Annotated in this window: 49 protein-coding genes and 1 other RNA gene (1 of these 50 only partly in view); 18 read left to right on the forward strand and 32 right to left on the reverse strand. The window is 72.0% G+C overall.

The features are described from left to right. The 3 genes from DEI86_RS03925 to DEI86_RS03935 form a co-directional block, all read left to right on the forward strand. Positions 1-464: the 3' portion of a YceI family protein gene (locus DEI86_RS03925; protein ID WP_111048852.1), read on the forward strand. Its footprint begins 226 nt before the window's first position; 464 of the gene's 690 nt are visible here — the last part of the coding sequence; the start codon falls outside the window, past its left edge; the stop codon is at positions 462-464. Positions 465-513: 49 nt separating this feature from the next. Continuing rightward, complete coding sequence (locus DEI86_RS03930) at positions 514-702, forward strand: hypothetical protein (protein ID WP_111009243.1); 189 nt, start codon at positions 514-516, stop codon at positions 700-702. 86 nt (positions 703-788) lie between these two features. Beyond that, positions 789-1,424, forward strand: coding sequence for a TetR/AcrR family transcriptional regulator (locus DEI86_RS03935; RefSeq protein WP_111009244.1), 636 nt, complete (start codon positions 789-791; stop codon positions 1,422-1,424). 13 nt (positions 1,425-1,437) lie between these two features. On the opposite strand, the gene DEI86_RS03940 is transcribed toward DEI86_RS03935, so the two are convergent. Continuing rightward, positions 1,438-2,268: an ADP/ATP-dependent (S)-NAD(P)H-hydrate dehydratase gene (locus DEI86_RS03940; protein ID WP_111035969.1), complete on the reverse strand. Its 831-nt coding sequence runs from the start codon at positions 2,266-2,268 to the stop codon at positions 1,438-1,440. A 165-nt stretch (positions 2,269-2,433) separates the two neighbouring features. Here DEI86_RS03940 and DEI86_RS03945 point away from each other — a divergent pair, with 165 nt between their 5' ends. The 3 genes from DEI86_RS03945 (at position 2,434) to DEI86_RS03955 (ending at position 4,796) form a co-directional block, all read left to right on the forward strand. Further along, a complete protein-coding gene (locus DEI86_RS03945; protein WP_111048853.1) occupies positions 2,434-3,513 on the forward strand; it encodes an NADH:flavin oxidoreductase/NADH oxidase in 1,080 nt (359 codons plus the stop codon). Between the two features lie 46 nt (positions 3,514-3,559). Further along, complete coding sequence (locus tag DEI86_RS03950; protein ID WP_111013744.1) at positions 3,560-4,258, forward strand: YafY family protein; 699 nt, start codon at positions 3,560-3,562, stop codon at positions 4,256-4,258. A 130-nt stretch (positions 4,259-4,388) separates the two neighbouring features. Further along, positions 4,389-4,796, forward strand: coding sequence for a VOC family protein (locus DEI86_RS03955; protein ID WP_111048854.1), 408 nt, complete (start codon positions 4,389-4,391; stop codon positions 4,794-4,796). 60 nt (positions 4,797-4,856) lie between these two features. Here the strand turns inward: DEI86_RS03955 and DEI86_RS03960 are convergent, their stop codons facing one another. The 3 genes from DEI86_RS03960 to DEI86_RS03970 form a co-directional block, all read right to left on the reverse strand. Next, a complete protein-coding gene (locus DEI86_RS03960) occupies positions 4,857-5,894 on the reverse strand; it encodes a hemolysin family protein (RefSeq protein WP_111009249.1) in 1,038 nt (345 codons plus the stop codon). Further along, the gene (locus DEI86_RS03965) at positions 5,891-7,285 is read right to left on the reverse strand and encodes a hemolysin family protein (RefSeq protein ID WP_111009250.1); all 1,395 of its coding nucleotides are present in this window, start codon (positions 7,283-7,285) and stop codon (positions 5,891-5,893) included. The genes DEI86_RS03960 and DEI86_RS03965 overlap by 4 nt, the downstream gene beginning before the upstream one ends. Positions 7,286-7,490: 205 nt before the next feature. After that, positions 7,491-8,930, reverse strand: coding sequence for a GuaB1 family IMP dehydrogenase-related protein (locus DEI86_RS03970; RefSeq protein WP_111009251.1), 1,440 nt, complete (start codon positions 8,928-8,930; stop codon positions 7,491-7,493). 220 nt (positions 8,931-9,150) lie between these two features. On the opposite strand from DEI86_RS03970, the gene DEI86_RS03975 reads away from it, so the two are divergent. After that, positions 9,151-12,930: a multifunctional oxoglutarate decarboxylase/oxoglutarate dehydrogenase thiamine pyrophosphate-binding subunit/dihydrolipoyllysine-residue succinyltransferase subunit gene (locus DEI86_RS03975; RefSeq protein ID WP_111048855.1), complete on the forward strand. Its 3,780-nt coding sequence runs from the start codon at positions 9,151-9,153 to the stop codon at positions 12,928-12,930. Between the two features lie 81 nt (positions 12,931-13,011). Here the strand turns inward: DEI86_RS03975 and DEI86_RS03980 are convergent, their stop codons facing one another. Together DEI86_RS03980 and DEI86_RS03985 are read right to left on the reverse strand one after the other, a co-directional pair. After that, complete coding sequence (locus DEI86_RS03980) at positions 13,012-13,254, reverse strand: zf-HC2 domain-containing protein (protein WP_111009253.1); 243 nt, start codon at positions 13,252-13,254, stop codon at positions 13,012-13,014. Continuing rightward, positions 13,251-14,156: a sigma-70 family RNA polymerase sigma factor gene (locus tag DEI86_RS03985; RefSeq protein ID WP_284158401.1), complete on the reverse strand. Its 906-nt coding sequence runs from the start codon at positions 14,154-14,156 to the stop codon at positions 13,251-13,253. The genes DEI86_RS03980 and DEI86_RS03985 overlap by 4 nt, the downstream gene beginning before the upstream one ends. A 67-nt stretch (positions 14,157-14,223) precedes the next feature. On the opposite strand from DEI86_RS03985, the gene aroA reads away from it, so the two are divergent. The 3 genes from aroA to DEI86_RS04000 all read left to right on the forward strand — a co-directional run bounded on the left by aroA (position 14,224) and on the right by DEI86_RS04000 (position 17,555). Continuing rightward, positions 14,224-15,570: a 3-phosphoshikimate 1-carboxyvinyltransferase gene (gene aroA / locus DEI86_RS03990; RefSeq protein ID WP_111048901.1), complete on the forward strand. Its 1,347-nt coding sequence runs from the start codon at positions 14,224-14,226 to the stop codon at positions 15,568-15,570. Then, positions 15,567-16,637, forward strand: coding sequence for a ribosome small subunit-dependent GTPase A (rsgA, locus tag DEI86_RS03995; protein ID WP_111009254.1), 1,071 nt, complete (start codon positions 15,567-15,569; stop codon positions 16,635-16,637). Before aroA ends, rsgA begins: the two co-directional genes overlap by 4 nt. A gap of 135 nt (positions 16,638-16,772) precedes the next feature. Continuing rightward, a complete protein-coding gene (locus DEI86_RS04000; protein ID WP_111048856.1) occupies positions 16,773-17,555 on the forward strand; it encodes an inositol monophosphatase family protein in 783 nt (260 codons plus the stop codon). Positions 17,556-17,576: 21 nt separating this feature from the next. Here DEI86_RS04000 and DEI86_RS04005 read toward each other — a convergent pair whose 3' ends face one another. Then, positions 17,577-19,070, reverse strand: coding sequence for an MFS transporter (locus DEI86_RS04005; RefSeq protein ID WP_111027165.1), 1,494 nt, complete (start codon positions 19,068-19,070; stop codon positions 17,577-17,579). Between the two features lie 165 nt (positions 19,071-19,235). Between DEI86_RS04005 and DEI86_RS04010 the strand changes: the two genes are divergently transcribed. From DEI86_RS04010 to DEI86_RS04020, 3 genes are all read left to right on the forward strand, one after another. Continuing rightward, a complete protein-coding gene (locus tag DEI86_RS04010) occupies positions 19,236-19,955 on the forward strand; it encodes a M50 family metallopeptidase (protein ID WP_181439688.1) in 720 nt (239 codons plus the stop codon). 92 nt (positions 19,956-20,047) lie between these two features. Further along, positions 20,048-21,490, forward strand: coding sequence for an O-acetylhomoserine aminocarboxypropyltransferase/cysteine synthase family protein (locus DEI86_RS04015; RefSeq protein ID WP_258374946.1), 1,443 nt, complete (start codon positions 20,048-20,050; stop codon positions 21,488-21,490). Then, entirely contained in the window at positions 21,490-22,797 is a 1,308-nt protein-coding gene (locus DEI86_RS04020; RefSeq protein WP_111048858.1) for an LLM class flavin-dependent oxidoreductase, read from the forward strand. Before DEI86_RS04015 ends, DEI86_RS04020 begins: the two co-directional genes overlap by 1 nt. A 100-nt stretch (positions 22,798-22,897) precedes the next feature. Here the strand turns inward: DEI86_RS04020 and DEI86_RS04025 are convergent, their stop codons facing one another. The 8 genes from DEI86_RS04025 to DEI86_RS04060 form a co-directional block, all read right to left on the reverse strand. Beyond that, entirely contained in the window at positions 22,898-24,553 is a 1,656-nt protein-coding gene (locus tag DEI86_RS04025) for an APC family permease (protein ID WP_220035624.1), read from the reverse strand. Positions 24,554-24,685: 132 nt separating this feature from the next. Then, on the reverse strand, positions 24,686-25,633 hold the full coding sequence (locus DEI86_RS16440; protein WP_181439689.1) for a hypothetical protein: 948 nt from the start codon (positions 25,631-25,633) through the stop codon (positions 24,686-24,688). 376 nt (positions 25,634-26,009) lie between these two features. Beyond that, positions 26,010-26,387, reverse strand: a transfer-messenger RNA (tmRNA) gene (ssrA, locus tag DEI86_RS04035). A 185-nt stretch (positions 26,388-26,572) separates the two neighbouring features. Next, the gene (gene smpB / locus DEI86_RS04040; protein WP_111013736.1) at positions 26,573-27,049 is read right to left on the reverse strand and encodes an SsrA-binding protein SmpB; all 477 of its coding nucleotides are present in this window, start codon (positions 27,047-27,049) and stop codon (positions 26,573-26,575) included. Between the two features lie 108 nt (positions 27,050-27,157). After that, positions 27,158-28,072, reverse strand: a complete 915-nt coding sequence (gene ftsX / locus DEI86_RS04045) for a permease-like cell division protein FtsX (RefSeq protein WP_111009261.1) — start codon at positions 28,070-28,072, stop codon at positions 27,158-27,160. Further along, on the reverse strand, positions 28,069-28,827 hold the full coding sequence (gene ftsE, locus DEI86_RS04050; protein ID WP_111009262.1) for a cell division ATP-binding protein FtsE: 759 nt from the start codon (positions 28,825-28,827) through the stop codon (positions 28,069-28,071). The genes ftsX and ftsE overlap by 4 nt, the downstream gene beginning before the upstream one ends. A 136-nt stretch (positions 28,828-28,963) precedes the next feature. Next, the gene (gene prfB, locus DEI86_RS04055; RefSeq protein ID WP_111009263.1) at positions 28,964-30,070 is read right to left on the reverse strand and encodes a peptide chain release factor 2; all 1,107 of its coding nucleotides are present in this window, start codon (positions 30,068-30,070) and stop codon (positions 28,964-28,966) included. Between the two features lie 106 nt (positions 30,071-30,176). Beyond that, positions 30,177-31,343, reverse strand: coding sequence for a cysteine desulfurase family protein (locus DEI86_RS04060; RefSeq protein ID WP_111048859.1), 1,167 nt, complete (start codon positions 31,341-31,343; stop codon positions 30,177-30,179). An 84-nt stretch (positions 31,344-31,427) separates the two neighbouring features. Between DEI86_RS04060 and DEI86_RS04065 the strand changes: the two genes are divergently transcribed. The 3 genes from DEI86_RS04065 to glgB all read left to right on the forward strand — a co-directional run bounded on the left by DEI86_RS04065 (position 31,428) and on the right by glgB (position 38,075). Continuing rightward, entirely contained in the window at positions 31,428-33,470 is a 2,043-nt protein-coding gene (locus DEI86_RS04065) for a glycogen-debranching protein (RefSeq protein WP_111048860.1), read from the forward strand. Between the two features lie 61 nt (positions 33,471-33,531). Then, the gene (locus DEI86_RS04070; protein ID WP_111048861.1) at positions 33,532-35,523 is read left to right on the forward strand and encodes a maltotransferase domain-containing protein; all 1,992 of its coding nucleotides are present in this window, start codon (positions 33,532-33,534) and stop codon (positions 35,521-35,523) included. Further along, a complete protein-coding gene (glgB, locus tag DEI86_RS04075) occupies positions 35,520-38,075 on the forward strand; it encodes a 1,4-alpha-glucan branching protein GlgB (RefSeq protein ID WP_111048862.1) in 2,556 nt (851 codons plus the stop codon). Before DEI86_RS04070 ends, glgB begins: the two co-directional genes overlap by 4 nt. A 125-nt stretch (positions 38,076-38,200) precedes the next feature. Here the strand turns inward: glgB and DEI86_RS04080 are convergent, their stop codons facing one another. Beyond that, positions 38,201-39,196, reverse strand: a complete 996-nt coding sequence (locus DEI86_RS04080) for a tetratricopeptide repeat protein (RefSeq protein ID WP_111048863.1) — start codon at positions 39,194-39,196, stop codon at positions 38,201-38,203. Continuing rightward, positions 39,193-40,950 carry a hypothetical protein gene (locus DEI86_RS04085; protein WP_111013729.1) on the reverse strand — a complete coding sequence of 586 codons (1,758 nt, stop codon included), beginning with the start codon at positions 40,948-40,950 and terminating at the stop codon, positions 39,193-39,195. Before DEI86_RS04085 ends, DEI86_RS04080 begins: the two co-directional genes overlap by 4 nt. A gap of 304 nt (positions 40,951-41,254) precedes the next feature. Here DEI86_RS04085 and DEI86_RS04090 point away from each other — a divergent pair, with 304 nt between their 5' ends. Then, positions 41,255-43,105 carry a DivIVA domain-containing protein gene (locus tag DEI86_RS04090; RefSeq protein WP_111013728.1) on the forward strand — a complete coding sequence of 617 codons (1,851 nt, stop codon included), beginning with the start codon at positions 41,255-41,257 and terminating at the stop codon, positions 43,103-43,105. A gap of 53 nt (positions 43,106-43,158) precedes the next feature. Here the strand turns inward: DEI86_RS04090 and DEI86_RS04095 are convergent, their stop codons facing one another. The 10 genes from DEI86_RS04095 to DEI86_RS04140 form a co-directional block, all read right to left on the reverse strand. Next, entirely contained in the window at positions 43,159-43,914 is a 756-nt protein-coding gene (locus tag DEI86_RS04095; RefSeq protein WP_111009271.1) for an alpha/beta hydrolase, read from the reverse strand. Next, on the reverse strand, positions 43,911-44,207 hold the full coding sequence (locus DEI86_RS16785) for a hypothetical protein (RefSeq protein WP_181434894.1): 297 nt from the start codon (positions 44,205-44,207) through the stop codon (positions 43,911-43,913). The genes DEI86_RS04095 and DEI86_RS16785 overlap by 4 nt, the downstream gene beginning before the upstream one ends. A gap of 13 nt (positions 44,208-44,220) precedes the next feature. Continuing rightward, entirely contained in the window at positions 44,221-45,246 is a 1,026-nt protein-coding gene (locus DEI86_RS16790) for a lytic transglycosylase domain-containing protein (RefSeq protein ID WP_258370194.1), read from the reverse strand. A 47-nt stretch (positions 45,247-45,293) separates the two neighbouring features. Beyond that, entirely contained in the window at positions 45,294-45,842 is a 549-nt protein-coding gene (locus DEI86_RS04110) for a DivIVA domain-containing protein (protein WP_111009272.1), read from the reverse strand. 61 nt (positions 45,843-45,903) lie between these two features. Continuing rightward, positions 45,904-46,914 (reverse strand): phosphatidate cytidylyltransferase, encoded by a 1,011-nt coding sequence (locus tag DEI86_RS04115; protein WP_111013727.1) that lies wholly within the window; start codon positions 46,912-46,914, stop codon positions 45,904-45,906. Further along, positions 46,914-47,468 (reverse strand): ribosome recycling factor, encoded by a 555-nt coding sequence (gene frr, locus DEI86_RS04120; protein WP_111009274.1) that lies wholly within the window; start codon positions 47,466-47,468, stop codon positions 46,914-46,916. Before frr ends, DEI86_RS04115 begins: the two co-directional genes overlap by 1 nt. Before the next feature lie 88 nt (positions 47,469-47,556). Next, the gene (gene pyrH, locus DEI86_RS04125) at positions 47,557-48,276 is read right to left on the reverse strand and encodes a UMP kinase (protein WP_111009275.1); all 720 of its coding nucleotides are present in this window, start codon (positions 48,274-48,276) and stop codon (positions 47,557-47,559) included. Positions 48,277-48,378: 102 nt separating this feature from the next. Then, positions 48,379-49,206, reverse strand: coding sequence for a translation elongation factor Ts (gene tsf, locus DEI86_RS04130; protein WP_111009276.1), 828 nt, complete (start codon positions 49,204-49,206; stop codon positions 48,379-48,381). A gap of 86 nt (positions 49,207-49,292) precedes the next feature. Next, positions 49,293-50,213 carry a 30S ribosomal protein S2 gene (gene rpsB / locus DEI86_RS04135; RefSeq protein ID WP_111009277.1) on the reverse strand — a complete coding sequence of 307 codons (921 nt, stop codon included), beginning with the start codon at positions 50,211-50,213 and terminating at the stop codon, positions 49,293-49,295. Between the two features lie 312 nt (positions 50,214-50,525). Beyond that, a complete protein-coding gene (locus DEI86_RS04140) occupies positions 50,526-51,974 on the reverse strand; it encodes a sugar porter family MFS transporter (protein WP_258370193.1) in 1,449 nt (482 codons plus the stop codon). A 482-nt stretch (positions 51,975-52,456) separates the two neighbouring features. Between DEI86_RS04140 and DEI86_RS16445 the strand changes: the two genes are divergently transcribed. Beyond that, the gene (locus DEI86_RS16445; RefSeq protein WP_181439690.1) at positions 52,457-52,888 is read left to right on the forward strand and encodes a murein hydrolase activator EnvC; all 432 of its coding nucleotides are present in this window, start codon (positions 52,457-52,459) and stop codon (positions 52,886-52,888) included. On the opposite strand, the gene DEI86_RS04150 is transcribed toward DEI86_RS16445, so the two are convergent. The 5 genes from DEI86_RS04150 to DEI86_RS04170 form a co-directional block, all read right to left on the reverse strand. After that, entirely contained in the window at positions 52,873-53,808 is a 936-nt protein-coding gene (locus tag DEI86_RS04150; protein WP_146244012.1) for a tyrosine recombinase XerC, read from the reverse strand. The two genes, DEI86_RS16445 and DEI86_RS04150, sit on opposite strands and share 16 nt — an antisense overlap. 29 nt (positions 53,809-53,837) lie before the next feature. Next, positions 53,838-55,055, reverse strand: coding sequence for a DNA-processing protein DprA (gene dprA, locus DEI86_RS04155; RefSeq protein WP_111009279.1), 1,218 nt, complete (start codon positions 55,053-55,055; stop codon positions 53,838-53,840). After that, positions 55,052-56,521: a YifB family Mg chelatase-like AAA ATPase gene (locus DEI86_RS04160; protein WP_375342163.1), complete on the reverse strand. Its 1,470-nt coding sequence runs from the start codon at positions 56,519-56,521 to the stop codon at positions 55,052-55,054. The genes dprA and DEI86_RS04160 overlap by 4 nt, the downstream gene beginning before the upstream one ends. A 50-nt stretch (positions 56,522-56,571) precedes the next feature. Continuing rightward, positions 56,572-56,946, reverse strand: a complete 375-nt coding sequence (locus DEI86_RS04165; RefSeq protein ID WP_258370192.1) for a YraN family protein — start codon at positions 56,944-56,946, stop codon at positions 56,572-56,574. A 210-nt stretch (positions 56,947-57,156) separates the two neighbouring features. Further along, positions 57,157-57,510 carry an Lsr2 family protein gene (locus DEI86_RS04170; RefSeq protein WP_111009282.1) on the reverse strand — a complete coding sequence of 118 codons (354 nt, stop codon included), beginning with the start codon at positions 57,508-57,510 and terminating at the stop codon, positions 57,157-57,159. Positions 57,511-57,671 lie beyond the last annotated feature (161 nt).

Raw genomic sequence — 57,671 nt, forward strand, 5'->3', positions numbered from 1 at the left:
TCCTCAACGGGCAGCCGGTCACGGTCACGGGTCGGACGGGGCAGGTGTCCGGCACCGCCACGGTGGCGGGCAGCGCGATCACGGCCGCGACGATCCGGGTCGACGTGGCGAGCATCCACACGGACTCCAGCCAGCGCGACGCGTACTTCCGGGACTCGGCGATGGACGCCGATGCCTTCCCGACCGCCACGTTCACCACGACGGCGTCGATCCCCGGTGCGGTGCCGTCCTCGTCGAGCAGGACGACGACCAGCCGGGTCACCGGGGAACTCACCCTGCACGGCGTGACGCGGACGGTCACGGCGACCATCCAGTCGGGACTCGACGGCGACGGTGCGGACGTGTCCGGCACGATCCCGATCCGGTTCGCCGACTACGGCGTGACCGCCCCGAGTCTCGGGTTCGTCAGGGTCGAGGACACCGGGTCGGTCGAGTTCGAGGTGCACGCGACCCCGGCCTCCTGACCGTCCCTGCCGCACGTCCGCGCACGTGCCCCCGCGTACGGTCCTCGGCATGGGCACCCCGAGCAGCGGAACGATCGACATCCCGGGCCTCGGCCCCGTGGACTGGCGCGGCGAGGACGAGGTGGACGACCGCGGTGGACCGACGAGGCGGGTCGTGCACGAGGCGAAGCGCGCGGACGGCACGAACCTCACCCCTCCCGAGCTGAGCCAGGTCAAGCGGCAACTCGACGCGCGGTAGCCCCGCGCGGGCAGCCTCCGACCCCGCTGCCGTGTCCCCAGGACTGGCGGTCGCGCCGGAGACCCGATCTGCGGTCGGATGGTCGAGTGACCGACACCGCGCTGGACGGGGCTCCGACCGTCGACGACCGCCGCACCCCGATCCTGGAGGCGGCCATCGCGATGTTCCGCGATGTCGCGTTCCACGAGGCGTCGCCCGAGCTGCTCGCGGAGCGCGCGGGGACGACGGTCGCGGAGCTCGAGGAGACGATCGGGCCCTGGGACACCCTCGTGCTCGCCACCATCGAGCACTGGAACGCACAGCGGATGGCACCGATCCTCCCGCTCGCCGAGCGCTACGGCGCCGTGCGGTTCCTCCGCGGCATCGTCGAGGCGAACGTCGAGGACCCGGCGCTCATGCGTCTGCTCACGGCGATGCTCAACATCGCCGCGACGCCCGGGCACCCGCTCGCGCCGCGCCTCCAGGACCGGTGGCTGACGTTCCAGCTCATGGTGCAGCGGCAGCTGTCCCGCGACATCGAGGCCGGACGGGAGCCGGACACCATGGTGCCGGCGTACGGCTCCGAGCAGCTCATCGCGCTCTACGAGGGCCTGCAGCTGCAGTCGATGGTGCGCCCGGGCATGGACCTGGTCGAGGCGTTCGACCGCGCGATCACGCGCATGCGCGAGGGGTGGTCCCGTGCCTACATCCCGCCCGTGTGGGAGATCGACCTGCCGCTGTAGCGCTCCGCCACGCTCAGACGGTCCGTCCGGTCGCGAGGTCCGCGACGACACGCGAGACGTGTTCCGCGAGTGACGTCATCGTGAACGGGCCACCGTCCGAGGCACGGACGGCGGCGGTGCCGTGCAGCACGGCCGCCGTCGCGGCCAGATGCGCCAGGTCCGCCGGTGTCAGGGGCCCCCGCGCGGCCCGCGTCGCCACGAGCGCGCCGAGCACGCCGCCGAGCGCGTCCCCCGCGCCGGCCGCCGCGAGCCACGGGGTGGCGCTGTCCGCGGTGAACGACGGCCCGCCGTCGGGTGTGGCGACGTGCGTGATCCGGCCCTTGAGCAGGACGGTCGAGCCGGTCCGGTCGGCGGCGCGACGCGCGGATCCACGCGGATCTGCCTGCACCGCGGCCCGGTCGACGCCGAGGAGCTTCGCCAGCTCGCCCGCGTGGGGCGTCAGGACGGCGGCCGGTCCGAGGTCGACCGCGCCGAGCGCCCCGGCGTCCACGACGACCGGCACGCCGTCGTCCGACGCGTGCGCGAGCCCCTCACGGGTCTCGGCGTCGAGGGCGTCGGCGTTCGTCCCGGAGCCGACGAGCCACGCCTGGACGCGTCCCACACCGGACACGACCTCGGGGCGTCGCGCGAGCACGAAGTCCGTCGCCCGCTCCGGACCGACGTACCGCACCATGCCGACGCCCGTGTGGACGGCCGCGTCGACACCGATCACGGCAGCGCCCGGGTACGCACTCGACCCCGTCGCGATGCCGAGCACGCCGCGACCGTACTTGTCGGTGTCCGGCTCGGGCGGGGTGATCCAGTCGGCGGCGTCCTCGATGCGGAAGGGGCGGAATGCGTTCACGTCCCCCACGTTACGGTTGACTGGAGGAGTCCGTTCCGCTCGGGGCCACGGAGGACGCCGGGCCGACGGCGGCGCGACGCCGTCCCCGTCCCGCGGGCGCTCCTCCACACCCTCGCTGCACCGTCCGGCGCGGCGGGCACCGCCCCGACACGAGGAGACCACCGCGTGACGCACGCCCTGTTCGAACCCATCACCCTCCGCGGACTCGAGGTCCGCAACCGCATCTGGGTCTCCCCGATGTGCCAGTACTCGGTGGAACGACAGGACGGCGTCCCGACACCGTGGCACCTGGTGCACCTCGGGTCGTTCGCGCGTGGCGGCGCGGGGGCCGTGCTGGCCGAGGCCACGGCCGTCGTGCCGGAGGGACGCATCACCCCGCACGACCTCGGGATCTGGAACGACGAGCAGCGCGACGCCTTCCGTCCGATCGTCGACTTCATCCACAGCCAGGGTGCGGCCGCCGGCATCCAGCTCGCGCACGCCGGCCGGAAGGCGTCGACCCACCGCACCTGGGCCGAACAGCACGGCAGCGTCCCCGCCGACGAGGGCGGATGGACGACCGTCGCGCCGAGTGCGATCGCGTTCGACGGGTACGCCGAGCCGGCCGCGCTCGACGCCGACGGCATCCACGAGGTCGTCCGGGCCTTCGCCGCCGCCGCTCGCCGTGCCGTCGACGCGGGCTTCGACCTGCTCGAGGTGCACGCCGCGCACGGGTACCTGCTCCACCAGTTCCTCTCGCCGCTCAGCAACACCCGGACCGACGCCTACGGAGGCTCCCTCGAGAACCGGGCACGCGCGCTCGTCGAGGTGGTCGACGCCGTCCGGGCCGAGGTCGGCGCCGACGTGCCGATCGTCGTGCGGTTCTCGGCCACCGACTGGGTGGACGGCGGATGGACGCTCGAGGACACCGAGCAGGTGACACGCTGGGTCGCCGAGCACGGAGCCGACATGGTGGACGTCTCGACGGGTGGCAACGTCCCGCAGGCCACCATCCCCGTCGGTCCCGGCTACCAGGTGCCGTTCGCGGCGGCCATCCGAGCGGCGACCGGTGTGCCCACGGCAGCGGTCGGGATGATCGACGAGCCGCACCAGGCCGAGCAGGTCCTCGTCACCGGGCAGGCGGACGTCGTCATGATCGGTCGGGCACTCCTGCGCGACCCGAACTTCGCCCTCCGGGCCGCGGCGGCGCTCCGCGTCGAGCTGCCGTACGCGCCCAAGCAGTACCACCGCGCGCCGATCGTCTAGTCCGGAGCGGGCCCGCTCCGGGCCCGCTCCGGACTATCGTGAGCCCGTGAACCGGACCGACCGCCTGTACGCGATCGTCGAGGAACTCCGTGCAGTCGCACCGCGCCCGCGGAGCGCTGCGTGGCTCGCCGACCGGTTCTCCGTCAGCCGACGCACGATCGAACGCGATGTCAGCGCGCTGCAACAGTCGGGTGCCGCGGTGTGGGCCGAGCCCGGTCGGACGGGTGGCTACTGCATCGACCGCGCGCGGACGCTCCCGCCCGTCAACTTCGGTCCGGACGAGGCGGTCGCGGTCGCGGTCGCCCTGCAGGCCCTCGCCGGCAGCCCGTTCCGCGACGCAGGAGCCGTGGCACTGCGCAAGGTCCTCGCGGCCATGCGGTCCGACGACGCGGACGCCGCGCGGGACCTGGCCGACCGCGTGCACTTCCTCGGCGCGGTCCCGCTCGACGCCGCCGCCCCGCCCGCGCTCGGGCACGCGGTCTCGGCGCGGCGCGTCCTCCGGCTCCGCTACACGGACCGTGCGGGGCGCGCGACACTCCGGGACGTCGAGCCCGTGGGGTGGATCGGCGCCGCCGGCGGGTGGTACCTCCTCGGGTGGTGCCGCCTCCGCGACGACCTCCGCGCGTTCCGCGTCGACCGGATCGACGGCCTCACGGTGACGGCCGAGACCGCGCCGCGCCGGACCGTGCGCCCCGAGGAGATCGCGGTGCCGGACGGGGACCTCCGGACGCTGACACTCGTCTGACGCGGATCGGACATCGGCACCGGAAACACCGACACAGGGCTGTCGCTCGCGCCCGCGATCCTGGTCGTCGCCGCACTCCGCGGCCGTCACCGCGCCGCACCAGCGGCGCCACCGAACCGGGAGCCCCACCGTGAACCTCGTCTCCGTCCGCCTCATCACCGACGACGTCGATCGCCTCGTCGCCTTCCACGAGCGCGTGACCGGTGTCACCGCCGTCCGCCCCGCACCGGACTTCGCCGAACTCCGGACCGCCGGCGGGACCCTCGCGATCGGCAGCACCCGCACGATGGCCGCCGTGCTCGGCGACCGGACGGACCCGAGCACGGGCCGGACGCCGATCGTCGAGTTCCTCGTCGCCGACGTCGACGCGCTGGCGGCCGAGCTCGACGACGGCACGGTCGAGGTGGTCGCACCGCCGACGACGATGCCGTGGGGCAACCGGTCGCTGCTCCTCCGGGATCCCGACGGCACGCTCGTGAACTGCTTCACGCCGGTCACCCCCGCCGCGATCACGAAGTTCGAGGGCGTCCCGCGCTGAGTTCCCGCGTGCCGGCACGAGCCGACCGCGCGCGCCGCCGTCCGGGAGGCGCGACCCGGCTCAGCGACGCCGGGTCGCGTCCTCGACCTCGCCGACGAGTTCCTCGAGGATGTCCTCGAGGAACAGCACGCCCGTCGTCCGACCGTCGGCGTCGAACGCGCGCGCCAGGTGGACACCCGCCGCCCGCATCGTCGCGAGTGCGTCCTCGAGGTCCATGTCGCGGTACAGCGAGATGAGCTGGCGGATGCGCTTCGGCGGCACCGGGTCGTCGAACTCGTCCTCGCGCAGGTCGATGACGTCCTTGACGTGCACGTAGCCCGTCGGGTCGCCGTCGTCGCCGACGAGCACGTACCGGGAGAACCCGCGGGTCGCGACCGCCCGTTCGACGTCGCCCGGCGTGGCGTCGTCCGGGAGCGTCACGAGGTCGGGCATCGGCACCGCGACGTCCCGCACCTTCTTCGCCGTGAACTCGAACGCGGCGGCGAGCGTGCCGGCGGCGTCGACGAGCGTGCCCTCGCGGCGGGACTGCTCCACCATCGTCTGGACCTCGTCGACCGTGAACGCGCTGACGGCCTCGTCCTTCGGCTCGACCCGGAACACGCGGAGGAACCCGTTCGCCAGTGCGTTCAGGACCACGGTGATCCCGCGGACGCCGTGCCCGAGGTACCAGAGCGTCGGGACGAGCACGAGCGCGGCCCGGTCCGGCATCGAGAACGAGATGTTCTTCGGCACCATCTCGCCGAACACGACGTGCAGGAACGACACGATCACGAGCGTGATGACGAACGCGATGGTGCCGGTCACCTCGACGTCCCACCCCGTGAGGTGCAGCGGCCCCTCGAGCAGGTGGTGGATCGAGGGTTCCGAGACGTTGAGGATGAGCAGCGAGCACACGGTGATGCCGAGCTGCGTCGTCGCGAGCATGCGGGTGGCGTGCTCCATCGCCCAGAGCGTGCGCTGCGCGGCCCGCGAGCCCTGCTCCGCGCGCGGTTCGATCTGGGACCGTCGCGCCGAGATGACGGCGAACTCCGCGGCCACGAAGAACGCGTTGCCGAGCAGCAGCACGACGAGCCAGAGGATGCCGAGCCAGTCGCTCATCGCGGGACCCCCAGTCGGACCCCGACCTCGTCCGGCACCTCGGGCGCGATGCTCGACGACCCGGGCACCGCCGGTTCACCCTCGTCGACCGCCGTCGGCGTGGGCGTGAACCGGATGCGGTCGATCCGGCGGCCGTCGAGGCGCTCCACACGGAGCATCCCGCCGTCGACGGGGACCGTGTCGCCGACCACCGGGAGGCGCCCGAGTCGGCTCATCACGAAGCCACCGATGGTCTCGTACGGGCCGTCGTCGGGGACACGGACGCCCGCACGGTCCTGGAGCTCGTCCGGGCGCAGCAGGCCCGGGAACGTCAGCCAGCCCCGGGACCGCACCACGTCGACCCGCGTCCGGTCGTGCTCGTCGGAGACCTCACCGACGAGCTCCTCGACGAGGTCCTCGAGCGTGACGACCCCGGCGGTGCCGCCGTACTCGTCGACGACGATCACCATCTGGTACCCGCGACCGCGGACGGCGGTGAGCAGGGAGTCGAGGTGCATCGTCTCGGGGACGCGCTCGGCCTCGGTCCGGAGCGCACCGACCGGCACCTCCGCCCGTTTGTCGCGCGGTACGGCGACGGCTGCCTTGACGTGCACGATGCCGACGACGTCGTCCGCGTCCTCGTCGATCACCGGGAACCGGCTGAACCCGGTGCGGCGCGCGAGGGCGATGACGTCGGCGGCGGACTCGGCCACCCCGATCGTCGACACTCGCGGGCGCGGCGTCATGACGTCGCTCGCGGTGTGCTCCGAGAACGCGATCGTGCGGGTGAGCAGCGTGGCGGTGTCCTGCTCGAGGCTGCCCTCCATCGCGGATCGGCGGAGCAGGCTCGTGAGCTCCTCGGCGCTCCGGGCACCGGACAGTTCCTCTTGCGGCTCGATCCCGATCGTGCGGAGCACGGCGTTCGCGGTGCCGTTGAGCAACGCGACCGCGGGTCGGAACACCGTCGTGAACACGATCTGCACGGGCACGACGAGTCGGGCGGTACCGAGCGGCAGGGCGAGCGCGAAGTTCTTCGGCACGAGCTCTCCGAGCACCATCGACAGCAGGGTCGCGATGACGAGCGCCACGACGGACCCGACGGGCTCGACGACCTCGTCCGGCAGACCGAGCGCCGTGGACGGGCCCTCGATGAGGTGCGCGATGGAGGGTTCGAGGAGGTACCCGCTGAGGAGCGTGGTGAGCGTGATGCCGAGCTGGGCGCTCGACAGGTGGGTCGCCGTCACCTTGAGCGCCTGGATGACGGGCGTCAGCCCCGCTGCGCCGCGCTCACGCCGGGCCTCGAGGTCGGCGCGGTCGAGGTTGACGAGCGCGAACTCGCTCGCGACGAACACGCCCGTCCCGAGGGTGAGGAGGACGCCGCCCACGAGCATGAGGAGGTCGACGACGGTCATACCGAGGGCCTCCTGAGCAGGAGGAGCTGGCGGCGCGGGCGCGCATGTCGGGCCGCGTTCGGATGTCGGCCCGGCGACGTGCGATCAGGAGGGTCGTCCACAGTGTGGTCAACAGTAGCGCCCGGGGGCCCGCCCTGGCCGGGAATCCCCCCAGCGCGGAACCGATGCGGTCGGCGCGGTGCCGCTCGGCGGGACACGGTCCGGTTCACCAGGACACCGGGACCGGCTTGCCCTCCTCGTACCCCGCGGCGGACTGGATGCCGACGAGCGCACGGTCCGCGAACGCGGGGAGGTCACGTGCGCCGGCGTACGTCGCCGAGCTCCGCACCCCGGCCGTGATCATGTCGAGCAGGTCCTCGACGCTCGGACGCTCCGGGTCGAGGTAGATGGTCGAGGACGAGATCCCCTCGGCGAACAGGGCCTTGCGCGCGCGCTCGTACGGGTCGAGCCGCTCGAACCGCTCGCGAACGGCCTTCGCGGACGCCATCCCCCAGCTCTCCTTGTACCGTCGCCCCTGCGCGTCGACCTTGAGGACGCCCGGCGCCTCGACCGTGCCGGCGAACCACGACCCGATCATGACGCTCGCGGCGCCGGCCGCCAGGGCGAGGGCGACGTCGCGTGGGTACCGGACACCGCCGTCCGCCCAGACGTGGGCACCGAGCGCCCGTGCCGCCGCCGCGGTCTCGAGCACCGCCGAGAACTGCGGCCGCCCGACCGCGGTCATCATGCGGGTCGTGCACATGGCCCCAGGGCCGACACCGACCTTGATGATCGAGGCGCCCGCGTCGACGAGGTGCGTCACCGCGTCGGCGGTCACGACGTTGCCCGCGACGAGCGGGACGCCGAGTCCGAGGTCGGCCACGGTGCGCAGCGCACGGAGCATGCCCTCCTGGTGCCCGTGGGCGGTGTCGAGGACGAGCACGTCGACGCCCGCGGCGACGAGCGCGGACGCCTTGCGTGCCACGTCGCCGTTGATGCCGACCGCGGCGGCGACCCGGAGCCTCCCGTCCGCGTCGACCGCGGGCCGGTAGATGCCGGAACGGATCGCACTCGTGGGACTCGTGGTGCCGACGACGCGACCGTGCCGGAGGACGGGCGCGAAGTCGACCTCGGCGGCGGCGAGCAGGTCGAACACGGCCCGCGGCGAGTCGACGTCGTCGGCGTCGATCGCGGTCACCGCGCCGTGCAGGAGATCCCCGACGGTCGCGTCCTCGCCGGCGGTCGCGAGCCGGACCGCGGGGACGCAGCCGAGGTACTCCCCGCCGGCGTCCTGCACGACGACGCCGTGCCCGGGGACCGGCGCGAGCTGCGTCAGCGCCTCGGCGACGGTCGTGTCGGGCGTCATCGTGACCGGGGTGTCGTGATCGACCGGCTGGGCCTTGACCCAGCGGATGGCGGCGTCCAGGTCCTGCGGGTGCATGTCCTGCGGCAGGACCCCGAGGCCGCCGCGCCGCGCCAACGTGGCCGCGAGCCGCGGACCCGTGACCGAGTTCATGTTGGCGCTGACGACCGGGATGGTCGCGCCGGTGCCGTCGGGCGGCGTGAGGTCGACGTCGAACCGGCTCGACACGCCGGAGCGGCTCGGCACGAGGAACACGTCCGAGTACGTCAGGTCGTGGGTCGGTCGCGTCTCGTAGAACCTCATGCGCTCACCGTAATACGGCCCTCCTCGGGGGCGACCGTGTCGCAGCGGGGTGACGGCCACCGGCGCGGACGGGTCCGTCCAGACACCCTGGGCGCTCCCGCCGAGGCGGCCCGCAGGCGGGTTAGGCTTGACGGGCGCGGGCGATGCTGCCCGCACGGTGCACGGGTCGTGTGTGTGCGACCGGCACCAGCATCAATCGACGGAGAGTGGGCGATCGGCTGTGTCGAGCCATCTGACGGGGACATCGGACGAGACCGCAGGCGAATTCGGCGCGAACGAGTGGCTGGTGGACGAGCTCTACGAGCAGTTCCTGGTCGACAGGGACGCCGTGGACCGGTCCTGGTGGCCGGTCCTCGAGAGCTACCACCGGACGCAGGTGAGCGACGCGGGCGCGTCCGACGACCGCCCGGGAGGCCCGTCCCCGGCTGCCGGGTCAGCTCCCGACCCGGCGGGTCCCGTCGAGCCGGCCGCGCCGGTCGCGCAGCCCGCGCGCGCCGCGGACGGCGGCGCCCCGCGTACCTCCTCGACGCAGATGCCGGCACGGACGACGTCGAAGCAGCCGACCCCGGCCCCGATCCCGGCCGATCCGAGCGACGAGCGGGACGACCACGAGGAGACCCACGAGGACGTCCGGACGCCGCTGCGGGGCATGGCGAAGACCCTCGCCGCGAACATGGAGGCCTCGCTCCAGGTGCCGACCGCGACGAGCGTGCGGACGATCCCCGCGAAGCTCATGATCGACAACCGCATCGTCATCAACAACCACCTGCGGCGGACGCGCGGCGGCAAGGTGTCCTTCACGCACCTCATCGGCTGGGCGCTCGTCAAGGCGATCCAGGAGTTCCCGAGCCAGAACGTCTACCACGACGAGCAGGACGGCAAGCCCGTCGTCGTGACCCCGGCACACGTCGGCCTCGGCATCGCCATCGACGTCCCGAAGTCCGACGGCACCCGTGCGCTGCTCGTCCCGAGCATCAAGCGCGCCGAGACCCTGACGTTCTCGCAGTTCATCGCGGCGTACGAGGACCTCGTCAAGCGCGCGCGGGCGAACAAGCTCACGGCCGAGGACTTCGCCGGCACGACGATCTCGCTGACGAACCCGGGCGGCATCGGCACGGTGCACTCCGTGCCGCGGCTCATGAAGGGGCAGGGGTCGATCATCGGCGCCGGTGCCCTCGAGTACCCGGCGCAGTTCCAGGGGTCCGCGCCGAAGACCCTGGTCGAGCTCGGGGTCGGCAAGACGATCACGCTGACGAGCACCTACGACCACCGCGTCATCCAGGGCGCCGGGTCCGGGGAGTTCCTCAAGACGGTCCACGAGCTGCTCATCGGCGAGCGCGGCTTCTACGAGGGCATCTTCGCGGCGCTCCGGATCCCGTACAAGCCGATCCGCTGGGCGAACGACATCAACGTCGACCTGTCGTCGCGGGTCAACAAGACCGCCCGCGTGCAGGAGCTCATCAACAGCTTCCGGGTGCGCGGACACCTCATGGCGGACATCGACCCGCTCGAGTACCAGCAGCGGACCCACCCGGACCTCGAGATCGAGAACCACGGGCTGACGTTCTGGGACCTCGACCGCGAGTTCGTCACGGGTGGCCTCGCCGGCACCACGAGCGCGCCGCTCCGGGACATCCTCGGGATCCTCCGCGACTCGTACTGCCGCACGATCGGCGTGGAGTACATGCACATCCAGGACCCGGCCCAGCGCCGGTGGATGCAGGACCACGTCGAGGTGCCGTACGCCAAGCCGGGCAAGGACGAGCAGCTGCGGATCCTCGGCAAGCTCAACGAGGCCGAGGCGTTCGAGACGTTCCTGCAGACGAAGTACGTCGGCCAGAAGCGGTTCAGCCTCGAGGGCAGCGAGTCGATGATCGCGTTCCTCGACACGCTCATCCAGGAGTCCGCGCGCGAGGGTCTCGACGAGGTCGCGATCGGCATGGCGCACCGTGGTCGGCTCAACGTGCTCACGAACATCGCGGGCAAGACCTACGGGCAGATCTTCCGCGAGTTCGAGGGGACACAGCTGCCCGGCGCCGTCGCGGGCCAGGGCTCCGGCGACGTCAAGTACCACGTCGGGACGGAGGGCGTGTTCCGCTCGGCTGAGGGCACCGCGATCCCGGTGACCATCGCCGCGAACCCGTCGCACCTCGAGGCCGTCGACGGCGTGCTCGAGGGCATCGTCCGCGGCAAGCAGGACCGGACCCCGATCGGCACCTTCGGTGTCCTGCCGGTGCTCGTCCACGGCGACGCGGCGATGGCCGGACAGGGCGTGGTCGTCGAGACCCTGCAGCTGTCGCAGTTGCGGGGCTACCGCACGGGTGGCACCGTCCACGTCGTGGTGAACAACCAGGTCGGGTTCACGACGTCGCCGAGCGCGTCGCGGTCGTCGGTGTACTCGACCGACGTCGCCAAGACGATCCAGGCGCCGGTCTTCCACGTGAACGGGGACGACCCGGAGGCCGTGGCACGCGTCGCCGAGATCGCGTTCGCGTACCGGCAGCAGTTCCACCGCGACGTCGTCATCGACCTCGTCTCGTACCGCCGCCGCGGCCACAACGAGGGCGACGACCCGTCGATGACGCAGCCGCTCATGTACAACCTCATCGAGGCGAAGCGCTCGGTCCGCACGCTGTACACCGACGCCCTCGTCGGTCGCGGCGACATCACGCAGGACGAGTACGACCAGGCGCACCGGGACTTCCAGGACCGCCTCGAGCGTGCGTTCGCCGAGACCCACGAGGCACAGACGGGGTCGATCCCGGTCGTCCCCGCGGACGGCGGCGCGGTGCAGGGCCTCGAACGGCCCTCCGCGCAGCGCGACGACTCGGAGCACGAGGTGCACGAGACGGCGGTGAGCGCGGACGTCCTCCGACTCGTCGGCGACGCGCACGACAACCACCCGGCGGGGTTCACGGTCCACCCGAAGCTCCAGCAGCTGCTCACCAAGCGCGTCGACATGTCGCGCAGCGGCGGCATCGACTGGGCGTTCGCGGAGCTCGCCGCGATCGGGTCCCTCCTCGTCGAGGGCAAGCCGGTCCGGCTCACCGGTCAGGACACCCGGCGAGGCACCTTCGTGCAGCGCCAGGCGGTGTTCCACGACCGCGTCAACGGCCAGGAGTGGCTCCCCCTCGCGAACCTCACCGAGGACCAGGGCCGGCTGTACATCTACGACTCGCCGCTCAGTGAGTACGCGGCCATGGCGTTCGAGTACGGCTACTCCGTGGAGCGGCCCGAGGCCCTCGTCATGTGGGAGGCCCAGTTCGGCGACTTCGCCAACGGGGCGCAGACGGTGATCGACGAGTTCATCTCGTCGGCCGAGCAGAAGTGGGGCCAGCGGTCCGGGCTCGTGCTGCTCCTCCCCCACGGCTACGAGGGCCAGGGGCCGGACCACTCCTCGGCTCGGATCGAGCGCTACCTGCAGCTCTGCGCCGAGGACAACATGGTCGTGGCGCGGCCGTCGACCCCGGCGTCGTACTTCCACCTGCTCCGTCGGCAGGCCCACGCGCGTCCGCAGAAGCCGCTCGTGGTGTTCACGCCGAAGGCGATGCTCCGCATGCGGCAGGCGACGAGCGCGGTCGAGGAGTTCACCACCGGCGGGTTCCGCGAGGTGATCGACGACCAGCGGATCGCCGATCGCCAGGCCGTACGGCGGGTCGTGCTCCACTCGGGCAAGATCCACCACGACCTCGCTGCCGAGGTCGCCAAGCGCGGGGTCGAGGACGTCGCACTCGTCCGACTCGAGCAGCTCGCGCCGCTCCCGCTCGACCAGATCCTCGCGACCCTCCGCTCCTACCCGCAGGCGGACCTCGTCTGGGCGCAGGAGGAGCCGGAGAACCAGGGCGCCTGGCCGTTCGTCTGCATGGCGCTGTCGCGCCACCTCGACGGCCGTCCGCTCTCGGTGTCGTCACGTCCCGCCAGCGCGGCTCCGGCGACGGGGTCGTCGAAGCGCTCCGCGAGCGAGGCGGCCGAGGTCATCGACCGCGCGCTCACCATCTGATCGGGCGCCGACCCCGACCGGCCGGGAGGCCCCCCGCACCGCCGCCGACGAGGCGGACGGCGAGCGGGCCTCCCGGTCGGGTCAGTGGGTCGCCTGCGCCTCGCGCAGCGCGGCGATGACCTGGGTCCGCAGGTCCTCCGGGGCGGTCTCCTTGCAGGCGCGCTGCACGGCCGTCATGAGCACCACGCCGACGCGGTGCTCGCTCGAGCAGTCCTCGCAGCCGGCCATGTGCTCGCGGATGTCCGCGAGGTCGTCGCGCTCGAGCTCGTCGTGCAGGAACTCCTCGAGCTCCGCCTTGGCCTTCGAGCAGTCGCAGCCGCTCATCGTCCGTTCCTCCCCGTGCTCCGGCCCGTCGTGGCGGGCGTCTTCGTGGTGCGGGTCCGCGGGCGCATCGTCTCCGTCGACGCTGCGTCGGGCACCACACCGGTCTCTCGTGCGTGGTCGGCCAGGAGCCCGCGGAGCAGGCGCCGGCCGCGGTGGAGCCGGCTCATGACCGTGCCCACCGGGGTCTTCATGATGTCGGCGATCTCCTGGTAGGAGAACCCCTCGACGTCGGCGAAGTAGACCGCCATCCGGAAGTCCTCGGGGATCGCCTGCAGGGCGTCCTTGACCGCGGACGACGGCAGGTGGTCGATCGCGTCGGCCTCGGCCGAGCGCGACGAGATGCTCTGCGTGACGCTCTCCGCCCCGCCGAGCTGCCAGTCCTCGAGCTCGTCGATGGTGCCCTGGTAGGGGTTCCGCTGGTTCTTCCGGTAGCTGTTGATGAACGTGTTCGTCAGGATCCGGTACAGCCAGGCCTTGAGGTTCGTGCCCTGCCGGAACGACCGGAACGCCGCGAACGCCTTGACGAAGGTCTCCTGCACGAGGTCCGACGCGTCGGCCGGGTTCCGTGTCATCCGCATCGCCGCGCCGTACAGCTGGTCCATGAACGGCAACGCCTGCTCCTCGAACAGCCGGCGGAGCTCCTGCGCGTCGGGGGTCGTGACCGCGTCCGCACCGTCCGTCTCGGCGAGCGCGAGGGACTCCTCCTCGACGGCGTCGAGCTGCTCCTCCGTCTCGTCGACCGGGGGTCGTCCGAGCGGACCGTCGGGGTTCGTCGCGTCGTCCTGGCTCGTCATCGCCCGCCATCGTAGTCGGCGGTCGTCGTCGAGGTCCCCGATCAGCGACGTCGACGCGGACGGGAACGTCCGCACCCGTGGACGCTCCGTTGTCAGCGCGGTGGCCATGGTCCTCCTGTCCGGCACGCACCTCGCCAGGCAGGCGGGGCACGCGCATCGCTATCCTGGGGAACCGATGCAGGCTCCCGTTGATTCCCGCTCTGTCCCCGCCGGTGACGACTGGCCGGCGCCCGTGGCGCGCGGTCCCCTCCACGGCGACGTCGCCCTGCCCGGGTCGAAGTCCCTGACGAACCGCGAGCTCGTGCTCGCGGCCCTCGCCGACGGTCCGTCCACGATCCGGCTCCCCCTGCACTCGCGGGACTCGGCGCTCATGGTCGACGCCCTCCGCGCGCTCGGTGTCCGGATCGACCCGGCGGGTGGGGCCGGCCCGTACGGCCCGGACCTCCGCGTGACCCCCGCGCCGCTGCACGGCGACGTCCGGGTCGACTGCGGCCTCGCCGGCACCGTGATGCGGTTCCTCCCGCCCCTGGCCGCGCTCGCCGACGGTCCAGTGGTGTTCGACGGTGACGAGTCCGCGCGCCGGCGCCCCATGGACACCACCATCGCGTCGCTCGTCGCGCTCGGTGTGGACGTCACCGACGACGGCGGGGGCAGCCTGCCGTTCGCGTTCACCGGGACGGGCCGTGTGCGCGGTGGCGAGCTGACGATCGACGCGAGCCGTTCGAGCCAGTTCGTGTCGGGCCTCCTGCTGTCGGCGCCCCGCTTCGACGAGGGCCTGCTGCTCCGGCACCGCGGGGAACGGCTGCCGAGCATGCCGCACATCGCGATGACCGTCGCGGCGCTCCGCGACCGTGGGGTCGTCGTCGACGAACCCGACACGGGCGTCTGGCACGTGCACCCGGGTCCGATCGCCGCCCGCGACGTCACGATCGAGCCGGACCTGTCGAACGCGGCACCGTTCGCGGTGGCCGCGCTCGTCGCCGGAGGGACCGTCCGCATCCGGACCTGGCCGACCGCCACCACCCAGGTGGGCGCGGACCTCGAGACCCTCCTGCCGCACTGGGGCGCGACCGTCTCGCGCGACGGCGCGGACCTCGTCGTCGACGGCGGCGTCGGTGTCCGTGGCGGGGCGTCGCTGCCCGGCGTCGACCTCGACCTGTCGCGTGGCGGCGAGCTCGCGCCCGCGCTCGTCGCGCTCGCGGCCCTCGCCGAGGGCCCGTCGACGGTCACCGGCATCGGGCACCTGCGCGGACACGAGACCGATCGGCTCGCCGCACTCGCCGCCGACGTCGTCGGTCTCGGAGGCGCGGTGACGGAACTCGACGACGGCCTCCGGATCGAGCCCCGTCCGCTGCACGGGGGGGCGTGGGGCGCGTACGAGGACCACCGGATGGCGACCGCGGGCGCGATCATCGGTCTGGTCGTCGACGGCGTCGCGGTCGACGACATCGGGTCCACCGCGAAGACCCTGCCGCAGTTCCCGGAGCTGTGGGACACGCTCGTGGCGACGTCGGGCGCATGAGCTGGTTCGACGGCGGGGACGACGACGACCTCGACGAACCGTACGGGCAGTACGACGAGTCCGCGGTGCGGGTGCGGCCGAACCCGAAGGGCAGTCGTCCGCGCACCAAGCAGCGCCCCACCCACGAGGACGCCACGCCCGGCTGGGTGACGAACGTCGACCGCGGACGGTTCGGCGTGCTCGTCGGGGGCGGTCCCCTCGACGCCGAGTCCGGCCAGGCCCGGGTGATCACCGCCACGAAGGCGCGCGAGCTCGGCAAGAAGGCCGTCGTGACCGGTGACCACGTGTCGCTCGTCGGCGACGTGAGCGGCGACGAGGGCTCCCTCGCCCGCATCGTGAAGGTCGCGGACCGCTCGACGTTCCTCCGCCGCAGCGCGGACGACACGGACGACGTCGAACGCGTCATCGTCGCGAACGCGGACCAGATGCTCATCGTCATCGCCGCGGCCGACCCCGAGCCCCGGCCCCGGCTCGTCGACCGGTACCTCGTGGCCGCCTTCGACGCCGGGCTCGACCCGGTGCTCTGCATCACGAAGACCGACCTCGCCGACCCGGAGCCGTTCCTCGCGCACTTCGCGTGCCTCGACCTGCGCGTCGTCACGAGCGCCGCGGGTGACGTGCCGTTCGACGCGTTCGCGGCCGTGCTCCGTGACCAGGTGACGGTGACGGTCGGACACTCGGGCGTCGGCAAGTCCACGCTCGTGAACGCCCTGACCGGGGCCTCCCGGGCGACCGGCGTCGTGAACGCGGTCACCGGACGCGGGCGCCACACGTCGTCGTCCTCGATCGCGCTGCCGGTGCACGGCGGCGGCTGGATCATCGACACCCCCGGCGTGCGGTCGTTCGGCCTCGGGCACGTGCAGCCCGAGAACGTGTTCCGCGCGTTCGCCGCGCACGCGGTGCCGGTCCGCGAGCCCGCCGACGGCATACCGCTCGACCAGGCGCACGACTGGGAGATCGTCGACCGGGTCCAGGACGGCGAGCTCGGCCCGACGGGCATCGAGCGGCTCGACTCGTTCCGCGCGCTGCTCACGGGCATGGGCGAGCTGGACCCGGGCGCGGACTGACCTGCCCCTCTCCCCTCCTTCCGCCGCCATCGCAGTCGTTGCCGCTCCGACCGGTCTGCGAGCGGCACCGGGCGCGATCTCGCGGGGAAGGACGGCCGGGCCAGGTGCACCGTCGGTGCTCGGTAGGCTCTGCGCGTGGACCTCGCCGCCGACCTCGCGTTCGCCCGTTCCCTGGCCGACACGGCGGACGCGATCAGCCTCGCCCGTTTCCGGGCGGCCGACCTGCACGTCGACGTCAAGGCCGACCGCACGCACGTGACCGACGCCGACCAGGCGGTCGAGGCGGCCCTCCGCGAGCGGATCGCGGCCGAGCGTCCCGACGACACGTTCCTCGGCGAGGAGTCGACCGCCGCCGCAGGGACCACCGCGAGGAGTTCCGGACACCGGCAGTGGGTGATCGACCCGATCGACGGCACGGCGAACTACCTGCGCGGCGTGCCCGTGTGGGCGACGCTCATCGCCCTGGCCGTCGACGGCGTCCCCCGGGTCGGCGTCGTGTCCGCCCCCGCGATGGGCAAGCGGTGGTGGGGGGCGACGGGACTCGGGGCCTCCTCGTTGGAGGGTCCCCTGCGCGTGTCGGGAGTGGCGGAGCTGGCGGACGCCTCGGTGAGCTACCAGAGCCTCCAGGACTGGGACGAGGCCGGGCGGCTCGACGGCCTCCTGCGGTTGTCCCGGTCCGTCTGGCGGACCCGTGCCTACGGCGAGGCCTGGGCCTACATGATGGTCGCCGAGGGCACCCTCGACGTCGCGGGCGAGGGCGACCTGAAGCCGTGGGACATTGCGGCGATCGTCCCCGTGGTCGAGGAGGCGGGTGGGCGGTTCACGTCGCTCGACGGCGAGCCCGGCCCGTGGCACGGCACCGCCCTCGCGACGAACGGGCTCCTGCACGACGCGGTCGTGCGCACCATCCGCGGGTAGGCGCGACGACCCGGCGACGTCTCAGGCCTCCTGCGGCACGGGCGTCTCCTCGCCGCGCTTCTTCCGCGACACGAGGTCGACGATCGCGAGCGCGAGCACGAGCACGACGAGTCCCACGGTGAACGCCGTGCCTGCGCGGAACGCGTCGTGGTACGCCGTGAGGTCCCCCGCCTTCCGGTCCTCGCTCCGCACGATCCCGTAGAAGACGCTCGTGGCGACGGCCGTGCCGATCGCCGTGCCCACGCGCTGGCCGAGCTGCTGCATCGACCCCGCGACACCGGAATGCTCGACGGGGACCTGCGCGAGCGTCAGGGTCTGGTTCGGCGACACGACGAGGCCACCGCCCGCGCCACCGATGAGGAACGCACCCGCCATCGCCCATGGCGTGACCGACGCGGGGGTCGTGGTCGCGGCGACGAGCAGCGCCACGAACCCGACGACCACCGCGCAGAGCCCCCAGACGACGAGCGCCCTGCCGATGCGGTTGACGAGGCGACCGCCGAACCACGCGCCCGCGGCGGCCGTGGCGGCGAACGGGATGCTCACCATGCCGGCGAACAGCGGCTCGAGGTGCAGGCCCTCCTGCAGGTAGAGGGTCACCATGAGGAACGTCGCCGGCAGCGCCGCGAAGTACACCGCGGCGATGAGCAGGCCGTTCCGGTAGGACGACAGCCGGAACAGGTCGAAGTGCACGACCGGGGACCGTCCCGTGTGCGCGTAGTGCCGCTCCCACCAGACGAACAGGGCCCCGGACACCGCGGTGCCGACGAGTGCGAGCCACCGCAGGGGCGAGTCGCCCGTGCCCGAGGTGAGCACGAACGGCAACATGAGCGTGACGACCGCGACCCCGAGCAGGACGATCCCGACGAGGTCGAGCTCGCGGTCGCGTGACGGGTCCTGGCGCTTCCGGGGCAGCAGGCGGACCGCGAAGTACAGGGCCGCGAGGCCGTACGGGACGTTGAGCCAGAAGATGTAGCGCCATCCGGTCTGTTCGCCGCCGAGGGCGATGAGCGCGCCGCCGATCGTCGGACCGAGCGCGGTCGAGATGCCCACCATCGCGCCGAAGATGCCGAACGCGCGCCCGCGCTCCTCCCCACGGAACAGCTGCTGCACCAGGCCGATCACCTGGGGCATCTGCGTCCCCGCGGCGAAGCCCTGCAGGATCCGCGTGACGACGAGCACCTGGATGGACGGGGCGATCGCGCACAACAGGCTGGCGGTCGTGAACGCGATCAGGCCGACCACGAACATGAGCCGGCGGCTCCGGAGGTCACCGAGGCGCCCGGCCGGGACGAGCGCCAGGCCGAACGCCAGTGCGTAGCCGGCGACGATGAGCTGCAGCTCCGAGTTCGACGCGCCGAGCGACCGCTGGATCGACGGCAGCGCGACGTTCACCGTCGACAGGTCGATGATCGTGATCCCGGCGACCGCGATGCACACCGCGAACGCGTGCCACCGCTGCCGGTCGCGCTCGGTGTCCTGGTCGCCGGCGTCGGATCGGGAGGTCGTCGTCACCCGTCTCGTCTACTCCGCGTCGGCGCCGTGGTCGCCGAGCGGACGTCCCCCATGCCGGCGGGCGTCTGCCACCGCGGCTCCACCAGGAGCGCCGATCGGCGGCGGCCGGGGGTCGCCCCCCGCGTTCCCAGGCTCGACATCGGCCGGGTGCGCGAAGATCCCCCGGTGCCGTCCTCCGCGCTCCTGGTCGCCCTGCTCGTCGGGGCGGCGCTGCCCTTCGTGCCCGCCGTCGGACGCGTCGCCCGGATCGCCACGACCATCGTGCACGAGGTCGGCCACTGCGTCGTCGTCGTGCCGTTCGGCGGCCGCATCCGCCGGATCGACCTCCACGCGGACGGCTCGGGAGAGGCATGGGTCGACCTCGGTCGCGTCCCCCGCGCCGTGCGGTGGGCGGTCCGGCTCGGCAACCTCTACGCCGGGTACTCGGCACCGCTCTGGGCCGGGGCCCTGCTCGTGATCGGGTCCGTCCACGCCGACCGCGTGCTCACGACGGCCGTCCTCGGCGTCGCCGCCGTGGTCGCCGTCCTGTTCGTCCGGAACGCCTTCGGCGTCCTGGTCGTCGTCGGGTTCGCGGCCGTCGCCGTCTGGGTCGCGGTGCGTCCCTCGGAGTGGACCGTGCTCGTCGTCGCTGCGATCGGCGCGCTGTTCGTCGTCGACGGTGTGCGGTCGGTCGTGCGGGTGGCCGGCTGGATCGCCACCGGCGCTCCGGTCCGGACGGACTTCCACATCGTCGCGAGCGAGTACCGGCTCCCCGCAGCGGTCTGGTACGTCCTGTTCGTGCTCGTGGAACTCGGCGTCGTCTGGCTGGCGCGTGCCCCGCTCGGCGCGGTCGTCGACACGGTCGCGGTCGGTCTGCGGACGCTCGTCGTGGGGGTGGTGCCGTAACCGGACGACGCCGGTCGTGCCTCCCGGCTCCGGCAGTGGGAGGATCGCCCGATGGGCGCAGGTGCGCCGGCAGAGGCAGAGAGAGGTGGGACGTGCCCGAGAGCGACACGGCGACGGCGGGGTTCGGGTTCAGCACCGAGCAGGTGCACGGCGGGGTCGTGCCCGACTCGGCGCACGGCGCGCGGATCACCCCGATCCACATGTCGTCCGGCTTCCTGTTCGACGACTTCGGGCAGGCGCGCGACCGGTTCGCCGGCGACGACGCGGGGTACACGTACACGCGGCTCGGCAACCCGACGAACGCGTCGCTCGAGCGCCGCGTCGCCGTCCTCGAGCGCGGGGTCGAGGCGATCCTCGTCGGCAGCGGACAGGCCGCGGTGACCGTGGCGCTCCTCGGTCTGCTGCAGGCCGGCGACCACGTCGTGTCCGCGTCGAGCATCTACGAGGGCACCCGCGGCCTCCTGCTGCAGAACCTCGGACGACTCGGGATCAGCGTGGACTTCGTCGACGACGCCCGTGACCCGGACGCCTGGCGGGCGCTGATCCGCCCCGAGACGCGGCTCCTGTTCGGCGAGTCGATCCCGAACCCGAAGAACGACGTCCTCGACATCGCGATGGTCGCCGCGGTGGCGCACGAGCACGGCGTACCGCTGGTCGTCGACAACACACTCGCCACGCCGTACCTCGTCCGGCCGCTCGAGCACGGCGCGGACATCGTGGTGCACTCCGCGTCGAAGTTCCTGGCGGGACACGGCTCCGCCATCGGTGGGGTCGTCGTCGACGGCGGTCGCTTCGACTGGGCTGCCACGGGCGGCCGGTTCCCCCATCTGACCGAACCGGACCGCGCGCTCGGCGGCCGGAGCCACGTCGACCGCCACGGCGACCGGGCGTTCGTCGTGTACGCACGCGACGTCGTCGCCGCACGCCTCGGCCCCACCCCCTCGCCCTTCAACGCGTTCCTCATCCAGCAGGGCGTCGAGACGCTCTCGCTGCGCATGGAGCGACACGGCGCGAACGCGCTGACGATCGCCCGGTGGCTCGACGCGCAGCCCGAGGTCGCGAACGTGGACCACGCGGGGCTCGAGTCCAACCCCTACCACGACCTCGCGACGCGCTACCTGCCGCGTGGGGCCGGTTCGGTGTTCGCCTTCTCGCTCGCCGGCGGACGGGACGCCGCCCAGCGGTTCGTCGACGCACTCGGCCTGTTCAGTCGCATGACGCACCTCGGCGACGTCCGGTCACTCATCCTGCATCCGGCGTCGACGACGCATGCCCAGCGGACGCCCGAGGAACGCGCCGCAACCGGCATCGACGAGGGCCTGCTGCGCGTCTCGGTCGGCATCGAGGACGTCGAGGACCTGATCCGCGACCTCGAGCGCGGCTTGGCGGCGGTCCGGTCCGCCGAGGGGCCGGGGGTCGTTCTGCCCGCCGACGGTCCGGGAGGCCGGACACCGGTCGCGGAGACCGTCACCGTGGACGAAGACGTCCGGTCCGGCGAGTTCGGCGCTCCCCACATCGTGCTCGAGGAGATCTGATGCCACGGATGCAGCACTTCGGGTGGTTCTTCGCCCGCGGGTTCGGCCCCCAGGGGTGGGGTCGGCCCGACTGGGACTGGGGGTACGACTGGACCCGTCCGGAGCTGTACCAGCAGTCCGTCCGGACACTCGAACAGGCCGGCCTCGACCTCGTCATCGCCGAGGACGCGATCTCGCTCGGCAACCCGTCGACCCTCGACCTGCGCATCCGGCAGGCGTACGGCGGCCCGAAGCACGATCCGCTCCTGCTCGCGCCGTACCTCTTCGCAGCGACTCAGCACATCGGCGTCGTGCCGACCGTCAACGCGGGCATCACCCCGCCGTACCTGGCGGCCCGACAGGCGTCGACCCTGGCGCACCTGTCGGGCGGCCGGTTCGGGCTCAACGTCGTCACCGACGTCGGGAGCGCGCGGCACGTCGGCGCCGCGCCGCTGCCCCATGACGCCGCGTACGACCGCGCCGAGGAGTGGCTCGGCGTCATCCGGCACCTGTGGCACAGCTGGGGCGAGGACGCGCTCGTGGCCGACACCGACACGTGGCACTTCGCCGACGGCGAGCGCACCGACGGCTCACGCCACCAGGGCACGTACTTCGACGTCACCGGTCCGCTCAACGCGCTCCCGCTCGCGGACGACCCCGTCATCGTCTCGCCGGGCGGCTCGGGGCGTGGGCTCGCGTTCGCGGGCACGCACTCCGACGTGCAGCTCGCCCTCGCCCCGCTCGACGCCGCCACCGTGCGTGGGTACCGGTCCCGCATCGCCGAGGCGTCCGCCGCTGCAGGCCGGGCGCCGGGCGCCGTCCGGACGATGTTCGTCGTGAAGCCGGAGATCGTGTCCTCGGCGACCGAGGCCGACCGGCTCGTCGACGCGTCGCGGCACCCGAGCGACGAGGACCTGCTCGTCGTGGCGATGGGCCAGTCGAGCGACCTCGAGACGGACCTCACGACGCTCGACCTCGACGCACCCCTGCCCGCGGGACTGTTCGGCGACCACGTCTCCGCGGGCACGATCCGCGGTCTCGTCGGCGACACCCCGGACGCCCCGCTCCGCGCGCTCCTGACCCGCAAGGCACGGAAGGGCCGGCTCGCGGACCGCACCGGCTTCGTCGGCACGGCGGAGGAGTTCGCCGACTTCGCCGAGGAGCTCGGCGACGACGCCGACAACGACGGCTTCATCCTCTCCGGAGACCTCCACCCCGTCGCGGTCACGCGGATGCTCGCGGACCTCGTCCCGGTCCTCCGTCGCCGCGGTCTGCTCCGTCGCGAGTTCGGTGACGGCGGCCTCCGGTCCAACCTCGCCGACTTCTGACGCTCGACCGCGCCACGATCACGGGTCCGGGAGCGACGAACGGGAGGCGGTGCGCACGTCGTGCGCACTGCCTCCCGTTCGAAGTGAGCGGAGACCGCGATCAGTGGGTGGGCACGGCGTCGACGACGCTGGTCTCCTCGGTCTCGCGGACGTCCTCGGCGGTGCGGAGGATCTCCTCACGGCTCGAGGCGCTGTTCACGGCCCAGTAGTAGATCACGATCGAGAACACCGCGGTGACCGCGATGTCCCACCAGAGCGGGAACCACGGGTGCTTCAGCGGACCGAAGTCGCTGAGGAACACGATGAGACCCATGCCGATGAGGTACGGGAACAGCCACTGCGCGGCCCGCCAGTCCCAACGCGGCTGGACCGCACGGTTCCCACCGAGCACCCGGTTCAGGATGATGATGACGAAGCCGAGCGCCACCGCGATCCCGAGCTTCCAGTCCGTGGACCAGCCCGTCCACAGGATGATGAGGTTCGCGACGATGAACGACAGGGGTGCGAGGACGCTGGCGGCCGGCAGCCGGTAGGGGCGCTCGGCGTCCGGGATCCGCTTGCGGAACGCACCGAGGGCGAGCGGGGCACCGCCGTACATGAGGACCGAGGCGCTCGTGATGAGGCCGACGAGCGACTGCCAGGACGGGAACGGCAGGAAGCACACGACGCCGATGACGAAGGCGAAGATGAGGCCGAACCACGGCACCGCGCCCTTCGTGATCCACTCGAACGCCCGCGGGAAGTACCCGTTCTTGCTGAGGCCGTACGAGACACGCGACGACGCCGTGACGTAGATGAGGCCGGTGCCACCGGGCGAGATGACCGCGTCGATGTAGATGATGACCGCGAGCCAGGTGATCCCGGCGCCCATGGCGATGTCCGCGAACGGGCCGGTGAACTTCGTGTAGGCACCGGAGAGCCAGGTGTGGCCGATCTCGGACGGGTTGAGCGCACCGAGGAAGAAGATCTGGAGCAGCAGGTAGATCACGAGGCCGATGACGACCGAGCCGATGACCGCGCGCGGGATGTCACGCTTCGGGTTGCTCGACTCACCCGCGAGCTGGTCGGCCTGCTCGAACCCGAGCAACGAGAAGATGATGCCCGAGGTCGAGACCGCGGCGAGGATGCCCTTCGCACCCTCGGGAGCGAACCCGTCGGCGGCCGTGAAGTTGCTGCCGTGGAACCCGGAGAACCCGAGCACGATGATGACGAGGACGGGGATGCCGACCTTCCACCAGGTCGCCGCGGAGTTCGTGTTCGCGAGGATCTTGACGCTGAACAGGTTGATCACGGTGAGGATCAGCATGAGGAAGATCGCGACGGCGATGCCCGAGCCCGTGAGGACGCCCGTCGACGGCGTGACGAAGGTCTGCGCCCACTTCCAGTGCTGCGCGTAGTTGATCATCGCCTCGACCTCGATCGGGGCGACCGTCGCGGCCTGCAGCCACGAGAACCAACCGAACGACGCGCCGGCGACGCCACCGAACGCGATGTGCGGGAAGCGAGCCGTGCCTCCGGCGATCGGGAACATGCCGCCGAGCTCGGCGTGGACGAGTGCGAGCACGAGGATCGCGACACCGCCGATCGCCCACGAGATGATCGCCGAGGGACCAGCTGCCTCGAGGGCATGCTGGGAACCGAAGAGCCACCCGGAACCGATGATCGATCCGGTCGAGGCCCAGATGAGCCCGATGAAGCCGACGTTGCGCTTGAGTCCGGTGTCCGGCGGCGTCGTCGTGGTGGTGGTCGTAGCCAAAGTCGCTCCTGTGTCGGATTGCTGAGGACTATGCGACTCTTCCACCATCCGCACCCGGTGAACGTTCAGGCAACGCGATCGGAACACAGCCGTAACCGGATGGAAACACAGCGCCTGTACGATCCCACAGGTTCACTGGCCTTTCTTCGACCCGCCCTTCTTCGGCCCGCCCTTCTTCGACCGGTCCTTTTTCGTCGACGGGTCCTTCCGCTTCGACTTGTCCTTCTGCCTCGACTTGTCCTTCTGCTTCGACTTGTCCTTCTGCTTCGACCGGTCCTTCTGCTTCGACCGGTCCTTCTGCTTCGACTCGTCCCTCTTCTTCGACTCGTCCCTCTTCTTCGAGGCGTCCGTCTTCAGCCGGTCGGGCTGCTGCGCGGGAGCGATGCTCGGCTCGCCCGAAGGCGGCGTGGGGAGCGGCGGGGCCTCGGTGACCGCGACCTGCGGCACGACTCCCACGACGACGGGCGCGTCCGCCATGAGCGCCGCCTCGTCCGGTGTCTCGGCGACGACCACCGCGTCCCCCGGTTCGGGCACGTCGTCGACCACGTGCGTCTCGACCGCCGGGGCAGCGGGGTCGACCACGCGCTCGACGACGACCATCGCACCGTCCTCCGCCAACCGGACGAGCGCGCTCGCGGCCCGGACGCGTGCGGTCAGACGCCCGGCAACCACGTCGGTGCGGGCGTCCTCGAGGAACCGGCGAAGCGCCCGCTCGGCAACACTCCGACCGCGCGGCGCACTGCGATCGAGGCGGTCGAGCTCGCCGACGACTCCTGCGGCACCGTCGACCCGCTCCCCTGCGGCGGTCGCGATCGCCGACGCGACGACCACCGCCGCCCGCTCGACGGCCGAGGACCGGTCATCGAGCACGAGCACCATCTCGAAGCCGTTCGCGGTGCTCACGGTCTCGACCCGCACCGGGTCGCTGCCACGACCACGCAGGACGAGACGCGCCTCCGGCGTGGGCAGCCAGCGGACGACCGCGGCGAGCGTGGCGACGGCCTGCACGGTCCGCTCGTAGTCGGACAGCCCGAGCCGCTCCCGAGCGGCGAGCCGGACCCGGATCGCGATCTCCTGCACGTGCGTCCTCCCGTCGACGGGCCACCCGCACCGCGGGACCCTCGTGTGAGCGAGCGGACCGGCGTCCGCCGACCCGACGCCGACGCTACCGACGGGAGGCGCTCGATCGATCGTGCTACGCAGGCAGCCCACAGGAACCCGGCCTCGCAGGTACCCAGGCCGGGAGTACCTGGGTCTCCGAGCACTGATGAGCCCCGGAGAACCGCCGGGCCCCGGAGAACCGCCGGGCCCCGGAGAACCGCTGGGCGCTGGAGAACCGCCGGGCGCTGGAGATGGGGGCTGAGACGTCCGAGGCCGCACCGGCGCCCGCGGAGCGGAACCGGTGCGGCCTCGGACGACCACGTGTGTGACAGTGACCCCGCGGATCGATCCGCAGTGGTGGAGATGGGGGGAATTGAACCCCCGTCCATCGCTGTGATTCGACGTCTTCTACGGGCGTAGCCAGATGAGGCGTTCTGCTCGACTCCGCCCTTTGCTACTGGCTTCTAGGACGACGAGCCCAGCCCGGATGCAAGTCCCGCGTGACCTCCGGACGGAATCACGCAGCGAGTCCCCTGGATGACGCCGGACACGGGATAGGGAACGATCACCCGGCCGACGGACTTCATGTGGCTCTACTGCTTACGCAGCGAGAGCGAAGTCAGTGCGCTTGGAATTGGCACTTGTTGTTTTCCACGGATCGTTGACGAGATAACCGTGGATCCTCGGCCCGCTTCCCGTCGGCACGCAGGCGATGTCGAAACCGATCATCCCCATGACGGAGGGCCACTGTCACACTGTGGAGTTGTCAGCGCCGCGTGAGCGGCACCACACGCCTCGTGGTGGAGGCGGTTGCCCAGTCTAGCGCGCTCACACCGGACCCTGCCAGGCCAGCACGGTCCTCCCGGGTCCGCCCGGGGCGAACGGCGCCGGAGCGAACGGCTCGCGAGGCCCGCCCCGTCACTCCCCGAGGTGCCCGCGCGTCGAGATCGCGCGCTCGGCCTCACGGCGGTCCTGGCGCTCACGCAGCGCCTGCCGCTTGTCGTACTCGCGCTTGCCCTTCGCCACGGCGATCTCGACCTTGGCCCGGCCGTCCGAGAAGTAGATCTGCAGGGGAACGAGCGTGTAGCCGCCCTCCTTCGTCTTGTGGCTGATCTTGACGATCTGCTGCTTGTGGAGGAGCAGCTTGCGCTTGCGGCGGGGCGCGTGGTTGTTCCAGGTGCCCTCGGTGTACTCGGGGATGTGCACGGCGTCGAGCCAGGCCTCACCGCCGTCGATGAAGGCGTACCCGTCGACGAGCGAGGCCCGGCCCTGTCGCAGCGACTTCACCTCGGTGCCCGAGAGCACGATGCCGGCCTCGTACGTGTCCTCGATGAGGTAGTCGTGCCGCGCGCGCCGGTTCGTCGCGACGACCTTCTCCCCGCGTTCCTTCGGCATGTCGAGTCCTCTCCGCCGGCCACCGGTGTGTGGCGGCCGCCCAGTCTACCCAACCGGTGTCGACCACCCACGCTTCCCGAACGACAGCCGCAGCAGCGCGCGGGAAGGTCAGACCTTGAGGTACCGCCGGATCGCGACGCTCGCGGACAGCGCCGCCAGGATGCCGCCGATGACCACCACCGCCGGCACCACCAGCACCGTCTCGCTCATGCCGATGAACGGCGTGCCCGTGAACCGCGTCGCCAGGTAGCCGCGCACGAAGAACCAGACGACGGCGACGATCGCTCCCCCGGCGAGGACCGCCCCGATGAGCGAGGCGATCACCCCCTCGAGGATGAACGGTGTCTGGATGAACCGGTTCGACGCACCGACCAGCCGCATGATGCCGAGCTCTCGACGTCGCGAGAACGCCGACAACCGGATGGTCGTCGCGATGAGGAGCACCGCCGCCACGAGCATGAGGGCCGCGATGCCGACCGCCGTGTACGACGACGCGTTGAGCACCGAGAAGATCGGCTGCAGGTACCCCCGCTGGTCGACGACGCTCTGCACCCCCGCGAGCTTCGACAGGCTCTCGATGAGCACGTCGGACTGTGACGGGTCCTTGAGGTTCACCCAGAAGGTCTCGTTGAGGTACTGCGGCTTGACGAACTCGGTCGCCGGGGAGTCCTTGAACTGCGACTTGAAGCGTGTGTACGCCTGGTCCTGCGTCTCGAAGTAGGTCTTCTGGATGAACGGCTTGAGTGTCGACGAGCGGAGCTGCTCCTCGACCTGCTGACGCTGGTCCGCCGTCGCCTTCGCCCCGGTGCAGTTCCCCGTGGTGTCCGTGTCGGTGCACAGGTAGACGGCGACCTGCGCCCGGTCGTACCAGTACCCCTTCATCTGGGTGATCTGCATCTGCAGCAGGATCGCGGTGCCGACGAACGTCAGCGAGATGAACGTCACGAGCACGACCGACACGACCATGGACGCGTTGCGGCGGAGGCCGGAGCCGACCTCCGACATGACGAGCCCGAGCCTCATCGGACGATCCCCGGCAGCGTCTGGATGCCCGTGGTGGTCGACACCGGCTGCTGCCGCACGATCGGCACCGCCTGCGTCTGGTAGCCACCGGACTGCTCGTCGCGGAGCACGTTGCCCGCCGACAGCTCGATCACGCGACGCTGCATCTGGTTCACGATGCCGGCGTCGTGCGTCGCCATGAGCACGGTGGTCCCGCCCTGGTTGATGCGCTCGAGCAGGGCCATGATGCCCGCCGAGGTCGTCGGGTCGAGGTTGCCCGTCGGCTCGTCCGCGAGCAGGATCGCGGGCTTGTTCACGACCGCACGGGCGATCGCGACGCGCTGCTGCTCACCACCGGAGAGCTCGTGCGGCAGGCGGTTCGCCTTGCCCGACAGTCCGACCATCTTGAGCACGTCCGGCACCGCCTCGCCGATGAACCCCTTGCTCTTGCCGATCACCTGCAGCGTGAACGCGACGTTGTCGAAGACGTTCTTGTTGGGCAGGAGCCGGAAGTCCTGGAACACCACCCCGAGGTTGCGGCGGAAGTAGGGGACCTTGCGCGATGACAGGGAGCCGAGCCGCTGCCCGAGGACGTGGATCTGACCCTTGGTGGGGCGCTCCTCCTTGAGGACGAGCCGCAAGAAGCTGGACTTGCCGGAGCCGGAGGCCCCGACGAGGAACACGAACTCGCCCTTGAGGATCTCGAGGGTGAGGTCGTTGAGCGCCGGATTCGGGTTGCCCGAATACACCTTGGTGACCTGGTCGAATCTGATCATGACCCGATCAGGGTAGGTGCCGTTCCTCGGAACGCAAGTCAGGCGCGCGGTTCGCGGCCGGGAGGGACGGGGCCGGTCCCGGCGCGTCCGTCGCGGGCTCCTCAGGCGGCGACGCGCAACGCTGGCGCGGTGCCTGTCAGGCGTCGCCGCGCTTGCGCCACCTGATCCCGGCGTTGAGGAAGCCGTCGAGGTCACCGTCGAACACGGCGCTCGGGTTGTTGACCTCGTACTCGCTCCGGAGGTCCTTGACCATCTGGTACGGCGCGAGCACGTACGAGCGGATCTGGTCCCCCCAGCTCGCCGTGATGTTCCCGGCGAGCTCCTTCTTCTTCGCGTTCTCCTCTTCCTTCTTGAGGAGCAGGAGGCGCGACTGCAGCACGCGCATCGCCGCGGCGCGGTTCTGGATCTGGGACTTCTCGTTCTGCATCGAGACGACGGTGCCGGTCGGGATGTGCGTCAGGCGGACGGCGGAGTCCGTCGTGTTCACCGACTGTCCACCCGGGCCGGAGGACCGGAACACGTCGACCCGGATGTCGTTCTCGGGGATGTCGATGGCCTCGGTCTCCTCCATGAGCGGGATGACCTCGACCGCGGCGAAGGACGTCTGGCGCTTGCCGGCGGCGCCGAACGGCGACATCCGGACGAGGCGGTGCGTGCCGGCCTCGACCGACAGGTTGCCGAACGCGTACGGGGCGTCGACCTCGAACGTCGCGGACTTGATCCCGGCCTCTTCCGCGTAGCTGGTGTCCATCACCTGGACCGGGAATCCGTGCTGCTCGGCGTACCGGAGGTACATGCGCAGGAGCATCTCGGCGAAGTCCGCGGCATCGACGCCGCCCGCGCCGGCGCGGATCGTGATGACGGCCGGGCGTGCGTCGTACTCGCCGTCGAGGAGCGTCTGCACCTCGAGCTCGCCCATCGTCCGCGAGAGGGCGGTCAGCTCGTCGCGGGCCTCCTGCGCGCTCTCCTCGTCCTCGGCCTCGTTCGCCATGTCGACGAGGACCTCGAGGTCGTCGAGGCGCTGCTCGGTCTCGGTGATCTTCTTGAGCTCGGCCTGCCGGTGGCTCAACGCGCTCGTCACCTGCTGCGCGTGCGCGGTGTCGTCCCACAGATCAGGCGCGCCCGCCTGCTCGCTCAGCTCGGCGATCTCACGCTCGAGGCGGTCCACGTCGACCACCGAGCGGATGTTCCCGAACGTCTCGCGGAGGGCGGAGATCTGCTCGCTGATGTCCAGTTCGACCATGATCGACAAGCCTACCGGCCCAGCCGCCACCGTCCCCGCGGCCGGGGTCGGCAGTGGAGCATGCGCGGCGGCACCGTCCGCGCCACCGTCGTCCCGGCTGGCGGCCTCAGCGGGCGCCGATGGCGGGCGCGTGTCCGGCCATGCCCGCGCGGGTGGCTCGTCGGACCGCGTCGGGCAGTGCATCGAGGAACGCGGTCACGTCGTCCGCCGTGCTCGTGTGCCCGAGGGTGATCCGCAGCGCGCCGCGCGCGGTCTCCTCGGACAGGCCCATGGCGAGCAGGACGTGCGAGGGCTCGGGCACCCCGGCCTGGCACGCCGACCCCGTCGAGACCGCGACGCCTGCCGCGTCGAGCAGGAACAGCAGGGAGTCCCCCTCGCACCCCGGGAACGTGAAGTGCGCGTTCCCCGGCAAGCGGTCCACCGGGTCGCCGCGCAGCACCGCGGTCGGCACGCGCTGCGCGACCCCGGCGACGAGCGCCTGCCGGAGCGGCGTGAGGTCCGGGTGGGGCGCCGACGCGGCGACGCCGAACGCCGCGGCCGCCGCCGCGTCCTGCGTCCCGGACCGGACCTGTCGCTGCTGCCCACCACCGTGGAGGAGCGGCTCGACCACGGCGGTCCGCGACAGGACGAGCGCACCGATCCCGACGGGGCCGCCGATCTTGTGCGCCGAGACGCTCATGGCGTCGACACCGCTGCTGTGGAAGTCGACGGGCACCTGGCCGAACGCCGAGACCGCGTCACAGTGGACGGGCACGCCCGCCGCGTGCGCCAGGCGGACGACGTCGGCCACGGGCTGGATCGTGCCGACCTCGTTGTTGGCCCACAGGAACGTGACCAGGGCGACGTCCGCGGGATCGGCGAGCGCCGCCTCCAGGGCGACGAGGTCGAGGCGACCCCGCTCGTCGAGCGGGACCACGTCGACGACCGCGCCCTCGTGCCGGGCGAGCCACTCGACGGTGTCGACGGTCGCGTGGTGCTCCCCGGCGGGTACCACGACGCGTGGTCGACGGGCGTCGCGCTGCCGGGCCCAGTACAGGCCCTTGACGCCGAGGTTGACGCTCTCCGTGCCACCGGAGGTGAAGACGACCTCGACCGGATCGGCGCCGAGCGAGCGGGCGACCCGTTCGCGGCCGGTCTCGAGCGTCGTGCGCGCTCCCTGGCCCGCGCTGTGGATGGACGCGGGATTGCCGACCACCGACAGCGCACGCGTGTACTCGGCGAGCGCGGCGGGCAGCATCGGCGTCGTCGCAGCGTGGTCGAGGTAGACCGGCACGGTGCCTCCCGGGTGGTGCGTCCTCGCGCCCCCGGCCGTGGGCGCCTCCACAGGGTACGCCGGTCGCTCGCTAGCCTTGATCGGGTGCAGACCGTCGACATCGTGCCCGAGCCGGGGCTCCGTCCCGACGCTGACGGCGCGTCGTTCGCCGTCCGTTCCGCCACCGCGACCGCAGTGACCCTCGTGGTCGACGCCTCCGCGACCCACGGTCCGATCCGCGTCCCCCTGCAGCGCGACGGCGACGTCTGGACCGGCCGCGCCGACGGCGCCCGTGTGGGCGACACCTACCACCTGCTCGCGGACGGACCACGGGGTGCGCGCGACGACTTCGACCCCCTCCGTCCGCTGCTCGACCCGTACGCGCGCGGGATCGAGCCGGCCGGCGACGGCTGGACCTCGGTCGTGGTGGACGAGGGCTTCGACTGGGGCGGCGTCCCGAAGCCGGGCACCTCCATCGACCGGACCGTCCTGTACGAGGCACACGTCCGCACCCTGACCGCCGGCAACCCGGCGGTGCCCGAGCACCTGCGCGGCACCTACGCGGGACTGGCGCACGAGAGCACGATCGCCCACCTCCGGCGGCTCGGGGTGACCGCGGTCGAGCTCCTGCCCGTACACGCCTTCCGCTCCGAGGAGTGGCTCCGGCGAGCCGGGCGCGAGAACGCCTGGGGGTACAACACGCTCGGGTTCCACGCCCCGCACGCGCCCTACGCCTCGGCGAGCGCCCGGGCGGCCGGGGCGACCGCGGTGCTGCGCGAGTTCAAGGGCATGGTCCGGCTCCTGCACGAAGCCGGCATCGAGGTCGTGCTCGACGTCGTCTACAACCACACGGCGGAAGAGGGCCTCGGCGGCCCGACGTCCGGACTGCGCGGGCTCGACGGGGCGACGGCGTACCGCTGGGCGGAGGAACCAGCGGCGGGCGCGGAGCGGTACTTCGACACCTCCGGATGCGGCAACACCCTGGACACCTCCCAGCCGGCGATCGCCGACCTCGTCGTCGACAGCCTGCGGTACTGGGCACGCGAGGTCCAGGTCGACGGGTTCCGGTTCGACCTCATGGCGGCCCTGGCACGGGACGCCCACCACCGGTTCGACCCGGCACACCCGCTCCTGCAACGCCTGCGCGACGACCCGCTCCTGCAGGACGTCAAGCTCATCGCCGAGCCCTGGGACGTGGGGCCGGACGGTTGGCGGACGGGTGCCTTCGGCCCGCGCATCGCCGAGTGGAACGACGGCTTCCGCGACACGGTCCGGCAGTTCTGGCTCACCGACATCGCCCGGGAGCGCCGCGACGGCAGCCCGATGACGGGCATCGGTGCCCTCGCGGGTGTGCTCGCCGGGTCCCGTCACGTCTTCGGCGCCGACCGTGGCCCCACGGCGGCGGTGAACTTCGTCACGGCGCACGACGGCTTCACGATGCGTGACCTCGTGTCGTACGACCACAAGCACAACGAGGCGAACGGCGAGGACAACCGCGACGGCACGGACGACAACCGCTCGTTCAACCACGGCGTGGAGGGGCCGACCGACGACCGCGGGGTCCGTGCCGCACGGCAACGGTCCCTCCGGAACCTCATGGGCACGCTGCTGCTGTCCGCGGGCGTGCCGATGATCACCGCCGGCGACGAACGAGGTCGGACCCAGCACGGCAACAACAACCCGTACGCCATCACGGACGCGTCGATGTGGGTCGACTGGAGCCCGGACCCGGACGTCGAGTGGATGGTCGAGCAGACCGCGGCCCTCGTGCGTCTCCGGGCGGCGCACCCGGCCCTCCGGCCGTCGCGCTTCGGCACCGACGGCGCCGACACGCCCTCGGCGACCAGGATGACCTGGTACGCGACCGACGGCACCCCGATGACGGACGACCGATGGGACGAGCCGACGCACCGGGCGCTGCAGTACTTCGCCGAGTCGACGCCCGAGGACGAACCCGACGACCGCGTGCTCGTGATCGTCCACGGCAGTGGACGCACCCGCGACATGACCCTCCCGGCGCACGGCGACGTCGAGGCCTACCGCCTGGTCTGGTCGAGCGAGAAGCACCGCGACCACGAGCGGCACCGGTCCGTCGGCACGGTGTTCACTGCCTACGGACCGGGCATCCACGTGTTCGAGATCGTCTGAGCGTCGCCCGCGCCAGGGCCCGCGGCGGACCCGCCCGCGGTCCTCCGAGTACGGTCGAACCGTGGCCACTGCAGACCGACCCGTCATCGGGCGCATCCCCATCACCGCGATCGAACCCTCGACGCCGAACGGCTTCCCGAGCAAGGCGTTCGACTCCGAGGTCGTCACCTTCGCCGCGACCGTGTTCCGAGAGGGCCACGGCGTCATCGGAGCGGACCTCGTGCTCGAGCGCCCCGACGGCGCCGTCCGGGCGGTGCCGATGGCACTCGTCGGCGAGGGCACCGACCGCTACGCCGCGACCGTGCAGGTCGACTCGGTCGGTCTCTGGACCTGGCACGTCGAGTCCTACGCCGACGACTGGGCGACGTGGATCCACGCGGCACGGCTGAAGATCGCCGCGGGCGTCGACACCGAGGCGACCCTGCTGGACGGCGCGGTGCTGCTCGACCGACTCGCCGACGAGGCCGAGTCGACCGCGGCCGCCGACGCGGCCGCCGCGATGCGCGACACGGAGCGCTCCCCCGCCGCACGCCTGGCCGCCGCCGACGACCCGCGCGTGACCGCCGCGCTCGTGGACGCACCGCTCACCTCGCTCCGCACGACCTCCGCGACGCAGGAGCTCGACGTCGAGCGCACCCGTGCCGGCGTCGGGGCCTGGTACGAGTTCTTCCCGCGCAGCGAGGGCGCGCGCCGACAGGCCGACGGCACATGGCGGAGCGGGACGTTCCGCACTGCCGCGCGCCGCCTCCCGGGTGTGGCGCGCATGGGGTTCGACGTGATCTACCTCCCCCCGATCCACCCGATCGGCGTCACCGCGCGCAAGGGGCCGAACAACACGCTCCACGCCGGTCCGGCGGACCCCGGCAGCCCCTGGGCGATCGGCAGCGCCGACGGCGGACACGACGCGATCCACCCCGACCTCGGCAACGAGGAGGACTTCCGCTCCTTCGTGGAGACAGCGAAGAACACGGGCATGGAGGTCGCGCTCGACTTCGCGCTCCAGTGCTCGCCGGACCACCCGTGGGTCACCGAGCACCCCGACTGGTTCACGCAGCGCGCCGACGGCTCGATCGCGACCGCGGAGAACCCGCCGAAGCGCTACCAGGACATCTACCCGATCCAGTTCGACACCGACCCCGAGGGCATCGTCGCCGAGGTCCTCCGTGTCCTCCGACACTGGATCTCGTTCGGCGTCGGCATCTTCCGTGTCGACAACCCGCACACGAAGCCGCTGTGGTTCTGGGAGCGCGTGATCCGCGAGATCCGCACGGAGAACCCGGAGATCGTGTTCCTCGCCGAGGCGTTCACGCGTCCGCCGATGATGCGCGCGCTCGCCGAGGCCGGGTTCACGCAGTCCTACACGTACTTCACGTGGCGGAACACCAAGGAGGAGATCGAGTCCTACCTGGACGAGCTCGCGCACGAGACGAGCGCCTACCTCCGGCCGAACCTGTTCGTGAACACCCCGGACATCCTCTCGGAGTACCTGCAGTTCGGCGGGCGCGCGGGCTACAAGGTGCGGGCCGCGCTCGCGGCGACGGGTGCCGCCACCTGGGGCATGTACGCCGGCTACGAGCTGTTCGAGGACGTCGCCCGGCCGGGCAGCGAGGAGAACATCGACAACGAGAAGTACGAGTACAAGCCCCGGGACTTCGGTGCCGCCGAGGCCGCCGGAGCATCGCTCGCGCCGTACGTGACGATGCTCAACCGCTTCCGGTCCGCCCACCCCGCGCTGCGTCAGCTCCGCAACCTGCACGTGCACCACACCGACAACGACGCGATCGTCGCCTACTCGAAGCACCTGCCCGGCACGTACACCCGGTCGGGCCGCTCGGACACCGTCATCGTCGTCGCGAACGTCGACCCGCACTCGGCCCGCGAGGCGACCGTGTTCCTCGACCTCGCCGCGCTCGGGCTCCCGACCGACGGGCTGTTCGACGTGCGCGACGTCGTCACCGGCGCCCGCTGGACCTGGGGCGCCGCCAACTACGTGCGCCTGGACGCCTTCCAGGAACCCGTGCACCTGCTCGTCGTGGAGGGACCACACCGATGACCGAGACCACCGAACCCACGCGCGAGCCCGACGAGGGCCGCCCCGCACGGCGTTCGACCTTCGTCCCGACGGCGTCGGCGCCCCGCGACGAACCGAACACGTCCGCGCCCGGCGAGGACCTGCCCGGCGCGCCCGCGACGGCCGCCGAGGCCCCGGACCGCTCCGTCGCAGAGGCCGACACGCTCGCCGGTCGCGGGGCGAGTGCCCCGGCCGCGACCGACGACACGGACCCCGCGGCCACGGCGACCGACGCACCCGTCCCCGCGGGCGCGACGACGCCGGGTGCGACCAGGACGGACACCGGGGTCGAGCCGACGGGCGCGAGCACGGCCTCCCGGCCGACCGACACCGATGTCGACACCGACGCCGCCGCACCGAGGACCGATGTCGCACCGGCCGCGGAGCCGGTCCCCGGCCCCGTCGAGGAGTGGCTCCTGCAGCAGGTCGCCGAGGGCCGATGGTCGCAGCCCCACGACGTCCTCGGCCCGCACCCGGTCGATGGCGGCACGAGTGTGCGCGTCGTGCGTCACCTCGCGAACGCCGTCACGCTCGTGCTCCCCGACGGCACGGCCGCGCCCCTGCACCACGAGGGGTTCGGGGTCTGGGCCGGTGCCCTGCCCGGCACCGTGACGAGCTACCGCGTCGAGGCCGAGTACGACGACGAGACGTGGACGAGCGACGACGCCTACCGCTTCGCCCCGACCCTCGGTGACGTCGACCTGCACCTGTTCGCCGAGGGCCGCCACGAGCAGCTCTGGCACCTCATGGGTGCGCACCTCCGGTCGATCGACGGCGTCGAGGGCGTCTCGTTCGCGGTGTGGGCGCCTCGTGCCACGGCGGTGCGGGTGATCGGTGACTTCGAGGGCTGGTCCGGTCGGACCACCTCGATGCGCAAGCTCGGCGGTCTGGGCGTGTGGGAGCTGTTCGTCCCCGGCGCGAAGGACGGCCAGCGGTACAAGTTCCAGATCCTGACCGACGGCGGCTGGGTGGAGCGAGCCGACCCGTTCGCGCGCCGGACCGAGGTCCCGCCGCTCACCGCGAGCGTCATCACCCGCGCCACCCACGAGTGGAGCGACGGCGATCGCGCCTGGATGGAACAGCGGGCTCGGACGAGCACGCACGACCACCCGATGAGCGTCTACGAGGTCCACCTCGGGTCCTGGCGCCCCGGCCTGTCGTATCGCGAGGTCGCGGACGACCTCATCGGGCACGTGCAGTACCTCGGGTTCACGCACGTCGAGTTCCTGCCGCTCGCGGAGCACCCCTTCGGCGGTTCGTGGGGCTACCAGGTCACCGGCTACTACGCGCCGACCGCTCGGTTCGGCAGCCCCGACGACCTCCGCTACCTCATCGACCGTCTGCACGAAGCCGGCATCGGCGTCATCATGGACTGGGTGCCGGGACACTTCCCGAAGGACGAGTGGGCACTCGCCAAGTTCGACGGCTACGCGCTGTTCGAGCACCCGGACCCCCGGCGCGGCGAGCAGCTCGACTGGGGCACGTACGTGTTCGACTTCGGTCAGCCGCAGGTCCGGAACTTCCTCGTCGCGAACGCCCTGTACTGGCTCGAGGAGTTCCACATCGACGGTCTCCGCGTCGACGCCGTCGCCTCGATCCTCTACCTCGACTACTCGCGCACGGAGTGGCTGCCGAACAAGTACGGCGGACGCGAGTACCTCGAGGCGATCTCGTTCCTGCAGGAGACGAACGCGACGGCCTACAAGCGCTACCCGGGCATCGTCATGATCGCCGAGGAGTCCACCTCGTGGCCCGGGGTCACCCGTCCCACGAGCGAGGGCGGCCTCGGGTTCGGGCAGAAGTGGAACATGGGCTGGATGCACGACTCGCTCGAGTACATCCACCGCGAGCCCGTGTACCGCTCGTACCACCACGACGAGATCACGTTCTCGTTCGTCTACGCGTTCAGCGAGCAGTTCACGCTGCCGATCAGCCACGACGAGGTCGTGTACGGGAAGGGCTCGCTGTACGGCAAGATGCCCGGCGACCAGTGGCAGCGCCTGGCGAACGTCCGCGCGTACCTGTCGTTCATGTGGGCCCACCCCGGCAAGCAGCTGCTGTTCATGGGGCAGGAGTTCGCGCAGCCGAGCGAGTGGAACGAGGCCGGCGGACTCGACTGGTGGCTCCTCGACGACCCGGGACACCGCGGCGTGCAGGACCTCGTGGCCGAGCTGAACCGCGTGTACGTCGCGAGCCCGGCACTGTGGACCCACGACGACTCCCCGGAGGGGTTCGAGTGGCTCGAGGGTGGCGATGCCGAACACTCGACCATCGGTTTCATCCGGAAGGCCGGAGACGAGCGGATCGCCGTGTTCACGAACTTCTCGGGCGTCCCGGTGGAGCGTCGGTTCGGGCTGCCCGAGGCGGGCGTCTGGCGCGAGGTCCTCAACACCGACGCCACCGCGTTCGGCGGCTCCGGGGTGGGCAACATGGGCGCCGTCACCGCCGAGGACCAGCCCTGGGCCGGTCGTCCGGCGTCCGCTGACCTCGTGGTCCCGCCGCTCGGGTCGGTCTGGCTCCGACTGGAGCGGTGAGCGATCGCCGCGCCGCGCGCGCACGGTGACGAACGGAACGGCCGGGAGGCGTGCCTCCCGGCCGTTCCGTTCGTCCTGGGTCCGCCGGGGGCGCCACGAGCCGGTGCCGGCAGGGCGCGCCGGGCTCAGTACAGCAGGGTCGCGAGCCGACGGCGTGCCGCCACGACCCGTGGGTCGTCGGCACCGACGAGCTCGAAGTACTCCACGAGCCGCGCGCGGACGGCCTCGCGCTCCGCGCCGTGCACGGTCGGGAACACGTCGAGGAGGCGACCGAAGGCGTCCTCGACGTGCCCGCCGCTGATGTCGAGGTCGGCGACGCCGAGCTGAGCAGCCGGATCCGTCGGTGCTGCGGCCGCCGCGGCACGGAGCTCGTCGGCGGTCGCGCCCTGCAGCCGGTCGAGGAGCGACACCTGCGCCAGCCCCGCCACGGCCATGCGGTCGTGCGGGTCCTGCGCGATCGCGGTGCGGTACTCGGCGATCGCCGTCGTGTAGTCACCCTGCTCGATCGCGTCGTACGCGGCCTGGTGGTGCGGCGGCAGCGGCTCCGGTTCGGGCTCGGCGGCGGCGTCGGCGTCGGGGGCGCCGTCGGCCACCTGCACGCGTCCGGCGATCCCGTTCTGCGCGGCGGCCTGGAGCACCTGCTCGATGACGTCACGGACCTCGGCCTCGGGCAGGGCGCCGACGAACAGCCCGAGCGGACGACCACCGATCACGGCGGCGACCGTCGGGATCGACTGTGCCTGGAACGCCTGCGTGAGCTGGGGGTTCGCGTCGACGTCGACCTTGGCGAGGACGATGCGCCCGTCGTACTCCTGCGCGAGGCGCTCGAGCACCGGCGACAGCTGCTTGCACGGCCCGCACCACTCGGCCCAGAGGTCGACGATCACGGGGACCTGCATGGACAGCTCGATGACGTCCTGGAACGTCTGGTCCGTCACGTCGACGACCAGCGAGGGCACCACGAGGGCGTCCGAGACCCCGGCGGCTGCGCCTCCGGGCCCGCCGGGGGCGGCAGCAGCCGCGGACGCCGGAGCCGGCGGCGATGCAGTGCCGCGGTTCACGAGGGACGACAGGTCGACCGCGCCACGGAGACCGGCGGGGGTCGGGGGGATGTTGCTCATTGCACCTCACTCGCTGCGATCAGGCCCTGCGTGAACCCGAGCAGTTCTATCTTGGCCTTGGATCCGACCGGCGGCACCGAGAACAGCACCTGCACGCCGTAGGTCGCGCTGATCCCCTTCGTGCTCGACCCGACCTTCGAGAGCGCCTTCACCGCTCCCTCCGTGTTCAGCGTCGCGCCCGACTGGGTCGGGGTCACCTTCTCGATCTCGTCGAGGCTCGTGGAGACGAGCGCGCCGGCGCCGTTCGTCGCGAGCGCGATGCTCGAGTCGGCCGACGGGACCTCGGACGAGTACGCGATCTTCGCGGTCGAGGACAGGCTCTTCGCCTTCTGGTCCTTGTAAGACTTGCCGATCTTCTGGCGGAGCTCGTCGCCCTCGGACGAGAAGACGTCGGCGTACTCGCTCGCCGTGTCGTTCGCGAGGATGTCCGCGTAGGCGGAGGCCACCTGGCCGGGCGGCACGGTCAGCAGCTTGACGTCCGGCGAGAGCTGCGCGGCACCGGTGGTGACGGGCGCGACCGACGGGAGCTTCGCGTCCGCCTCGAGCGAGACGTCGTACTCGACCTTGTACTGCGCCCGCGGCGACGCCTGCACGAGCGTCAGGGCCTGCGGAGCGACGTCCTTCTGCTGCTGCGATCCCGTCAGCACGACGAACACCGAACGCGGCCAGGTGTCGGTCTGCTGCGGCAGGGCGACCGAGATGCCCGACGACGGGATCGTCGGCGGGGCGTCGACGTCGGTGTCGCTCCCCCGGATCGTGTAGTTCGCCTTGCGCAGGTCGAGCGCGGGCCCGGTGAAGCGCTCCGCGGCCGTGGTGGCGTTCCGCGAGCTGTCCGCCTGCGCCGCGACCGCGGCGACGCGCGCGACGATGCGGCGGATCTGCGGGAGCGTCGCCGCCGTGGGCTCGGCGGCCGCGGCCGGGCCCGCCGTCGCGGTGATGGTCGGCGTCGGCGTCGGCGTACCGGAGGTCCCGTGCGGCCAGTACTCCGACGAACAGCCCGCGAGGGCGAGTGTCGTCAGCGCGACGACCGGCACGACCGCGACCATGCGGCGGCCGCGGCGTGGACGCGGCGGGACCTGCGCGCCCGCGGCGACCGCGCGACGGCGCGAGACCCGTGCGCGCGGCGGCCGGGTGCCCCCGCTGCGCCGGCGGGGTCCGCGCAGCCGCCGCTGGTGGATGATGGCCCAGATGTAGAGCGCGATGCCGAGCGCGACGAAGAACCCGCCCGCCGTCATCAGAGGGCCGACGAGTGGTGTGGCGGTGTCCCGCGGCCAGGTGACCGAGAGGTGCGCGGGGGCCGGGTCCGACCCGTTCGACACGATGACGAGCGCGGTGTCCGCCGGCAGGTCGACGGTGAAGTCGAGGGTGTGCCCCTCGTACTCGCCGTACCAGAGGTCACTGCCCTTCGGCGACGGGACGTGTCGCTGCGTGCCCGAGACGCTGTCCCGGAGCGATGTGGTCTCGGCGTCGTAGCGGATGGTGTTGTGCCGGGCCTTCCCGACCCAGGCCATCACGTCGGCGGTGCGCCCGTAGGCCGCGAACGCGGTGCCCGAGGCCCCGGAGACGCGGACGTGCTGGTGGCCGGCGTTCGCGACGAGCGTCCGACCCGGGATCACCGTCACCGGAGCGTCGCCCGTCGTGGTCGTCGACGCCACGGTCGAGGAGGGCGGCGCGAACACCGTCCGCTGCCCGACCCCGAGGCCGACGAGCACGACGCCGATGACGAAGCTGATGATCGCCAGGACGAAACGCACGTGTACTCTCCCTCCGCGCCGGGGTGGGTTGCGGCGCGACGCCCCCACGACGTCGGACGCGGGGTCCCGCTTCGGATGGCGGGCGCCACGCTCCCGGCGGCCGCGCCGGAGCACGCCGCACGGGCGCGCGGAACGACGGTCCAGGATAGCCAACGAGCCTGGGAGGCGCATCTTCCCGGCGGCCGGTGTGGACCGGCGGACGATGCCGGCATGACCGTCCTGCGCTCCCGCCGTGCTCGCCGGACCCACCACTACAATCGACCCCGGGCGGAGCCGCCTCGACGAGTGACATCAGGAGCGACACGTGGCGTACGACGAAGCAGAGTTCGGTTCGGAGCTCCGGGGCTACCGGCGGGACGACGTCGATCGCGCACTCGGTGAGCTGCGCCGTGAGCTCATCAAGTCGAACAACGACCGTGCCGAGGCCGCCAAGGAGATCCGCCTGCTGCAGGCCCGGGTCGACGACCTGCAGTCCGAGCTCGACGAGGCCGGCACGCCGACGTACAGCGGGCTCGGCACCCGGCTCGAGAACACCCTGCGCGTCGCCGAGGAACAGGCGACCCGCCTCATCAGCCAGGCCGACATCGACGCCGAACGGCTCCGTGCGACGAGCAGGACGGAAGCCGCCCGCCTCGTCGCGGACGCCCAGCGCGAGGCGACCGACACCCTCGAGGACGCCCGGGCCCGCGCGACGAGCGACGTGGCCCGAGCACGCGCCGAGGCCGCGGACACGATCGAACGCGCCCGGTCCGAGGCCGGATTGCTGCTCCAGGACGCCCGGAACGAGGCCTCGGCCACGCGCGGCGCCGCGGTCACCGAAGCCGCCGAGACCCGCTCCGTCGCCGTCCGCGAGACCGCTGCGCTCCGTGCGCAGGTCGAGCGCGAGGTCGCCGAACTGCGCGAGGTCGCCCAGCGCGAGGCCGCAGCGGCGCGCGAGGCCGCGGCGGCGCTCGACCGCGAGACCGAACACCGCCGTGGTGTGTTCGAGGCCGAGCACGAGCGACGCACCGCCGAGCTCGACCGCGCGATGCGCGAGGGCCACGAGACACTCGACCACGAACTGCGGAGCGGCCGCGAGTCCTGGGCCAGGGAGCTCCAGGCAGGTCGCGACGCCCTGGCGCTCGAGCTCGAGACCGGACGCGCGCAGCTCGAGGACGAGGTCGCCAGGCGGCTCGAGGCCGTCGACGCGGAACTCGCCAGGCGCCGTGACGACACCGAGGCCGGGCTGGCCGCCGAGCGTGCGGCGTGGGAGCACGAGGCCGTCCGCGCTCGGACGGACCTCGAGCAGGAGCTCAGCGCGGCCCGTGCCCGGTCGGACCAGGAACTGGCCGCGGCGCGCAGCGACCTCGACCACGAGATCGAGTCGGCGCGTGCCGCGATCGCGGTCGACACCGAGCAGACGCGCCTCGAGAACGAGCGCCTGGTGGAGGAGACCGCCGAGCGGATCGCGCGCGAGACCGCCGACCACCAGACCCGGATCGCGCGGGAGCGGGCCGCTGCGGAGGACGCCGCGGAGCGGGCCGCTGCGGCACACGAGCACGAACTCGCCGAGCGCTCGGCACGGGAGCACGCCGCGCTCGACACCGAGATCGCCGAGCGGCGCACCGCCGAGATCGGCGCACTGCTCGCCGAGCGGGACGCACTCCGCGAGCAGATCGACGTCGCCCGGGCCGACCTGGACCGTGAGGTCGACGAGATGCGCGCCGCCCTCGCCCGCGAGCGCGAGGACGCCCGCGCCGCCCTCGAGTCCGAGCTCGCCGGTCGCCGCGACGAAGCCGAGCAGGACTACCTGCAGAAGCACCAGGACACCGTCGCGGAGACCCAGAAGTACCTCGACGAGGCGAACCTGCAGCTCGCCGAGGCCGTCCGACGCGCCCACGACGCCCGAGCGGAGGCCGACCGGCTCGACCGCGAGTCGCAGGACGCCGCTCGCGCGCGCGAGGACCGCGCGGCCGAGCGTGCGGACGAGACCCTCCGCGACGCCCAGGAGCGCGCGCGCGCGCTCGTCGCCGAGGCCGAGGAGCGGACCGCTCGCCTGGTCGCCGACGCGGAGGACCGCCTCGCCGCCATCCGCATGGAGCGCGAGGCGGTGGCCGGGTACCTCGAGAACCTCCGGGGAGCGCTGACGCACGCGGTCGAGGTCCAGCGGGACTGAGCACGAGCCACGGCAGCGCCGCGCCGGCTCCCTCCGACGGCGGGGCGTCCGCCTCAGTCCGCGACCGGCCAGGTGGTCGGCAGCGGCGCGGATCCCGGCACGACCAGGTCGGCGATGGCGTCGAGCACGACCCGGACGGCCCGCTCCCCCACCCAGAGGTGCTTTGCTCCGGCGACGGGGACGACGCGGACGGCCGGCGCGATCGCGAAGCGACGGGCGGCCTCGTCGGGGCGCAAGAAGTCGTCGTGTTCCGGCACGAACGCGACGACGGGGACCTCGAGGTCTCGCCAGCGCGCCAGGACGTCGTCGGTCGTGCGGTGGAGGGGCGGCGACAACAACACCACGCCCGCGACCGCACCGGACCGGACGTGTTCGATGCCGTGCTGCAGGACGACCTCGGTCCCGAAGGACCACCCGACGAGCCACGGCGCCGGGAGCCCGCGGTCACGGACCTCGGCCACGGCCGCACGGAGGTCGAACCCCTCGGTGACGCCGTCCCCGAAGGCACCCTCGGACGTCCCCCGCGGCGACGACACCGAGCGGAAGTTGAAGCGGAGCACCGCGATGGCGGCGAGGGCCGGGAGGCGCGCGGCGGCTTTCCGGAACACGTGGGAGTCCATGAACCCGCCCGCCGTCGGCAGGGGGTGCAGCGTCACGATCGTCCCGGCGGCGGGCCGTCCCTCCGGCTCGGCCAGTTCGCCGACGAGCACGAGGTGGTCGTCGGTGACGAGATCGACCTCCGTGCGCAGCGCGGGCAGCACGACGTCGCTCCGGATCTCGGTGACGCGGTCGTCCGGGGCCGTACTCACGCGATCCTCCAGCAGTGGACGTGCCAGTGCCGACGACTGGCGAGGTCGGCGGCGTCACCGAGGACACCGTCCTGCCGCCACACCACGAGGTGTGCGACACCGGGCTCGATCGTCCCCCCGCACCCCGGACACACGTATGCCTTCTGTGCGGAGGACGCACTGATCGGTTGCACCGTGAACGTCCTGCCGCGCCGCGACTCGGTGCGCGCCCAACCGGTCAGGAGGCGGTCGAGACCGGACTCCTCATCGGGATCCGCGCGCCCGCGTCGCCGGGGCCGGTTGCTCCGCGGCACGGCCGGGCGCCGATCAATACCAGTTGAAGGCGTTGCTGTGCGCCCAGGCCGCGCACGGCGTCCCGTACGAGCCCTGGATGTACCCGAGCCCCCACGCGATCTGCGTCGCCGGGTTGGTCTGCCAGTCGGCCCCGACGCTCGCCATCTTGCTGCCCGGCAGCGCCTGCGGGATGCCGTACGCACCCGAGGGGTTGTACGCGTAGACGTTCCAGCTGGACTCACGGGTCCAGAGCGACACGAGGCAGTTGTACTGGTCCGTGCCCCAGCCCTTGGCGGTGACCTGCGTCAGCGCGATCGCCTTGGCGCTGCCCGGGTCCGGCGTACCCGCGGCAGGTGCGGCGTCGCTCGCGGTCGACGCGGCGCTCGAAGCGGTCGAAGTCGACGCTGCTGCGGCGGTCGTCGTCGTGGTCGTCGTCGGCGCGGTCACCTTCGGCGCCACGACCACGGGCTTCGTCACCTGGTAACCGTCGCGCGTGACGACGACGTTCTGGTACGTGCCGTGCGCCGTGAACTGCTGCGCGGGCGCCGAGGGCAGCGTCGGCGCGAGGACCGCCGCGGACGCGTACGAACCGGACAGTGGATTGACCAGTGAGCCGCCGACGAACCCGAACACCGCGAAGAACGACAGCGCGGGGATGGTCGCGCGACGACGGAGGAACGCGGTCAGGCCGACGGCACGCTCCGGACGCTTCGGCGGAGCCACCGGAGCGCGCCGCACCCGGACGACGCGGGCGGCGACGTCACGCTGCGCGGTCAGGGCCGACTCGGCGGCGGTCGTCGCGTGCAGCGCCGCCTCGCCCCGAGCGATGGGTGCCGAGACGCGGTTGTCGGCGACCGAGACCGGCGTCGGCAGCGCGGGAGTGGCCTCGCGGGCCGCCACGCGACGGGCCGCGGGCCGCTCGGCGCGAGGCCGCCCGAGGGCTGCCCGACGTTCGCCGATGACGGAGCTGGACCTGCCCTGGTCGACGGTGTCCTGCTGGAAGGACTCGTTCTGACGGGGGGTCCGGACGGATCGTGGTTCTGCGGTGTGCCTGCCCATGAGTCCGTCCAGGGTAACGGATGGATCACGGAATGCGAAGCACTGACTCACCGAACGGCGAGCATGACCTCCACCACGGCGTCGAGCACCGCGTCGACCTGGCCCTCGCGGTACCCACCGTGCTTGGGCCGGAACACCACCGATCGCACCTCGGTGAGGCTCAGGGGCTTGCCGTCGTGGAAGTACCCGCGCAGTCGGGCGGCGAAGGTGTCCACGTCCTTCGGGTGGTAGCCGACCGTCAGGAAGCCGACCCGTTGGAACCGCTGGCCGTCCGGGCGGTCGAGGCGCGCCACCACGTCGGACGCCTTGGCGCGGGCCTCGGCGTACCACGCCTTCTGTCCGTGACGGCTCAGCTCCGCCTCGCGCTCCCGAGCCGCGAAGGCGTCCTCGAGCCGCTCGAGCGCCGCGTCGACGTGCTGCGTCGAGTACCCGCCCTTGCGCATGCTGAAGGCGGTCGCGCGGATCTTGTCCGAGGCGACGTGGCCGTCGGCGCCGTCGTCCGTGTAGGCCCGCCGCGCGTCCTCGAGGAACCGGTCGACCTCGTCGACGTCGTAGCCGAGGGTCGAACGGTCCACGGTCGGGAATGTCGAAGCCACGGCGACATCATGCCATCACCGCCCATGCGAGCAGCACCGCGCCGTCGGCTCGGCTCGCGCCTCAGTGCACCACGAGGTACAGGACGTACGCGACCGCCGCCGACGGGAGCACGCTGTCGATGCGGTCGAGCAGGCCACCGTGCCCCGGCAGGAACGTCGAGATGTCCTTGATGCCGAGGTCGCGCTTGATCATCGACTCGGTGAGGTCCCCGATGGTCGCCGAGGCCGTGATCGCGACACCGAGGACGACGCCGAACCACCAGGGCTCGTCGAGGAGCAGCACGGACACGATCACGCCCGCGATCATGCTGGCCAGCAACGACCCGCCGAAGCCCTCCCACGTCTTCTTCGGACTGATCCTCGGCGCCATCGGGTGCTTGCCGAACGACAGACCACTCGCGTAGGCGCCCGTGTCGACGGACACCACGACGATGAGGAACGCCATGGTCCACCACTGGCCGTGTGGCAGCGCGGTGAGGAGCACCGCACATCCGGCGAGCAGTGCGACGTACACCTGGACGAACAGACCCGCCATGAGGTCGAGGACCACACTGCTCGCCGCCAGGCGCGGTCGGGTGGCAGCGAGCTCGACCAGGCGCCACACCGTGATGAGCACGATCCCGGCGATGAGTTCGAGGAGCGCGGCGCGCGGCCCCCCGAAGAAGGCGATCGGGGCGATGGCGACGCCGGCGAGGACACTCGGGATCCGGGGGACGTCACGGCCACCGGCGCGCATGGCCGTCGCGAGCTCGTAGACCGCGACACCGACCAGGAACGCGCCGACGAGGATGAACAGCGCCTTCCAGATGACGAGGCTGCCGACCATCACCAGGCCGAACACGACTCCGATGCCGATCGCCGCGGGCAGGTTGCGTCCGGTGCGCGCGGTCAGCTGTTCGTTCCGGGCCTCGATCTCAGCACGGCGCTGCCGCAGCTGCGTCTCGAAGTCGGTCCGCGCCGACCGTGCGCGCGCGTCGAGGTCGGCGCGGAGCCGCCGCGCGGTGGAAGTGGGCCGGGTCGCGCGATCGTGTTCGCCCGACTCGGGGCGGGGGTCCCCCTGCGACTGCTCCATCAGACCTCGAGGAGTTCCGCTTCCTTCTTCTTGAGCGCGTCATCGATCTGGTCGACGTAGCGCTTCGTGAGGGCCTCGAGCTCCTTGTCGGCGCGCGAGATCTCGTCGTCCGAGATCTCGCCCTTCAGCGCGTCGAGGTCGTCCTTCGCGCGACGGCGGATGTTCCGGATGACCACCTTGTGGTCCTCGCCCTTGCCCCGGACGATCTTGACGAACTCCTTGCGGCGGTCCTGCGTCAGCTCCGGGATCGTGACCCGGACGATCTCGCCGTCATTCGACGGGCTCGCGCCGAGGTTCGGGAACGTCGCGATCGCGCGCTCGATCTCCTTGAGCGCGGTCTTGTCGTACGGCGTGACGATGAGGGTGCGCGCCTCGGGCGTCTGCAACGACGCGAGCTGCGCGAGCGGCGTCGGCGAACCGTAGTAGTCGACCGGGATCTTCTGGAACAACGCCGCGTTGATGCGGCCGGTGCGGACGGTCGAGAAGTCGTCCTTGGCCACCTCGACGGCGCGCGTCATCTTCTCGGTCGCCTCGGTCAGGACATCACTGATCACGGTCGTTCTCCTTCGGTACGCGTCGAGTCTAGTCGCGCGGGGTCCGTCGACCGTCCGGGAGGCCCCGCGCGCCTCGACCTCGCAGGGCTCAGTTGCTGACGACGGTCCCGATGCGTGCGCCGCGGATGGCGGCGGCGACGTTGCCCTCGCCCTCCATCCCGAACACGTGCATGGGCATACCGTTGTCCATGCAGAGACTGAAGGCGGTGGCGTCCACGACCTTGAGCCCGCGGACGAGGGCGTCCTGGTAGGTGACCCGCTCGAGCTTCTCGGCCGACGGGTCCTTCTTCGGGTCCGCCGAGTACACCCCGTCGACGCCGTTCTTCGCGACGAGGACCTCGTTCGCGCCGATCTCGAGCGCACGCTGCGCGGCCACGGTGTCCGTCGAGAAGTACGGCAGCCCCGCACCGGCGCCGAAGATGACGACACGGCCCTTCTCGAGGTGCCGCTCCGCCCGGCGCGGGATGTAGGGCTCGGCCACCTGCGTCATCGCGATCGCCGACTGGACCCGCGTCGCGGCACCCGCCTGCTCGAGGAAGTCCTGGAGCGCCAGCGCGTTCATGACGGTGCCGAGCATGCCCATGTAGTCGGCGCGGCCGCGGTCCATGCCGCTCTGGCTGAGCTCGGCGCCGCGGAAGAAGTTCCCGCCGCCGACGACCACGGCGATCTCGACGTCGCGTGCTGCTTCGGCGATCTCGCCCGCCAGGCGGCTCACGACCGCGGGGCTCACACCGAGGGATCCGGCGCCGAACGCCTCTCCCGAGAGCTTCAGGAGGACGCGCCTGCGGCCGGTCTTCTCGTCGGTCATCGTTCGGTTCGCCCTTTCGTCGTCGTGCTGGAGGGAATCTATCGGAAGCGGACATGACGACGGGGTCCGGAACGTGTCGTTCCGGACCCCGTCGGTGGTGGGTTACGCGCCGACCTTGACGCGGGCGAAGCCCTCGATGGTCAGACCGGCGTCCTGCGCGACCTTGGCCACGGAGACCTTCGAGTCCTTCGCGTAGCCCTGCTCGAGCAGCACGATCTCCTTGAAGAAGCCGTTCAGGCGGCCCTCGATGATCTTCGGGAGCGCGGCCTCCGGCTTGCCCTCGGCGCGCGTGGTCTCCTCGACGATCCCGCGCTCCTTCTCGACGGCCTCGGTCGGGACGTCCTCGCGCGTCAGGTACTTCGGGTCGGCGAACGCGATGTGCTGCGCGATCGACCGAGCCGTTTCGGCGTCGTCACCCGAGTAGGCGACGACGACGCCGACCTGCGGGGGCAGGTCCTGGCTGGTCTTGTGCAGGTAGATCGCGAAGTTCGTGCCGTCGACACGGGCGACCGTGCGGAGCTCGACCTTCTCGCCCATGAGCGCGGCGTTGTCGTTGATGTAGTCGCTGACCGTCTGGCCGTTGACCGTCGCCGCGTTGCCGGCCTCGACCGTGTCGGCACCGGCCTCGGCGACCGCGCCGAGGACCTCGGACGCGAGCGCGATGAAGCGGTCGTTCTTCGCGACGAAGTCGGTCTCGCTCGCGAGCTCGATGATCGTGGCGGCACCGGTGGTCTCGGTGGCGGCGACGAGGCCCGCGGTGGTCGCACGGCCTTCGCGCTTCGCGACACCCTTGAGGCCCTTGACCCGGAGGATCTCGATGGCCTTCTCGATGTCGCCGTCGGCCTCGACGAGCGCGTTCTTGCTGTCGAGCATGCCCGCGCCGAGGCGGTCACGCAGGGTCTTCACGTCAGCTGCGGTGAAGTTCGCCATGGTGGACGTCCTTTCTGGACTCGCGTGTGGTGATGAACGGGGAGGCGCCGGACGGCGCCTCCCCGGTGTGTCCTGTGCGGCTGGTGTTACTCGGCCGGGGTGGTCTCGGCGGCGGCAGCGGCCTCGGCCGTCGGCTCCGCGTTGACCGTCTCGAGCGGCTCGCCCAGCGGCTTCTCGGCGACCTGCGCGTCGGCGTCGTTCTCCTCGACCGTGGCGCCCTCGCCCTCGGTCTGGCCTGCGGCGGTGTTCGACCCGCCCTGCGCGAGGAGCTCCTGCTCCCACTCGGCCAGCGGCTCGACGGGCTCGTCCGACCCGCCCTGGTGGCGGACGGTCAGGCCCTCGGCGGCGGCGTCGGCGACGATGCGCGTCAGCAGACCGACCGAGCGGATCGCGTCGTCGTTGCCCGGGATCGGGTAGGTGATCTCATCGGGATCGCAGTTGGTGTCGAGGATGCCGATGACCGGGATGCCGAGCTTCTGCGCCTCGTCGATGGCGAGGTGCTCCTTCTTGGTGTCGACGACCCACAGGGCGCTCGGCGTGCGCGTGAGGTTGCGGATGCCACCGAGGGTCTTGTGCAGCTTGTCGAGCTCGCGCTTCTTGATGAGGAGCTCCTTCTTGGTGAAGCCCTTCGTCGTGTCGTCGAAGTCGATCTCCTCGAGCTCCTTCATGCGGGCGAGCCGCTTGGAAACCGTCTGGAAGTTCGTGAGGAGACCACCGAGCCAACGCTGGTTGACGTAGGGCTGGCCGACGCGCGTCGCCTGCTCGGCGATGGAGTTCTGCGCCTGCTTCTTGGTGCCGACGAAGAGGATCGTGCCGCCGTGGGCGACGGTCTCCTTGACGAAGTCGTAGGCGCGGTCGATGTAGGACAGCGACTGCTGCAGGTCGATGATGTGGATGCCCGAGCGCTCGGCGAGGATGAAACGCTTCACCTTCGGGTTCCACCGGCGGGTCTGGTGCCCGAAGTGCACGCCGCTGTCGAGCAGCTGGCGGATGGTGACGACGGCCATGGCCGTTCTCCTTTTCCGGCGCACGGCACGGCCGCGCGCTGATGTTGCGGTTTGTCGACCACGACCGGCGGTCGGGTCCCTGGTGCCCGGCGCACGACCGCCGCGACGCCGGAGAGGACCAGCGGGCGGACCGATGGGCGTGGAGGCCGATGGGCACGCGAAGTCAGCGCTCAGCGCGCTGCTGCACTCAGGATAGCACCAGCCGGTCGCGCCGCAGGACGCCGGGAGGCACGGTGCCGGGGACTCGATCGTCTCCCGTGCCCCGTGCCTCCTGGACGACCGGCAACGCCGATCGCGATGGTCCCGCGCCCGTCAGGACCTGCTGCCGACCTTGCCGCCATCGGCGCTGACACCCATCTCCTCGAGCGAGCGGCCCTTGGTCTCCGGGATCTTGGCGAGCACGAAGAAGAACGACACGAGCGCGAACAACGCGTAGATGCCGTACGTGACCGTCAGGTTGAAGCCCGACAGCGCGGGGAACGTGATCGTGACCACGAAGTTGGCGACCCAGTTGGCCGCCGAACCGATGCCGAGCGCGGTCGCGCGGATGCGGTTCGGGAACATCTCACCCAGGAGCACCCACATGAGCGGGCCCCACGTCGCACCGAACGACACGACGAACAGGTTGGCGAAGACGAGCGCGATGACGCCCCACGGACCCGGCAGGTGCGGATTGCCGCTGGAGTCCAGCGACGCCTGCGAGAACGAGATCGCGACCATGAGCAGCGACACGAACATGCCGGCCGATCCGGCGACGAGCAGGGGCTTCCGACCGAGGCGGTCGACCGTGAAGATCGCCACGAACGTGACGACGACGTTGATCACCGACGAGATGGTCGAGATCGTGAAGGAGTCCGACGCCTTGAACCCGACGGCCTGCCACAGGGTCGTCGAGTAGTAGAAGATCACGTTGATGCCGACGAACTGCTGGAGCACGGCGAGGATGATGCCGACCCAGACGATGCCCTTGAGGCCGAAGCGGTCGCCGCGGATCGTGCCCTTCTGCTGCTGTTCCTCCTGGCGGATGCCGTCCTCGATCTCGTCGAGGGACGTGTCCACGGTGTCGCTCGGCACGATCTTCGTCAGCACCTCCCGCGCATCGTCCTTGCGCCCCTGCGCGGCGAGGTACCGCGGCGACTCGGGCAGCACGAGCGCCAAGACGCCGTACACGACCGACGGGATCACCCCGACGAGGAACATCCACCGCCACGCCTCGAGGCCCCAGAAGTGTCCGCTCGCAGTGCCGCCCCCGCCGATCGCGATGACCTGGTCGGACAGCAGCGCGGCGAAGATGCCCAGCGTGATCGCCAGCTGCTGGAACGACGCCAGTCGACCGCGGATGCCCTTCGGCGCGACCTCGGAGATGTAGGCGGGCGCGATCACCGACGCGGTGCCGATGCCGAGACCGCCGATGAGGCGGAACACCACGAAGAACGTGGTGTCGGGCGAGAACGCCACCGCCACCGAGCTGACGAAGAACAGGATCGCCGCGATGAACATCACGCGGGTGCGGCCCCAACGGTCCGCGACCCGCCCGGCGAAGTAGGCGCCGAAGGCGCAGCCGATCAAGGCGCTCGCGACCGCGAAGCCGCTCCCCCCGGCCGACAGCTTGAACTGGTCGGTGATCGCCGACTCGGCGCCGTTGATCACCGAGCTGTCGAACCCGAAGAGGAACCCGCCGACCGCTGCGGCGATGGCGAACGCAGTCACCTTGCCCTTGAACGCCCGGTCTGTGCCGGACCTCGTCGTCGATGTGCTCACGTGCTCCTCGTTCCCGCCGGCGTACGACCGAGTCGCCGTGCGCTGCCCCGGAGGTCGGCTGGTCGCCGTCCGGGGCGGCGCTGCTCGGGACCGGAGCGCCTGCCACGGTACCCCTGGGGCCGTGTCCGTGGTCGTCATCGCACGCCGCAGTCGCTCCCCCTCCCCAGGACCCGCCATCAAGCAGCACTCCCCGCACGCTCGCGCAGCGTCCCCTCGAGACGTGCGGTGGGGACCAGGCTCGGCCCATGAACACGACAGGACGGTCGCGAGCGGTGCCCTCTCCCCTGCGGACGATGACGCCGCGCAGATCCTGGACGCGCCTCGGCGCGGCGCTGGTGGCCGTCCCGCGCGTCCTCGTGCTGTGCGTCGTCGCGCTGTGCACCGTCACGCTGGGCGCTGGGCCCGCGCGTGCTGGTTCCTCGTGCGCTGGGCCCCCGTGTGCAGGGGCACCCCGGCGCCCGGCGTCGAACCCGTCGGCGAGCATGACGGCGTCGGCCTGGGACTGGCCCGTCCCGGAGCGCGTCGTCCTCCGGCCGTTCGAACCCCCGGCACACGACTACGGCGCGGGGCACCGCGGGATCGACGTCCGCGCATCCGTCGGCACGCTCGCGCTGGCCCCCGCGGCGGGGACCGTGGTGTTCGCCGGGCCCGTGGCAGGACGCGGCGTCGTGACGATCGACCACGGCCGTGGCGTCCGGAGCTCGCTCGACTCGGTCACGCCGGACGTCGTGGTCGGCACGACGGTCGCGGCCGGGACCCCTGTCGGTCGTGTCGCGGTCGGGCACTGCCCGGCCGCCGCGCCCTGCGTCCACCTGGGTGTGCGGGTCGACGAGCGGTACGTCAACCCGCTCGCGTACCTCGCACCGGCGGCCTGGCCCGTGCTCCTGCCACCCGGTGATCACGCCCGAGGGTGAGCACTCCGGTACGCCTCGCGCAGGCGCGCACTCGACACGTGGGTGTAGATCTGCGTCGTGCCGAGGCTCGCGTGCCCGAGCATCTCCTGCACGGCCCGGAGATCGGCCCCGCCATCGAGCAGGTGCGTCGCCGCGCTGTGCCGGAACGTGTGCGGGCCCGCGGGACCGTCCCCCGGTTCAGACGCCAGGATCCGCGCGATGAGCCGGTACACCCCGCGGACGCCGAGCCGGGCACCCCGGTCACCCAGGAACAACGCCGACGGGTCCGGCGCCTGGGCACGGCCGACGAGCACCGGTCGGCCCTGTTCCATCCAGGCACCGAGGGCGTCGTCCGCGGGCACGCCGAAGGGGACGACCCGTTCGCGTCCGCCCTTGCCCAGGACACGGACCGTCAGCCGGTTCCGGTCGACGTCCGCGAGGTCGATGCCCACGAGCTCACCGACCCGCAGCGCCGACGCGTACAGGAGCTCCACGACGGCGCGGTCACGGAGGGCTCCCGGATCGCCGTCCGCGGCGCGGTCACCGAGGGTCGTCAGGATGCCCTCGACACGGTCGGCACGCACCACTCGCGGCAGGTGGGCGCCGCCCTTCGGCGCACGGAGCCGGACGCCGGGGTCGGTGGCGATCCGACCGGTCTCGGCGGCCCACCGGGTGAAGGCGCGCACCGACGAGGCCCGGCGGGCGATCGTCGTCCGAGCGAGTCCACGCTCGGTCGCACGCCACAACCAGTCCCGGAGCACCTCGAGGGTGAGCTCGTCCGGCCGACCGACACCACGCTCCGCCGCGAACGCCACCAGGTCCTCGAGGTCACCGCTGTAGGCGCGGACCGTCTGGGCGCTCAGACCACGACCGTGGACGAGGTGGTCGAGGAACGCGTGCGTGGCGCGGACCAACTCCAGGTCCTCGGCCGCGGGCGTCATGGGCCAACCGTAGTCGCCGCCGGTCGCCCTCACGGAACCAGGCGCCACCCCGTCCGGTGGCGTTCCGCCCGGCCCTCGAGCTCGGCCAGGGCGAGCGCGTCCTCCGTCGCGGCGGTCCCCAGCCCGGACCGTCGAGCGACCTCGTCCACGGACAGTCCCGCGCGGCGGCTGAGCGCATCGAGCACACGGAGCAGCTCGGGGTCGTCCTGCGCCGATCGGATGCGGAGCGGCCCGCCGTCGGCGTCCGGACCGCTCACCGCCCGCACCGCATCGGCGGGGGCGGTGAGCAGCGTCGCCCGACCGCTGGACACCAGTCGGTGGCACCCGACCGACGACGGTGAGGTGAGCGGACCCGGCACCGCCAGCACGGGTCGACCGAGCTGAGCGGCGTGATGGGCCGTGTTGAGCGCCCCGGACCGCGCGCCCGCCTCGACGACCACCACGGCGTCGGCGAGGGCCGCGATCAACCGGTTGCGCTGGAGGAACCGCCACCGCGTCGGCCGGACCCCGGGTGGCGCCTCGGCCACGACGGCCCCGCGCCGCATGACGCGGTGGAGGAGTTCCACGTTCGCCGCCGGGTAGAGCTGGTCGACACCGCCCGCGAGCACCGCCACGGTGGGTGTACCCGCAGCGAGGGCCACGCGGTGTGCCACCGCGTCGATCCCGTGTGCGCCGCCCGACACGACCAGCACGCCTGCATCGGCCGCGGCCGAGGCGAGGTCGGCCGCTGTCTCGGCTCCGTAGGGGGTCTCCGCGCGGGACCCCACCACCGCGAGCGATGGCGCGGACGCCCACCACGACGCGGGCGGGGCGGTGCTGCGCACCCAGAGCGCGAGCGGTGCGTGCGGGCCGAGATCCGCCAGCCGCTCGGGCCAGTCACGGTCCCCGGGAACCAGGAGTCGTGCGCCGACCGCCGCCGCCGCGTCGAGCACGCGATCGGGGTCGAGATGTCGCAGCCGCGGCGCCCAGCGGGCGAGCGCGGCGACGAGCGCCTGCACGAGTTCGCGGTGGTCCTCGTCGGCCACCGGAACCTGTGCGCGGCAGGCGTCGGCGATGCGGAGGGCGTCGTCGCCGCGCCTCACCAGGCGGAGCGCGTCCACCGCCCCGAGGGCGGCGACGAGGTGCCCGGCGACCGCGTCCCCCGGCTCCGTGACGACGGTCCAGAGCGCCGCGGCGACGGCCGTGTCCGGATCGCCGTCGTCCGTCCTGCCGACGCCGCGCAGGCGAGCGGCCGCGGTGGCGCTCACAGGGCGCTCCGCAGCGCGATCGCCTGACGCACGTGGTCGGTGTCGGGCCGCTCCTCGCCCGCCAGGTCGGCGAGCGTCCACGCCATGCGCAGGATCCGGTCGTACCCGCGCATCGTCAGCGTCCCCCGTTCGAGTCCGACATCGAGCGACCGTGTCGTCGTGGTCGGCAACGCGATGTCGGCGCTCCGGAAGTGGGTGCCGGGGACGTGGGCGTTGAGCCGCCACGGGGTGCCTCGCCAGCGCCGGGACATCGCGGCCCGGGCGGCGACGACGCGCTCTCGCGCCACGGCGGTGGTCATCGGGTGATCGACGTCGGAGCGGATGCGAGCAGGGGTGACCCGGGGCACCGCGAGCCGCACGTCGATCCGATCGAGCAACGGGCCGGACAGCCGTCCGAGGTATCGACGCCGCGCGAGCGGCGGGCACTCGCACGGCGGTCCGGGGACGCCGTACCGGCCGCAGGGGCACGGGTTCGCCGCGAGCACGAGTTGGAAGCGTGCCGGGAAGTGCGCGCGTCCCACCGCGCGGTGGATGGTCACGGTGCCGGACTCGAGCGGCTGCCGCAGGGTGTCGAGCACGCTCCGGGGGAACTCGGTCGCCTCGTCGAGGAACAGCACCCCGTGTGTCGCACGGGACACGGCGCCCGGCAGGATGAGACGGCTGCCGCCGCCGATCAGCGCGACCGGGCTCGTCGAGTGGTGCGGGTGCTCGTACGGCGGCCGGACCGTCCACGACTCCGCGCCGTGGCCGGCGAGCGACCGGATGGCCGCCACCTCGAGCGCGGCGACCGGATCGAGGTCGGGCAGGAGGCCGGGCAACCGTTCGGCGAGCATCGTCTTGCCCGCGCCGGGTGGGCCGAGGAACAGCACGTGGTGACCACCGGCGGCCGCCAGGACGAGGGCGCGGACCGCGGTCGGGTTGCCGACGACGTCCGCCAGTTCCTTCGGTTCGGGGTCCGCCGCCGTGACCGCCGCGGCGGTCACGGGTTCGGCCGGCTCGGCGAGCAGGTCGGCTCCTGCCAGGATCGCGGCGTCGCGGAGGGTGACGACCGGCTCGACACGGATGCCGGGGACGTACGACGCCTCGGCGGCGTTGCCCGCCGGCACCACGGCACGCTCGGCACCCGCCTCGCGCGCGGCGGCGAGCATGGGGATGATGCCGGGGACGGGACGGACTCGCCCGTCGAGCCCGAGCTCGCCGATGTGCACCGTCCCGGCCGGGTCGGCGGGCACGACCCCCGCCGCGACGAACACCGCCATGGCGATCGCGAGGTCGAACCCGGAGCCGTGCTTCGGCACGGAGGCCGGGATGAGGTTGACGGTGATGCGCCGCGCGGGCAGCGCGCTGCCCGTGTTCGACGCCGCGGCTCGGACCCGCTCGCGGGCTTCACCCAGGGCCGCGTCCGGCAGGCCGATGATGCTGAACGAGGGCAGCTGACTCGACAGGTGCGCCTCGACCTCGACCATGCGGCCGGTGATGCCGAGCAGCGCGACGGCCGTGGTCCGCCCGATGCCGCTCACGCGATGTCCTCGAGGTGCTCGACCGCGACGTGGTCGCCGACCATGAGGACCGCGACTGCGTCGACGCGGACGGCCGAGGCGCGAGCGACGCGGGGATGTGTCGCGCACCACTCCGCGGCGAGCCGGCGGAGCCGGGTGCGTTTGCGGCGGGTGATCGCCTCGAACGGGTGTCCTGCAGTCGTCACCGTGCGCGTCTTCACCTCGACCACGGCCACCGTCTGCCCGTGGCGCACCACGAGATCGAGCTCCCCGCTCGGGCCTCGCCAGTTCCGGTCGAGGACGCGGGCCCCCCGTTCCTCGAACCACCGCGCTGCGATGTCCTCTCCCGCCGCCCCGGTCCGGCGGTTGTGACCGCCATCGTCCTGTGTCACCTGCATCGTTCCTCCCGGACCGAGCCTGCCGAATCCGGGATCCACGCATTTCGCGTGGCGCGGATCGGTGGAAGGAATGCGATTCGGCTGGATTGTGGAGGACGGGAGGAATTGACAGGACGGATGTCCTGCTGAGAACACGAACGGCGGATCCGCGTGCGCGGATCCGCCGTTTCCCGACGGTCGTTCAGCGATCGTCGGAATGCGTCGTCAGTGGGCGGCCGCGTAGGCCTCCTGCACCGCCGCCGAGATACGGCCACGGCTGGAGACGTTGTGACCGTTCTCCTGCGCCCATTCCCGGATCTTCGCGAGATCGGCCGAGTTCCCGCGCTTGGCCGGGGTCTTGGTCGAACCCGATCCGGAACCCGAACGCCGGGCCCCCACCTTCCGCGCTGCGGCGATGTAGTCCGACAGGACTTCGCGGAACGCGTCGACGTGGTCGTTGGACAGGTCGATCTCGTAGGTCGCTCCGTCGAACGCGAACTCGACGGTCCGGCCGTCGCCCGCGCCGATCGGGGTGTCGTCGAGATCGTCCACCAGCTGAACGGTCACCTTCTGGGCCATGTGCACACTCCTTGCCCACCGTGGGGACGGTGGTTCTCCGGTCGTTGACGACGTCGATGACGTGGGGCATGCGGACATGTCCACGAATTGACGCCAGCACACAGCGTAACCATTCCGGATTGCACTCGCTCCCGGAATTGCGGAATGCCGTCGAATTCGTC

The organism is Curtobacterium sp. MCBD17_028 (genome assembly GCF_003234875.1).
Lineage (GTDB): Bacteria > Actinomycetota > Actinomycetes > Actinomycetales > Microbacteriaceae > Curtobacterium.

Excerpts from the sequence above, each read along its gene's own strand:
- DEI86_RS03930 (WP_111009243.1), top strand. The coding sequence starts at position 514 with ATGGGCACCCCGAGCAGCGGAACGATCGACATCCCGGGCCTCGGCCCC.
- DEI86_RS03960 (WP_111009249.1), bottom strand. The coding sequence starts at position 5,894 with ATGAGCGACTGGCTCGGCATCCTCTGGCTCGTCGTGCTGCTGCTCGGC.
- DEI86_RS03965 (WP_111009250.1), bottom strand. The coding sequence starts at position 7,285 with ATGACCGTCGTCGACCTCCTCATGCTCGTGGGCGGCGTCCTCCTCACC.
- DEI86_RS03970 (WP_111009251.1), bottom strand. The coding sequence starts at position 8,930 with ATGAGGTTCTACGAGACGCGACCGACCCACGACCTGACGTACTCGGAC.
- DEI86_RS03980 (WP_111009253.1), bottom strand. The coding sequence starts at position 13,254 with ATGAGCGGCTGCGACTGCTCGAAGGCCAAGGCGGAGCTCGAGGAGTTC.
- DEI86_RS03985 (WP_284158401.1), bottom strand. The coding sequence starts at position 14,156 with ATGGCCACCGCGCTGACAACGGAGCGTCCACGGGTGCGGACGTTCCCG.
- aroA (WP_111048901.1), top strand. The coding sequence starts at position 14,224 with ATGCAGGCTCCCGTTGATTCCCGCTCTGTCCCCGCCGGTGACGACTGG.
- rsgA (WP_111009254.1), top strand. The coding sequence starts at position 15,567 with ATGAGCTGGTTCGACGGCGGGGACGACGACGACCTCGACGAACCGTAC.
- DEI86_RS04020 (WP_111048858.1), top strand. The coding sequence starts at position 21,490 with ATGCCACGGATGCAGCACTTCGGGTGGTTCTTCGCCCGCGGGTTCGGC.
- smpB (WP_111013736.1), bottom strand. The coding sequence starts at position 27,049 with ATGCCGAAGGAACGCGGGGAGAAGGTCGTCGCGACGAACCGGCGCGCG.
- ftsX (WP_111009261.1), bottom strand. The coding sequence starts at position 28,072 with ATGAGGCTCGGGCTCGTCATGTCGGAGGTCGGCTCCGGCCTCCGCCGC.
- ftsE (WP_111009262.1), bottom strand. The coding sequence starts at position 28,827 with ATGATCAGATTCGACCAGGTCACCAAGGTGTATTCGGGCAACCCGAAT.
- prfB (WP_111009263.1), bottom strand. The coding sequence starts at position 30,070 with ATGGTCGAACTGGACATCAGCGAGCAGATCTCCGCCCTCCGCGAGACG.
- glgB (WP_111048862.1), top strand. The coding sequence starts at position 35,520 with ATGACCGAGACCACCGAACCCACGCGCGAGCCCGACGAGGGCCGCCCC.
- DEI86_RS04080 (WP_111048863.1), bottom strand. The coding sequence starts at position 39,196 with ATGAGCAACATCCCCCCGACCCCCGCCGGTCTCCGTGGCGCGGTCGAC.
- DEI86_RS16790 (WP_258370194.1), bottom strand. The coding sequence starts at position 45,246 with ATGGGCAGGCACACCGCAGAACCACGATCCGTCCGGACCCCCCGTCAG.
- DEI86_RS04115 (WP_111013727.1), bottom strand. The coding sequence starts at position 46,914 with ATGGAGCAGTCGCAGGGGGACCCCCGCCCCGAGTCGGGCGAACACGAT.
- pyrH (WP_111009275.1), bottom strand. The coding sequence starts at position 48,276 with ATGACCGACGAGAAGACCGGCCGCAGGCGCGTCCTCCTGAAGCTCTCG.
- tsf (WP_111009276.1), bottom strand. The coding sequence starts at position 49,206 with ATGGCGAACTTCACCGCAGCTGACGTGAAGACCCTGCGTGACCGCCTC.
- rpsB (WP_111009277.1), bottom strand. The coding sequence starts at position 50,213 with ATGGCCGTCGTCACCATCCGCCAGCTGCTCGACAGCGGCGTGCACTTC.
- DEI86_RS16445 (WP_181439690.1), top strand. The coding sequence starts at position 52,457 with ATGACGGCGTCGGCCTGGGACTGGCCCGTCCCGGAGCGCGTCGTCCTC.
- DEI86_RS04150 (WP_146244012.1), bottom strand. The coding sequence starts at position 53,808 with ATGACGCCCGCGGCCGAGGACCTGGAGTTGGTCCGCGCCACGCACGCG.
- DEI86_RS04160 (WP_375342163.1), bottom strand. The coding sequence starts at position 56,521 with ATGGTCGAGGTCGAGGCGCACCTGTCGAGTCAGCTGCCCTCGTTCAGC.
- DEI86_RS04170 (WP_111009282.1), bottom strand. The coding sequence starts at position 57,510 with ATGGCCCAGAAGGTGACCGTTCAGCTGGTGGACGATCTCGACGACACC.